Raw genomic sequence first — 52,720 nt, 5'->3', positions numbered from 1 at the left:
GTGCGCCCTGAATCGCCGACCGATCTTCGATCTTGATGCCGGTCAACGCGTAGGCCACCGCGCCCATCAGCTCCAGGAAGACGAACAGGTTGAACAGGTCCGCAGCCAGGACGAAGCCGTTCATCGCCGCCAGGAAGATCATCAGCAGCGCGTCGAAGCGGGTACCGGCCTCGTCGAGTCCGCGGCGGCTGTAGAGCGCCGCGCACCCGGTCAGTGCGCCGATCAGGACCGCCAGTCCTGCCGAGAGCGGGTCGGCAGCCAGCGCGATACCGACCGCCGACCCGTCGCGCGGGTGCCAGCCACCGATCCAGGCCACCACGGTGCTCCCGGCGGCGGCGGCCAGCACACAGCCGGCGGCGCCGGTCGAGGCCGCCGACACGGCCACCACCACCGCGTTGGCAACGGACCCGGGCAGGCGACGGCCCAGCGCCAAGAGCAGACATGCCGCCAGGATCGGCACCGCCACCAACAGCGGCAGCAGGGCGGTGGCGGCCGGCACGGCGGCTCAGCCCCGCAACGCCGACAACTGATCCGGGTCCAGTGTGTGATGGCGCTTGTGGACCTGGATGGCCAATGCCAGCAGCAACGCGGTGACGGTCGCCTGAATGACGATGTCGGTCAACGTCATCGCCTGTACTACGGGGTCGACCACCCCGGGCGGCGCCGAAGCGTCGACGAAGATCGGTGGCGCCGCGCCCTGCTGGTAGCCGACCGCCAGCAGCAGCAGGTAGGTACCGGACTGCGCCACCGACAGACACACCACCGCGTGAATCAGGTTGCGGCTGCGGATGATTCCAAACGAGCCGACCAGCACCAGCCAGCCCGCCATCCCGTACACGTAGCCGCTCAACGAGCTCAGGCCGCTCACGAATGCTCCAGCCGCGGAGCGACGGTGATCTCCTGAGCCAAAAACTGCGCCAGCAGCACCGTCATGCCGCACGCCACCGCCACCCCGACCGCCGCGTTGAGCAGCGGTACCGAACCGGAGGACAGCAGTTGACCGCGGGTGCCGGTCGGTAACACGTTGAGCAGGAATGCTCCACCGGTGATCAAACCGGCGAGCCCGATGCCGGCGAACGCCGCCGCCCCCAAGGCCTCGCCGATATCGAAGACATTGACCGGACGCAACCGATCCAGTGCCCGGAAACTCCCCGTGATGTAGAGCAGGTGCAGGCCGGCGGCCAGCACGACGCCGCCCTGGAAGCCGCCGCCCGGTGTCAGATGTCCGTGCACCACCACGTCGAAACCCACCGCCAGCGTCACCGGCAGCAGCAGGTAGCCGACGAATCGGGTGGCGTCCAACGCCGCACTGCGGCCTTCGACGCCACCCGGATCGTGGTATTCGCGCTCCTCCACAGCGGGGCGCAGCAACGCCATCACCCCGGTCACCGACGCGACGAGGATGGTCTCCTCGCCGAACGTGTCGAGCGCGCGCAGGTCGAAGTTGACCGACGCGACCACGTTGGCGGTGGCGTGCGTCAACGCTTCCCGCACCGCGATATCCCGATACAGATGGTGGTCCTGCCCGAACGAGGGGAGTTCGGCGAACCCCAGCCACAGCAACAAACCCATGCCGGCCGCACCGGCGAGGAACAGCACCGTTCGCCCCGCGCGGCTCACCGGCCGGCCTCCCGGTGCCGGCGCTGCACCGTTCGGACGGTGAGCATGACCATCAGCGGCACCACCACTCCGCCGATCAGCAACTGGGACAACGCCACATCGGGCGCCTGGAGCACCACGAACAAGATGGTGAGCGCCAACCCGAACACCGCGAGCACGATCGCCTGCCGTTGCGGGTCAGCGGTCAGGGCGACAATGGTCCCGGTGAGGCCGACCAGCGTGACGGAGACCAGAATCAGCACGGTCATGGCGGTGAATCTGCTTTCACCACACCGGCTTCCTGCGCGGTCAGCCGAGCGGTGGCCGCCGACATCGCCGGAGCGGTCAGCAACACCAACGCGATGATCACCGCGATCATCGCCGACGCTTCGGTCCAGCCCCGGTACAGGATCAGACCCAGCCCGGTCAGCGGAAAACCCACCGATGTGGTCACGCTCAGCAGGTGAAGTTGATCGACCACGCCGTGCAGCACGGCTGCACCCATCGCGCAGCAGACCATCACCGACACACCGGCGAAGACCAGCAGCCAGGCGATCACGGTTTGCCCGCCAGCAGTCGGGCGTAGACGAGCGTCCCGGGAAAGGTGACCAGCGCCAACACCAGGGAGACGATCAGGCTCCAGTCCTGGCGCCAGGAGACCGCCAGCACCGACAGGATGGCGATCGCGCCGACGCCGGCGAATTCCAGGCCGATCAGGCGCCGTCGGGGGGCGCCGCGAGCGGCGATCCATACCGCGGGCAGCAGCACCCCGCCCTGCAGCACCAGCGCGGCCAGCTCCCCGGGGTTCACCGCCCCACCGCCGTCTCCAGCGCACCCGGGCCTGGCCCTATCCGGTGCACCAGCACCGTGTGCGCAGCGCTGTCGAGCACGACGGTCCCCGGGGTCGTGGCCAATGCCAGCGTCGCAGCGGCCCGTCGGCCGGCCGCCACCGGCGCCGGCTCGTCGGGCAACACCACCGGACCTATCGCCGACCGGGCACGCCGCGTTGGCACCAGGACGTAGGCCCACACCTGCACGGTCTGCTTGACCAGCGCACCGGCGACCACCGGTAACCAGCGCAGCCATCCCGGCCGGAACCGCCAGCTGCCGGAGTTGGCCCGCCGGGCCGCGCGGGCGGCGGCCGCGCACGGCAACGTGCACAGCGCCGCCGCCACCAGCTCCTGGCCGGTCCGCTCGGTCAGCGTCACCACCCATAGTGCGGTGGCCACCAGCCACCACAGCAGGGTCTCGCCGAGGGCTCCCGCTACCCGGCTACCGGCCGCGGACACGGCGGTTGTGCTTCTTGATCGCCGTGACCAGTTCCGATTTCCGCATCGTCGACCGCCCGTGAATGTCCAGCCGGCGTGCGATGTCGAGCAGGTGCTGCTTGCTGGCGTTGGCATCGACACCCTCGGCGGAGGGCCCCGAGTTGTTCGGACCGCCGCCGGCCGCACGCTTGTCGGAAGGGCCGCGCTTCTTCTTGGGCTCCCAGTGGTCCCCGACCTTCTCGAAACTGTGCTTGAGCGCCGCGTAGGCGACCCGGTGCGCGCGCTGCTCGCTGCCGTACTCCTTGGCCGCGGCATCGTGCGCTTTGGCGAAGGTGCGTTGGGCCTTGCTACCGGAACGTTGCAGCGTGCTGGGCAACTCGCCTTTCTTGGCGGCGCCGCTCTTCGTCGTCTTGGGCATGAGACCTCCAATCAGCGACTGCGGTCTCGGCTGCATACCCGCCGAGGCGGCCCGGCAACCATTTCTGCCGGCACGCGCGCGTGTGCCCGCGGACCGCGGCGGGCCCGGACACGCCTTCGGAATACGGTGCGGCACCGGGCTTCCGCCGAGTCCTCGCCGGGGCAGCGTCGTGCCCGGCGTGACGGCGGCGCATGCTCAATGGCGCCGCGCGGCCAGCACGCCGGCCCCGGCCACACCCAGCGCGGTGGCCGCTCCGGCGACCAGCCCGGCGTGTCGCGCCGCCCACAGCTGCGGGCTGTGCGCATACGCGGAGTCGTCGAACTCCCCACGCGCCCCATGGTCACTGCCCGGCCTCTCATCCAGGGGTTGCCAGAGGTTGTGCGGCTTCTCGCCGTCGACACGGTCGCCGGTCTGCTGCGAGTCATAGCCGGTACGGGCGAGGTAGCGGTCCAGCAGCGGTGCGGCGAATCGCTGTGCCAGCAAGGTGGCAACGGTGCTCTCCCCGACCCAGTACTGCTTGCGCCGGGGGTGGTCGGCGGCACGCAGCACGGCACGAGCTACCAGCTGCGGCTGGTAGATCGGCGGCACCGGCTGCGGATGGCGGGGCAGCCGCGACAGCACCCAGGAGAATTGCGGGGTGTTGACGGCCGGCATCTGAACGATCGTGATGTTCACCTTCGAGCCTTCGTGCAGCAGCTCGCAGCGCACCGATTCGGTGAAACCGTTGACCGCGTGCTTGGCTCCGCAATACGCCGATTGCAGCGGAATCGACCGCTCCCCCAACGCTGAGCCCACCTGTACGACGGTGCCGTGGTCACGGGGCCGCATCCTCGCCAGCGCCACCATGGTGCCGTAGACGAAGCCGAGGTAGCTGACTTCGGTCACCCGTTTGAACTCAGCCGGCCCGATCTCGCTGAATGGGGCGAACACCGAGGTGAAGGCGACGTTGACCCAGGTGTCGATCGGGCCGAGTTCGGATTCGACACGGTCGGCGGCGGCTTCCACCGCCGCAAATTCGGCGACGTCGGTGCTGATGGGCAGTGCGGTCCCGCCGGCCTCCTCGACATCGCGTGCCGCGCCTTGCAATCCGGCTTCGCCGCGGGCGAGCAGGGCCACCCTGGCCCCCCGCGCGCCGAACCGCTGTGCGACGGCACGACCGATCCCGGCGCTGGCTCCGGTGATGACGACGGTCTGTGTCATGGCTGGACTCCCTTCTGCGAGACACGCTTTTTGGCAAGTCGCTCGGCGAGCCGGGAAGCCAGCGCCATGATGGTGAGCGCCGGGTTCGCCGACCCCTGGGTCGGGCACACCGAGCCGTCGGAGATGAACAGGTTGGGCACCTCCCAGACCCGATGGTCGGCGTCGACGACGGAGTTCTCCGGGGCGGTGCCCATCCGGGCGCCGCCGATCAGGTGGGCATAGCGCTGGATGGTCAGCACGTCCTGTGCACCGGCCGCGTGCAGGATGTCGGTGATCACCCGGGTCGAGTAGGCCATGTTCGCCTTGTCGTTGTCACAGCGGGTGTAATCCATTCGGGCAACCGGGATGCCGTAACCGTCGGTCTCCTCTGCCAGGGTGATCCTGTTGTCCGGCAGGGGCAGCAGTTCATTGAGCACGCCGATGGTGCTCCAGTGGTTGTAGTCGCGCATGTATTCGCGCATCGCCCGCCCCCAGTGTCCGTCGGCGAGCACATGCTCGGCCCAGCCGATCGGTAGGGGCGACACGGTCTGAATGGAGAATCCGCGGGCGAATCCGCGGGTGGTGTCGGTCTCGTAGAACTGTTCGCTGGTGACCTGCGGCGGCGGCGCCTTGTACATCCGCAGTTCCTCCGGCCATCGGCCCGCAGTCTGCGCGGCGCCTTGGACCATGACGTAACGGCCGACCTGGTCGGTGTTGTTTCCCAGCCCGTGTGGAAACCGGGCGCTGGTCGAATTGAGCAGCAGCCGTGGGGTTTCGATGGAATACCCGGCGACCGCGACGACCTTGGCACGCTGCAGATGCTCCATGCCGTCACTGCCGTGGTAGATGACACCACGCGCCGCTCCGGTGTCGTCGAGTTCGATGCGGGAGGCCATGCTGTCGGCCCGGATCTCCACGCCGTGCGCCAGGGCGTCGGGTAGATGGGTGACGTACGGGCTGGCCTTGGCGTTGACCTTGCAGCCCTGCAGACAGTAGCCGCGGTAGATGCAGTGTGGCCGGTTTCCGAAGGTCCCGTTGACGATTCCCACCGGGCCCGCCCGCATCTCGATCCCCAGATTGCGGGCGCCCTCCCACAGCTTCGAGGCTGCGCCGGAGACCGGGTGCGGCGACGACGGGTAGCGGTGCGGGAAGCCCCAGGGCCAGTTCTGTCCCGCCACCGGCAGCTCGGCCTCCAGCACTTCGTAATGGCGGCGGATGTCCTCGTAGTCGATCGGCCAGTCCGCCCCGACGCCGTCGAGGCTGCGGGTGCGTAAGTCGCTGGGGTGAAACCGCGGGCAGTAGCCGGCGTAGTGCACCATCGAGCCGCCGACGCCGCGGCCGGAGTTGTTCTTGCCCAATTCGATCGGGTCGTCCCCGCCGATGATGCGCTTCTGCGTCCAGTACAGCGGATGCGAGCCGGCTTCGTCGGAGACCCAGTCTTCGTCCGGATGCCAGAACGGGCCCGCCTCGATGATCACGATGCGCCAGCCCGCCCGCGCCAGCCGTTGCGCCAGCACCGATCCCCCGGCGCCCGCACCGACGACCACCAAGTCGACCTCGTCATCGGTGGCATACCGACGCATGGTCTTCTCACCGGGCAGATCCCGCGACTGCACGTCCAGCAGGAATCGTGAGTCGTTGTCGGGTGGGCCCAGCGACCCCTTGAGCAGGCCGCGCCAGAAATCGCCCACTAGTAGCCCTCTTCTTGCACCATTTCGACCGGGTCCTCGTCGGTGGCACCCCGGGTTTCGAATGGTTCGCGCACCGACGCCGGTCCGCTCGGTCCGCCCAGCCGCATGTAGCCGCGCGGGTACGCCGGGCCGCCGAACCCGATCTCGTTCCATGCCCACGGATGCGAGTAGAACGCCGAGAGCGTCATCCGCATGCACACCGACCACGCCCGGTTCTCGTTCAACTGCGACCAGGTGCCGCCCTGCAACCGGCCTCGGGAGAACTGGTCGACCAGCGCGAGCTGCGTGGGGACCTCGGCGTCGGCGAACGACGCCTTGCCGTATCGCTGCGCGGCGGCCTCGTCCAAGCCCCGCAGCACCAGGCGCCAGGTGTCGCGATCATCGGGCATGTCAGCGTACTGGTAGCCGTCGAGCTGGCCGTCGGCCAGTTTGGCGTCGACGAATTCGGCGACGGGAACCCGCGGTTCGTGGTCTTGTGCCAGCACGATGTCGCAGAACGCCCGCAGGGTGGGCTCCTCTGCGGGGGTGAAGAATCGCAGCGGCCCCGTCGGCTCCAGTCGAGCCAGCACCACCTTCCTGGTCGCCTCGTCCCACATGTCTTTCGACTCGAGCACGTCGAAATCCGGGTAGCGTCCGATCATCTGCGGTGTGGTGCCGTGGCGTTGCCGCGGCAGCCAGGACGGATGCGGGGGTTGGCGATCAGCCCGCAGGTTCGGCAGGTGGTCGGGTCGGGAGGTGTCGGCCATGGCGTTGGCGGGACCTCAGCGTTCGCGCCGCAGCACCGCAGCCAACAGGCCCATTCCGCCGACCATCGCCATCAGGCCGGGCGCCGCGATCGGCGGACCCATCGGAACGTTGTAGGACGCCATCTTCCAGCCCCCGGGTTTGCGCGCCACCCCACGAGCGTGCAGGTACTCACCCAGCAGGCCGTTGGCGGCGTAGATTCCGGCGGTCAACGGCAGCCAGCGTTTTGCCCAGCGGCGGGAGTACACACCACCGATACCTGCGATCACCACCGGCGGTGTGACCAGCACGGGACTCCACATCCATTTGTTGCCGAAGCCGGCCTTGTAATGCTCGAGATAGATCTCGGCCGTCGTCACCACCGCGGCGAACGCCGTCATCCCCGACAGTGACCTCTCGAAGCGGCCATGCGCGACATTGCGCAGCATCCGGTCGACGACATCGCCGGCTTCACCGATCCACTCCGCATGACTGCCCACCCGCACACGGGACTCGCCCGGCCCCAGCAACATCATCTGCGCACTCCGTTCCGTTCGCCGATGTTCGGCAGTACCCCGGGACCGCCGTGGTCAAACATCGCCCGGCGTGCCGGTCGGCGCCAGGTTTCGACGGCCGTCGAACGGGGAACTGATGGGGTGACACGTGAATGGAGGGCGGACGGATGCGGATCGGTGGCTTGGCCGGGACGGTCGTGATGATCTGGTTGCTGATCGGCGTTTTCGCTGCCTGGCAGCGTGACTATTTCCGCGGAAGCCAAACCAGTTGCGCAACTGCCGGAACCATCGCGGTCACCGTTTTGGCTGGTCCTTTGAACTATGCCGGGGTCAAACCCGTCGTGTCGGATTGTCGTTTGCCGCAACCCTCTTCGTTGGATGCGGTCAGTTACATTGTGTGAGAGAAGGGATTGGAGATGATTGCGCTCGGAGTGATCCTGCTTATTCTGGCGCTCGTTCTCAAGATCAACATCTTGTGGACGATCGGAATCATCCTGGTGGTCATCGGCGCCGCACTGTGGATTCTGGGTGCAGTCGGCCGCCCGGTCGCGGGCCGGCGCTACTGGTATTGACCGGTAGCGCCCCGCGCAATGCCGGCCGGTTGAGCCGGGCCGGCCCGTTCGGCGCGGGCACCTGCGATGGCTCTCGCTACCCGGAACGCCTTGGTGCCCTCCGTGGTTCGACAACCTATGTTACGCGCCGCGGTTCGAGGTCTCCCGGACTGCCGGATGTCGGTGTAACGTGAAAGATCGATGTCTGAGTTGGAACCCAAGTACGCGGAACTGCAGTCGATCTACGACATCTCGAATGAGTTCTTCGAGCTGTTCCTAGGTCCGACGATGGGATATACCTGCGGGTATTACCAGCACCCGGAGACCACCCGCGATGAGGCGCAGAACGCCAAGTTCGACCTGGCCCTGGGAAAGCTCGGGCTGGAGCCGGGGATGACGCTGCTGGACATCGGCTGCGGCTGGGGCGGCGGGATGCGGCGCGCCCTGGAGCAATTCGACGTCAACGTCATCGGACTGACTATCAGTGAGCGACAACGCGACTACGCCATCGCCAAGCTGGCCGACATCCCCACCCGGCGCACCGTGGAGGTGCGTCTGCAGGGCTGGGAGGAATTCGACGAGCCCGTCGACCGCATCGTATCCATCGGCGCTTTCGAACACTTCGGTCACGAGCGTTACCGCGAATTCTTCAAGATGGCCTACCGCGTTCTGCCGCCCGACGGGGTGATGCTGCTGCACACCATCACCGCGATCACCCAGGACGACGCCCAGCGGTTAGGTCTTCCGCTGACCATGAGTCTGGTTCGGTTCAACAAGTTCATCATGACCGAGATCTTCCCCGGCGGTCAGTTGCCCACGGTGTCCATGGTTGCCGACCGTGCGACCGAGGCCGGGTTCAGCGTCACTCGCGTCCACGAGATCGGTCCCAACTACGTGCGCACCCTTCAGGATTGGGCTGCGGCGCTGGCGGCCAACAAAGACAAGGCGATCGCCGTGCAGCCCGAAGAGGTCTATGACCGCTACGACAGGTACCTCAACGGCTGCGTGAAGCTGTTCCGCGACGGTTACACCAGCGTCCACCAGTACACCCTGCATAGGTGAGTCCGCCGGCGTAGGTGGCCCGCTCAGCGGTGCCGGCGCACCGGGCCGGGCCGCAGATCGTGGTCGGCTGTCGGCGCGCGCCGGTAGGTGACCGGGATCTTCACCGGCCCCGCCGGATTGGCCGTGGGGCGGCTCGGCTGATCGGCGTCGGCGCGTCGGCGGCCGCCGCGACGTAAGGCGTCGTACGCGCGCAGCAACTGCCGCAGCTGGGCCTGGGCGTCATCGGGTGGTCGCGAACCCGCAAAGCCGGTGTCGGGGTGAAGTGCGCGCAATTTGGCGCGGAAGGCATGGCTGATCTGACCCGGGGTGGCCGCAGACGTCACCCCGAGCACGTCGTAGGGATCGCGGCTCTCGCTCATCACGCCACCCGGCTCGGTCGGATACTGAAGAAACATGTTCCTGGTGTAGCCCGGCGAGGCCCCGCTGCCGGGGAGAGCAGGGTGGCAGCGGGGACGCCGGAGTTCGCGGCGACACATCGCGTGCGGCCCACCGTGGGCGACGCGCAGGTCACCGCCGCTGGTATTCACTGCCTCTGACCATCACCTCCCATCAAACGCGCGGACCGGTTCGGTGCCGTTCCGGAGGCGACCGCTGTGTCGGCCGCACTTCGCGGGTCACTGCGCCGCCGGCCCGACCATCGCGACCGCTCGGTGGTGGGGCGCCGCGCCGCCGGGGCTCGGCGCTACGAACGGCGAGCTTCGGCGGTCGGGGCCGGGAGACGGGCAATCGGTGCGCACCCGCGTCGCAGTGTTCCGGGGTTGCGGCGGTGTACAGGCGCAGCCATTCGGCGCGCACGACGCACTCCGCCTCGTCCAGCACCTCCGCGGCCAATGTGCCGGTGGTCATCGAAGTCATCGCGCTCACCTCTCGCACCGTGCAGGCCGCCTCCCGGCTCCTCGCAATCAGGCCTTGATGGCCCGCTCGCCGTGTCCACTGGCGACCTTGATCCGGCGCGGCTTCGCCTTCTCCGCAACCGGAATGGTCACCCGGAGCACTCCGTCCTGGTAGCTGGCCTGGATCTGCTCGGCATCGAGGTTTTCGCCGAGGAACAGCTGGCGGCTGAACACGCCACGCGGCCGTTCCGCCGACACCATCTCGCGGTCCTGATCAAGGCCGGGCCGTTCGGCGTGCACGGTCAGCACATTGCGTTCGACGTCGAGACCGAGCGAGTTCTCCGCCACTCCCGGCAGGTCGAACTCGACGATGAACTGATCTCCGTCGCGCCAGGCGTCCATGGGCATGACCGCCGGCCGAGCCGCGGTGCCCAGGACCTGCTGAGTCCAGCGGTCGAGATCACGGAATGGATCGGTACGCATCAACATCATCTCCACCTCCTTGATCTGCAGCAGATCATCTATGTCTGCTGCCATAGATTTCTATATAGCATCCATGGTAGCTTTGCGCAAGAGGGTTGCCCGACGAGTGAAAGCGACGAGCGTTGGCCGAGGACATGAATGCCCGATCCGGGCTTGGGGTATACAGCATCTCCGTGGCTGCAGAATTGTCCGGTATCGGTCAGCAGACGTTACGGCTCTACGAGCGGCGCGGCCTGCTCAGCCCGGCGCGGACAGCGGGCGGAACACGCCGTTACAGCGACGACGACCTGGTGCGGCTGCAGCGGATCGTGGAGCTGGTCGAGGGAGGGGTCAACGTGGCCGGTATCGGGGAGATCCTCGGTCTGGAAGACCGCAACGCCCGACTCGAGTCGGCCAACAGTCGACTCAGATCGGATAACGACCAATTGAAGGCGGACTATGCGCTGCTCGCAGCGCAGCGGGCAGAACGGCAAGGCCGGGGTGCGCGAGCGCGGACACGAAAGGGGTCATGATGACGAACGCTGAAGGGCTGCCACCGACCGAGGACGTTCCGGAGGCAGATCTGGCCGAACAGTGGATCGCGGCCGACGCGACCGATGACGAGGGACTGAATCCGGCCCACCTGGAAAACATCGACGAGATCGAAGCCAACCCCGCCGACGTGATCGACCAAGCGATCAGCGTTCCACTTCCCGATGAGGACTACGACATCGGACAGTAACGCAGACCCGCCGTCCTACTCGGCGCCGTCACAGTCGACGTTGCGTCGGGACAGGTCACGCCGGCGATGACTGGTGTCGCACAGCGGGTAATTGCGGCTGCGCCCACAGGCGCAGATGGCGACCATGAACCGATCCGATTCGACGACGCCGTCGGCTGTCTCGATGCGTACCGGCCCGGAGACCAGGACCGGGCCGTTGCGGACGGGTTTTACCAGAGGTGGCTGCTGGGCGGTCATGGCTTGTCCGCACGGATCACTACCAGCTGCTCAACCCGGCAGCCGCGGGACATCCGACCGGTCTGTTCCAGCCAGCCGGCTCGCGCCGAGAGCACGGGGCCGAACGGAATCCACTGCGTCGCGGCGATATCGGCTTCAAGCCCGGACTCCCGCAGGAGCTTCAGGGACCGAGCGGGATCGGCAAGGCCGGAGTGCACCAACAGCATGGTCCCACCGCTGCGCAACAGCGCACCCGCGGACCGGCACAACGGGTCCAACACGATTCGCCCGTCGACGCCACCGTTCCACGACCACTCCGGACCGCCCGCCGCGGGGATCGGGCCGCCGTCGCGCGGCGACGGGACATACGGCGGATTCGACACCACCAGGTCGAACGGAGCGCACTGCAGCGCCCCGCTCCACGGCCCGTGCTGAATCTCCACATCGACGCCGGCGGTGCGGGCGTTGTCCCGGGAGCACCGCACCGCGCGCGGGCAGATGTCGAATGCGGTCACACTTTCCGCGCCCAGCTCGGCGGCCGCGATGGCCGCGACGCCGGTACCGGTGCACAGGTCGAGAACGCGGGCTCCATATGCCAGGCAGGCACTCGTCATGGTGTCGACGAGAAGGTGCGAATCCTCCTGCGGCGCATAGACGCCGTCCAGAGTCAGCAACTGGCGGCGCAGCGAAAAGGGCTCACCCAGTGTTGTCATCGATGTCTACTCGCCGTTCTTGCTGCGAATGTCGCGCACGGACTGCTTGGCCGACTCGGTGAACTCGTGCATCTTCTGTTTTGCTCCCTTGGTGACGATGCTGACCCGGTCCGGGTCCTTGATGATCGCCTTGGCGGTGTTCTTGGCGATCATGGTCTCGATGTGCGGTGGGACCGGGGGGATGTCGGGGTCGACGACGACTTCCAGCACCACCGGCCCGGAGGCGGATAACGCTTGATCCCAGGCCTGACCGATCGAGTCGGGGCTGTCGCAGCGTATTCCGGTCATCCCCAGCAGGTTGGCGAACTCGGCGTACGGCACGTCCGGAATCATCTGTGAGCCTTCGAACTTGGGCTCGCCGCCCATGGCCCGCTGCTCCCACGTCACCTGGTTGAGATCCTGGTTGTTGAACACGCAGAAGATCAGCGGTCCATCGGACAGCCGGTCCTGGTAACGCTTGACGGTGATCATCTCGGCCATCCCGTTCATCTGGAAGGCGCCGTCGCCGACCACGGCGATCACCGGCCGATCCGGGTGAGCGAGCTTGGCGCTGATCGCATACGGGGTACCTGGCCCCATCGTCGCGAGATTGCCGGCCAGCGACGCCGCCATGCCGCGGCGCAACCGCAGGTGCCGGGCCCACCAGTTGGCGACCGAACCGGCGTCGGTGGTGACGATGGCATTGTCGGGCAGCCGCTTGGACAGTTCGTGCACCACCAGCTCGGGGTTGAGCGGGTCGGCCTTGTCGTGGGCGCGGTCGTCGAGAACGCGCCACCAGGTCTCCACTTCGCTTTCGATCTTGCGCCGCCAGGAGCGGTCCTCTTTGCGGTTCAGCAGCGGGATCAGCTCGGCGAGGGTGTCCTTGGAGTCGCCGATCAGGTTGGCCTGCACCGGATACCGCACCCCGATCATCCGGCCGTCGTGGTTGATCTCCACCCCGCGGGCCTGTCCTTCCTTGGGCAGCCACTCGGAGTAGGGGAAACTGGTGCCGATCATCAGCAAGGTGTCAGCACCCGACATCATCGCCTCACTGGCGGTGGAGCCCAGCAGGCCGATCGGTCCGGTCACATACGGCAGTTCGTCGGGCAGCGCGGCGCGTCCCAGTGCCGTCTTGGCGATGCCGGCGCCGAGCAGATCGGCGGTCTCCACCACCTCGTCGGCGGCGTCGGCGGCGCCCGCCCCGATGAGGATCGCGACCTTCTCGCCCTCGTTGAGGATCTCGGCGGCCTTACGCAGCTCGGTCTGGGGCGGGATCATCCGCGGCTTGGTCCACCCGACGCTGCTGAACACAGCTCCGTGCTGCCGGGGCGGCGAGGTGACCGCCTCCTCCTCGGCGACGTCTTCGGGCAGGATGATGGTGGCCACCGTCCGATTGGTCAGCGCCACCTTGCAGGCCCGGTCCACCAGGTGGCGGGCCTGCACGGGCGCCATGCAGGTCTGGACGAAGTCCGACGAGACGTCCTTGTAGAGCGAGTTCGGGTCGATCTCCTGCTGGAACGCCGCCCCCAGCGACATCCGTTTCTGCTGGCCGATGATCGCGACTACCGGCTGGTGGTCCAGTTTGGCGTCATAGAGTCCGTTGAGCAGGTGGATCGCGCCGCCGCCGGAGGTGGCCAGGCAGCAGCCGAGCTCACCGGTGAATTTGGCATGGCCGGTGGCCATGAACGCCGCCATCTCTTCGTGGCGGGGCTGGATGAGCTCCGGATCTCCGTTGGCCCGGTCCAGGGCGCCGACCATCGAAAGGATCCCGTCGCCGGGATAGCCGAATATCCGGTGCACCCCCCACTGACGCAGCCTTTCGAGGATGAAGTCCGCGGTTTTCGGCATTGATTGCTCCCTTCGCCACGCATACGGTTACCCGTCAGCGGCGTTGTCAAACGGCGGGGTACCTGCGCGGGACGTTTGCTGCTGTCGCGGCTTTGCGGGCCCGCAGCGATAAGCAGGGCGCACGGTCGGCTTCCGAAAAGCCCGGCACCGCCGGTGACCCGAACACGGTCGAGCGCACAACCCGGAGAAGACATTCGGATGGGCCCGATCCGAACGATCGGGCCCATCTCGGGTCGGCGTCAGGTGTTGCTCGTCCAGACCAGCACATCCTGGACGCCGTCGTTGTAGACGACTCCGTCCGGCGCCGGGCCGGTGACGTCGAAGTAGATCTTGCCGTTGGCCGCAGCACCCTGGGGGATCGGCCCGGGGTTGATGCCGCCCGGCGTGGGCACCGTGTTGACCACCCGGTAGGTGTCGCTGTTGGCCGCCCGGGCGTTGAAGTCGGCGACCACCGGGGTCACCGTGCCGCGGTCCGCGCGGGCGGTCACGTCGGCCTGATACAACTTGCCACGCGGCTGGTACCCCGGGATGACGACGTTCGCCGGCCCCAGGTTGCTGACCGTGTACGACGTCGCCATCGCGCCGTCGTTGAGCTGTTCGGGCGTGCCGAACGGTTGGACCGCCGGCTCGGCCATGGCGGTAGTCGCGGAGAAAACACTCAGCGCCGCGATTCCGGCCGCGCCGGCGGCCGTCTTGGCCGCAGTCTTGGAGAGCTTCATTGGTGACTCCTTCCATCGAGTCGTTCCGTAGCGGCGGTCCCCTTTGCTGGAGTATCACCGGCACGTCTCCCAGCGCTTACCCAGCAGCGCCGGTCCGGAAACACACACCTCCAGTTGCACGGCCTGGGTAGATTGTGGATAGTTACGAAGCTCGGGCGTTCAGGAAGTAGCGCCGGTCTGGATCGTCCGTGCATGTATTCCTGCGATTCGCGACCGCGGCTCGCCCGCCGGCCGTTGGAATGAGCTCATACTGTTTGGGTACGAGAAGGCAGGTTTGCGGTGGTCGGGGATGTCAACGAATTCATGCCGCCGGTAGGCGATGATGCCGAGGTCCACAGTGACCTCGACCTGGTGGTGGGTCACGGCGAGCCACAACGGGTCGGCCGATTCCGGTACTGGCTCGGCGAGCAACGCTGGGAGTGGTCGGACGCCGTCGCCCGCATGCACGGCTATGAGCCGGGCACGGTTGAGCCCAACACGAAGTTGCTACTGCAGCACAAGCACCCCGAGGATCGCCCCCAGGTCGCCGAGGTGCTGGATCGCGTCGCGCGGGGCGAGCCGTTCAGCAGCCGGCACCGGATCATCGACACCGCCGGGCAGGTCCACTGGGTGATCGTGGTCGGCGATCGCATGCTCGACGATGCCGGCGTGGTGGCCGGTACCGCCGGCTTCTATGTCGACGTCACCCAGGTGCTGCAGAAAGATGTCAGCGCCGTGGTCTCCGAGGTCGCCGAGTCACGAGCGGTGATCGAGCAGGCCAAGGGTGTGCTGATGGTCGCGTACGGCATCTCCGCGGAACGGGCGTTCGACATTCTGGTGTGGCGCTCGCAGGAGACCAACGTCAAGGTGCGCGACCTGGCGACCCGGTTCCTGGCGGCCTTCACAGGCAGGCTGCCGACAGATGTGCTCTCCGACCTGGACCACACACTTCTCACCGTCAGCTGACTCGGCGAGCACAAACACTCTGTCGGACATCGCCGTACTGAGATTGCCCGCGCTGTCCGGCGGGTAGCCGTGAGTGCGATGACAGACGAACCCGGCCCACGCTACCTCGGCGCTCGCAGGACGTCTGCCCGCGATCTACGGCAGGCAGGGTGGAGGAGCTGAGTAGGCGACCGAGTCGACTCACGGTGTCCGCGGACGCCGTAGCAGGGGTCTGCCTGCTGAGGCCGGTCGGCACCTTGGACAGCAGCACCTACCTCGGACTGCGCGACAGCGTGATCAACGCCGCGCTCGACGAACCGCAAGCGGTGCTGATCGACGTCAGCGACCTGGAGGTTCCGGCGTCCTCGGCATGGTCGGTGTTCACCAGCGCCCGTTGGCATGTGAGCACCTGGCCCGACATCCCGATCTTGCTGGTCTGTCCGCAGCCGGACGTGGCTGGACGGATCGCGCGTACCGGGGTGACCCGCCACGTGTCGGTGTATGCCGATCTCGAGACCGCCCTGGCCTCACTCGCGCACAGCAAGCTCCCGCGCCGGCGGGCCCGCATCGAGCTGCCGCATCGGCTGAGCAGCCTGCGCGGCTCGCGCGACTTCGTGGACGAGTGGCTGACCAACTGGTCGCAGGTCCGGCTGATCCCCACCGCCAGAATGATCGTCGATGTGTTGGCGGAGAACGTGCTTCGCCATACCCGAAGCCCGCTGGTGATCGTGCTGGAGAACGCCGGCTCCGAAGTCACCATCGCGGTCCAGGACACCGACGCCGCACCGGCCGTGCTCCACGAAACCGCCACCGGTGGCGCAAACCAGACGTCCGGCCTGGCCGTGCTGGCTGCCCTGTGCCGCGCGTGGGGCAGCAGTCCCACCCCGAACGGCAAGACGGTGTGGGCGGTGATCGGGCCGGAGAACCGGCTCTGAGTCATCACGACCGGCGACGGCCGGCACCCACAGGGTTCGCCAGCGGGTGGCTTCCCCGGCGGGGCTGCCGCGGTCTTCGATTTCTCCGGTTACAACGGTGGGACGACGGCGCCCCGCCGGCCGACCACCACCTGCTGTGCCACATCGGCGAGCGGGGTGTTCAGGTTCTGCGACAGCCGCTTGAGCAGTTCGAAGGCCCGCAACGCGTCGATACCGAACCGTTCCATGAGCATCCCCTTGGCCTGCCCGATGACATCGCGGGAGGCCAGCGCGCTGCGGAACTGCTCGTCGCGGCGCACCATGTGCCAGGCCAGCGCGGCATGGGTGGCCAGGGTCAAACCCAGCTCCACCGCGTCGTCGTCGAAGGCATCGGGGGTTTCGGCGTAGAAGTTCAGGGCTCCGGTGCTTCCCGGACCGGTGAACAATTCGAACGCCAGGATGGACCGGATCGGTGTCGTCGCCGCCACTTCCCGGCAGAAGGCCGGCCACCGCTGCTCGCAGGAGACGTCGTCCAGCCGAACGAGGTGATGGTTCCACGCCGCGCTCAGGCACGGCCCCTCCCGGAGGCGCCGCTGAATGTCGTCGAGGACCGCGGGATGGGCGTCGGTCGCCCCGAGCGTCTGCACGTCGCCGTCCGACGTCGTCAGGGTGACGCCCGCGTGCTGGGCGAGCGGCATGTGAGCGAGCAGGTTCGCGACCAGCTCCTCCAGCGCCCCCTCGACGTCGACTTCTGCTCGCTTATCCAGCGTGCGAACCAGGACCGCCACATCACGCATCAGGTCGTTGTGGTCGGTCAGCACCATGTTTTTGCTCCGCCGGGGTCCCATCAGATGTATTCATCGTCCCCCGATCGCTCGCACACAACAACCACTTCGGCTCGACGCTCAGCAATCGAGCCCGAACCAAGAATTCACCAAATAACACTCAGGAGTTGCACATTGGCCAAGCGTCATCCCGACCGCGAGGTCCGGGTGGTGCCCCGGCTCGGGGCAGTTACCGGCAGCAGCCGGTCGTAGACCCGCAGCGTGTCGGTCGCGATGCGCTCCCAGGAGTAGCGCGAGCGGGCGCGCTCCCTCCCGGCTGCGCCGAAGCCCGACGCGGCCCGCCGATCCCGCAGGATGGCGTTGACGGCGTTGGCGCACGCACGCGGATCCTTCGGGGGTACCAGCAGGCCGGTCAGGTCGTGGACGACGGTGTCGAGCATGCCGCCCACCGCGGATGCCACCACCGGCACCCCGCAGGCCATCGCCTCCAGCGGTACGATCCCGAACGGTTCGTACCATGGGGTACACGTCACCACGTCCGCTGACCGCAGCAACGCCGGCACCTCCTCGCGGGCGACCGACCCGTACAGCGAAACCCGGTCCGCCACACCGAGATCAGCGGCGAGTTTCCGCAGCCGGCAGGCCTCCGGGACGGTATCGAGTTCGGCACGTTCGGGCCCGCCGGCGATCACCAGCTCGGCGGTGGGAACGGTGGTCAGCGCCTCGATCACGGTATCGAATCCCTTGTGGGGCACGAAACGACCGACCGCGACGATGCGGCGCCGTCCCGACCGGGGAGCTGTCGGGCCGTGCGGCGCAAACCTGTCCACGTCGACGCCGCACGGCACCACGGAGATCCGCAACCGGTCTCGGCCCAGGCGTATCAACTCGAACACCTCGTCGCTGCAGCCGGCCGTCACCCACGTCGCCTCGTGCGCCACTCGCGTCTCCAGCCGCAGTCGTTCGGCGGGACTCGTGTCGCGATGTCCCAGGTGCCGCTGCTTGACGACGCCCAGGGCGTGAAACGTCTGAACCGTCGGCACCCCGCGGCGTTTGGCCGCCAGCTGAGTGGCGATCCCCGACATCCAGAAATGCGCGTGCGCGATGTCGGGCCGCTCATCGTCCCATTGGTCATCCAGGTAGCGCCCGAACGACCCCATGTACTGCAGCAGTTCGTCTTTGGGCAGATGACGTGGTGGCCCCGCCGGGACGTGGACCACCGTGTAACCCTGCTCGGTATCAACGCGGTCGGGCAGGTCGGGGTCGTCGCGGCGGGTATAGACCTCGACGTGGTGGCCGCGGCGGGCCAGCGCAGCCGACAACTCGGCGACGTGGACGTTCTGGCCGCCGGCATCGGGTCCGCCGGGCGTGGCGAGCGGGCTGGCATGTTCGGAAACCATTGCGATCCTCATCGCGATCCTCTCCCGACAGTCACGGCCGCGCCGCGCACTGCTCCTCGATGACCCGGTCCCACTCGCACAGAAATCGTTCGAGCCCGAAGTGTTCCGTCGCGTAGTCACGGGCCGCCTTGCCGACCACCTCAGCCAGGTAGCGGTCGGCGACCAGTCCGGCCAGCGCCGCCCGTAAGGTGTCGATGTCGGCGCTGACGACGCCGGCCTCCGGGGGCACGACCAGCGGCACCATGGTCGAAGCCACAGCCACCACCGGCATTCCCAGGAACATCGCTTCCAGCAGCGAGAGGCTCAGCGATGTCCAGCGCGCGGTGTGCAGGTAGACCCGTCGGTGGGCCAGCTCCTTCATCAGCGGCCCGGTTCGGATGTGGCCGTGGCCGGTGACACCGGCACACCGGTGAGGCGGGTCGTTGAGGTCCTCGGTGCCCATCCCCCAGACATCGACCGGCGCGGACTGCCCGAATGCGCCCAGCAGATCGGCGCCCACTGCGCGCCACCGCCGCACCGGTTCGTCGATCAGGGCGCCCGCCGCCGCAACGTCACCGGTATACAGATGTCCCGGGTCGGCGATCCCGTGGTCGATGACCGTGGTCGGGGCGCGGCCGTTGTCCCACATCAGCCGGTTGAAGGCGGTGACGTGGATCAGCGGGATGTCGTCACGGTCCGCGATCGGGTGCCGGCTCTCGACCGCGAACGGCCGGGGCGGGTTGTGCTCCACGTAGACCGCGGGAAGGTCGATCCCGGGCCGGCGGCCCAGCACGCGTTCGACCATCTCCGCCTCGTGCGGGCGCTGCAGCACCACCAGGTCGATTTCGTGATCGGGTAGGTCGCGGTAGGGGACCTCCCGGGCCCGCGGCCACTCGCGGACACCCACTCCACGGCCGTCGGGATCGTGCGGGGCGTTGACTGGAACGAGGTAGCGGTGCCCGCCGGCAACGAAGGAGTCCATCCAGGAACCGTGCACATGCCACACGAGCAGCGAACGCGGGATGGTCTGCGCAAACGCCATAATCGCCTGTTACCCGCGGCGCTCGGCTCTAAACGTTCAAGGGGTCCCGGAAACGGTTTGCGGCAGTTTGCTGTGAGACGGACTCGGGCCGGCGGGGCCAGGGCAGCCGTTACCGAATCGTTGCAGATGTCCGGAAATCAGCGTAGGTTCATGGACAGGTTGAGTTAACAGCCACCCGGAGAACGCGTCTCACGCAAGCCAGGGGGCTGTCTCCCTGTCTCGTATCCGTAAAGGTGTAACTCGCATCGGCGCGATCCAGCAGTACGAGTTTCGACTGATGGAAGTGATCAAATGTCCCTTTTAAAAATTGCCGCGTCGGTGATGCCGTCGCAACGAATAGATTCCGTCCCGGTATCCGATACCTGGGAATGCCACACCGTCCGCTGCGTTACCCGCTGGGGCCGTTCGGGGGCCGTGATCAGCGTGGATGGTGAGCTCGACGCCTCCAATGCCGACCAGCTGGCCGGTTTCCTACAGCAGTGCGCAGCGTACTGCGAGTGGTTGGTCCTCGACCTGAGCGACCTGGAATTCATTGGCACCGCCGGCTTTTCGGCGTTGTCGACGACTACCGGCCGGTGCTCCGACGCCGGCATCTACTGCACGACAGTGCCGGGGCAGGCGGTAACCCGACTGTTACGAATCTGCGATCCCACCAACGCTTTGCCGACGAGCGCATCGGTGTCCGACGCACTCTCCGGCGTGCAGGGGCTGCGGAAGGTCCGTTAAGCCCTCAGCCCCTCGACCAGCTCGCGGGCCCGCGCTTCGCTCTCCATCGCGGGCCCCGAGCCTGGTAGGTGTCTGTCGGCCACTTCCGGGGTGAAGACCAGTGCCAGTGTCTATCCCAGCCGGCTCTGCAGCCGGCGGGCGGCGAAGTCTGCCCCCTGTTCGACCATGGTCACGTCGTCACCGGCGTAGCTGTCGTGCGCGGCGAAACTCAGTCCCTCAGAGCAGACCGCGTCCTCCGGCGCGCACACCTGCAGCGTTTTGGCCTGGTAGGTCGGACCGATCGCGATCGTGGGCTCCTTGAGGAACTTCATCGCCCGCTCGTTGGGCATCGCGAACAACACCACCGCGGCGACATGTTCGGCGACGTCGGGGTCCAGCGGTTTGGGCACCGTCGCCGGATCGACACCGTCGGGCACCTGCGCCGAGGTGACGAAGCCCATCACCGCGGCGCCCTGGGAATAGCCGCCCAGCACCATTTTGGTCTTGGGACACGTGGTTGCCCGGGAGACCACGTGAGCACCAGCGTCCCGAACGCCGTCGATCCCGGTGTCCCACTGGTCGATGGCCGGATAGTTGACCGCGTAGACCGACAACGGTTTGGGGGCCAGACGCGCGCTGAGCGCATTGGCGAACGCCTGTCCGGTCGGACCGACGCCAACCGGCTCACCGGTTCCGCGCGCGAACACCAACTCGGTATCGGGACACGGCTGGGCTCTCGCGGCGGGTACGCCGGGGACGAAAAGGATTGCGGCACCGGCAGCGGTTGCCGCGATCGCCAGAGAGCCAAGGGAATAAAGGCAGGCACGGGCGGACATGTCGGTGTAGGTGCCCACCGTGACCCCGGCTCAAACCGCATTTCCGAATTTTTTCTCCGCGCGCCCGTCTCTGGACAACGGCCCCCCACTTTGTTAAGACAAGAAGGTTAGGTGTCTGTCTTCAGACTGCAGGGCAGCCATCCGTGGTATCTGACGATGCCGAGGGATGGAACCAAAGCCTTACGGGCCCTGTGTCGATTTCTCCCCTCTCGCACACCCGGCCGACAGGCCTTGGCTCTCGGGTCTGCGTGAAAGGGGAGAAAGAATGCGGAAGAAATCACCACGCCGGCTGCACCGGGTCCCCCGGGTCGCCGCGGCGGCGTTACTGCCGGGGCTGATCGGCTTGGGCGCGGCGGCGGCACCCCCCGCCGGCGCCGCCGGGCCGGAATTCCTACAGGTGCCCTCGCCGAGCATGGGCCACAACATCACCGTTGAATTCCAGGGCGGCGGCGCGCCCGCGGTCTACCTGCTCGACGGCCTGCGCGCCCGCGACGACCGAAGCGGCTGGGACATCGAAACCCCGGCGTTCAGCGAGTACAGCGGTTCCGGGATCTCCGTGGTGGCACCGGTCGGCGGGCGCTCCAGCTTCTACACCGACTGGTATGGCTCGGCCAACGGCCAGACCTACAAGTGGGAGACGTTTCTTACCAGCGAACTGCCGCGCTACCTCGCCGGACGGGGCGTCCGCTCGACCCGCAACGCGGTGGTGGGAGTCTCGATGTCGGGCTCGTCGGCGCTGATCCTGGCGGCCTACCATCCGCAGCAATTCGCATATGCCGCCTCGCTTTCGGCGCTGCTGACGCCGTCCAGCGGCAATGGCCCGATGCTCATCGGCATGGCGATGAACGACGAGGGCGGCTTCAACCCGCAGGACATGTGGGGCCCGACGGGCGGTCCGGGCTGGCAGCGCAACGACCCGACGGTGCAAGCCGGACGGCTGGCGGGCGCCAACACCCGGCTGTGGATCTACAGCGGCAACGGCACACCATCGGAGATCGGCGAGGGAAGCCTGCCCGGCCAGGTGATCGAACAGGTCGTCATGCAGAGCAATATCGCCTTCCGCGACGCCTACAACGGTGCGGGCGGACACAACGCCACGTTCAACATCGACAGCAGCGGCGTGCACAGCTGGGGCTACTGGAACGGCCAGCTGGTGGCGATGAAGCCCGACATGCAGAACACGTTGGGCGCCGGAGGGCGCGTCTGACCGGCGACCGGAGGCGTGACAGCGGGCGGATCAGTACCAGTAGCGTCTGCCCGCGACCGGCCGACCGACCGCCCCCAGCAGCCAGAACACTGCACCGACCACCAGCAGGACGATCCCGATCGCCCACAGGAAGTAGACGCCGAAGACCAGCCCCAGGATCAGCAGCAACAACCCGACCCCGATCATGACTCGTACCCCAGGATCGCGTCGCGCGCCCGGTCCACCATCGAGGCGAACGGCCCGACGAAGGCGTTGGCCAGTGCACCCTCGACTCCGGGGTGCGGCCTGGTCGGCGCGATGGACTCGGCGAGTTTGACCGCACGTTCCAGCAGCTGCAGTTCGGTGTCGTCGAGTTCGGCTCGCAACCCGGCGAATTCGTCGCGCTCTTCGTGACCGGCGTGCTCGGTCACGTCGTCGCGCAGTTCCCGGAGTTTTTCGGTGAAGAACTCCGAATCGACGTCGACGTTCTCCAGCTCGCTCAGAGCCGTCTTGGCCTGCTTCTCCTCGGCCAGCCGGGCCTTGATCAGCTCGCGGCCGTTGTCGAGCTCGCGGGCGGCCCGCGGGTGCACGATCTCCTCCTCGGCGGTTTCGTGCACGGCCAGCAGCCGGCGCAGCCGGACGAAGGACTCTTCGCGGTCGGCGCCGGCAGCCAGCAGCGTCTCATCGAAGAGCGTCTTGATCCGCTCGTGCTGCGCGGTGAGGAAATCGACCACGTCGACCGGGTTGTGCAAAGTCGTCTGTGCCATGGCTACGGGCTACCCCGACCGGCGGGCGGCAAAACCCACGACGACCTGTGGCCACCGTCGGGGTGTGCTCACGTGGGCGTGCCCCCTACCCAGCGCATGCCCGAGCCCAGAAGTGGGTAACCGCGGTTACATGACCGACCGCATCGCGGAGCCCTGGGGCGCCCGGACGCCCTATGCCGCAGGGCAGCGGTGGCCCGACCGGGTGGACACCGAACTGGCCGAAGGCGTCGACGCCGACGAGGTGGACTGGTCGCAGTCCGCGGCGGTGCTGCATTCCAACGGCGACGGTCTCGACATCGCCAGCCATGAGGGCCGGATCGTCGGGGTGCGCGGACGCCGGGCCGACCGGGTCAACCACGGACGGGTCGACCCGAAGGACCTGTTCGGCTGGCAGGCCAACAACTCCCCCGACCGGCTGACGGTGCCGCTGGTGCGCGAGGGCGGTCGACTGGTCGAATCCGATTGGGACACCGCGATGAATCGGATCGTCGCGACCTCCCAGGCGCTGCTGCGCGACGCCGGACCCGGTTCGATCGGCTTCTACACCAGCGGTCAGCTGCTGCTGGAGGAGTACTACACGCTCGGGGTGATCGCCCGCGCCGGGCTGGGCACCAACCACGTCGACGGCAACACCCGGCTGTGCACCGCGACCGCGGAATGGGCGCTGAAGGAGACGTTCGGCTGCGACGGCCAGCCCGGCTCCTACACCGACGTCGACCACGCCGACGTGATCGCGCTCTACGGCCACAACGTCGCCGAGACCCAGACCGTGCTGTGGTCACGCATGCTGGACCGGCTGGCCGGCGCCGACCCGCCGCAGATCATCTGCGTCGACCCGCGCGAGACCCCGGTCGCCAAGGAGGCGACGGTGCATCTGGCGCCGCTGCCCGGGACCAATCTGGCGTTGATGAACGGCCTGCTGCACGAGGTGATCGCGCACGACTGGGTGGATCACGACTACATCGCCGCCCACACCGTCGGCTACGACGCGCTGGCGGCGTGCGTCGCCGAATACCCGCCGGAGCGGGTGGCCGAGATCTGCGATGTCCCGGCCGCCGACCTGCGGCGCGCCGCGGAGATTCTCGGGCACGCCCAGCGCCTGCTCTCCACTGTGCTGCAGGGCTTCTACCAATCCCATCAGGCCACTGCGGCGGCGGTTGCGGTCAACAACCTCAACGTGATCCGCGGCATGCTCGGGCGCCCGGGTGCCGGCATTCTGCAGATGAACGGGCAGCCGACCGCGCAGAACACCCGCGAGTGCGGCGCCAACGGTGACCTGCCCGGTTTTCGCAATTGGCGCAATGACGGCCACGTCGCCGAGTTGGCCCGGTTGTGGAACGTCGACATCGCCAAGATCCCGCACTATTCGGAGCCGACGCACGCCATGCAGATGTTGCGCTTCGCCGAGCAGGGCACCCTGCGGATGCTCTGGGTCAGCGCCACCAATCCGGCGGTGTCTCTGCCGGAGTTGCGCCGCATCCGGCACATCCTCGGGCAGACCCGGCTGTTTTTGGTGGTGCAGGACATCTTCGCGACCGAGACCGCCGAGCTCGCCGACGTCGTGCTGCCGGCCGCGGCGTGGGGAGAGAAGACCGGAACGTTCACCAATGCCGACCGCACGGTGCACATCTCCGACAAGGCCGTCGACCCGCCCGGTCAGGCCCGCCCCGATCTGGAGATCTTCTGCGACTACGCCGAGCGGATGGATTTCCGCGATTCCGACGGCGCCCCGCTGATCTCATGGCGCGACCCGGAATCGGCGTTCGAGGCCTGGCAGCGGTGCAGTGCGGGCCGCCCCTGCGACTACACCGGGTTGAGCTATGAGAAGCTGCGCGGCGGCAGCGGCATCCAATGGCCGTGCAACGCAGAGCATCCCGACGGCACCGAGCGCTTGTATGCCGACGGCGAGTTCTGGAGCAAGCCGGACTACTGCGAAAGCTACGGCAAGGACCTGGTCACCGGCGGGTCGATCGAACCGGCCCAGTATCGCGCAACGAACCCGGACGGCAAGGCGGTGCTGCGGGCCGCCGGTCACACCACCCCGCATGAGCATCCCGTCGACGACGACGAGCTGTGGCTGACGACCGGCCGCGCCGTCTATCACTTCCATACCCGCACCAAGACCGCTCGCGCACCTCAACTCAACGACGCGGCGCCGCAGGTGTGGGTGGAGTTGTCGGCCGGCGACGCCGGCCGACGCGGGATTCGTGACGGCGATCTGGCCGTCATCCGTTCGCCGCGCGGCTGTGTGCAGGCTCGCGCCCGGGTGGGCGGCATCCGGGACGGGGTGGCATTCCTGCCGTTTCACTACGGCTACTGGGACGCCGACGGCGCCGGCCACCACCGCGCGGCCAATGAATTGACGATCACCGACTGGGACCCGGTGTCCAAGCAGCCACTGTTCAAGACCTCGGTGGTGCGCATCGGCAAAGCCGCCGACGAAGACCGGAGCGGCTGGTGAAACTCGACCTTGCGCTGCGGGAGCTGCACCGCTCCGAAACGTCGCTGAGCAGACGGTTCCGCCGCGTCGGGGAGCGGCACAAGGCCGACCACGACGTCTTCCACCTGTGCGCCGATCTGGCGGGCTGGTCGGACGATCACGTTCGCAGGCTCGCGCAGGCCGGGTCGGGTCACGGAGTGCGCCTGGCCGATTCGCCTCCGCGAATCGGACGGATGTTCTCTTCGGTGCGGGAGATGAGCAGCGTGGTGCTGGGCCGGCGGCCCGAACCGGGATTGTTGCTGCTGGTCGACCTTCGCAGCGTGTATCTGCACGCCGCCGCGGTATCCGTCGACTGGGAGCTGCTCGCCCAGGGCGCCCAGGCCGCCCGCGACACCGGTCTGTTCGAGCTCGCCTCGCAGTGCCACCCGGAGACGTTACGGCAGATGGACTGGGCCAACACCATGCTCAAAGAGCTTGCGCCGCAAGTCCTGACGTCATAGCCCGCGGCTCAATGCCGAAACGCGACGACCAGGGCCAGCAGGTCCAGGGCCAACAGCACCCAACCCGCCAGCGGGACAATGAATCCGCGCCGGCGCCCCGCCGTCCAGAACGAGGCCAGAATGGTCAGCGCGGCGATGACGGGAGCGCCGTAATACAACACGCCGAAGACGACGCCGCCGGGCCCGAGGTCGGGGCACTCGGCGGTGCTGCACGCGGCGGTGCTCATCACCGCACCCGTGGCGAAGACCATCACCACGGCGGCCCCGGCGGCGGTCAACACAGCCGCCACCCAGTTGACCCAGAACCGGGCGCGGTGGTCGTCGGTCTTGACCGGTACCGGCATCGGTTCGCCGGTCACAGCGGTACCTCTTGCGCCGACAGCTCGGCTACCAACGCATCGCAGAACGCCGGCAGGTCGTCGGGCTTGCGGCTCGACAGCAGGATCGACGACCCGCCATCGCAGCGGACCAACGCCTCGTCCACCCAGTCTCCGCCCGCGTTGATGATGTCGGTGCGCAGGCTCGGCCACGACGTGATCCGCCGGCCGGCAAGGACTCCGGCTTCGATCAGGGTCCATGGGCCATGGCAGATGACGGCGACCGGCTTGCCGGCGTTGAAGAATTCCCGCACGAACGCGACCGCACGGTCATCGGTGCGCAACTGGTCCGGGTTGGCCACCCCGCCCGGCAGGACCAGTGCGTCGAAGTCGTCCGCTGAGACGTCGTCGACCACCCGGTCCACGTCGAACTCGCCGCCGCGGTCCAGGTGGTTGAAGGCCTGAACCGGCCCGGTGGTCGTCGACACCAACACCGGGGACGCGCCGGCCTCGGCAACCGCCCGCCACGGCTCGGTCAGCTCGACCTCCTCGGCGCCTTCGGGTGCCACCAGGAATGCGACCCGGCGACCCTCTTGCGATTCAGACATGGAACTCCCCTCTCCGCGATACGGACACCTCCCCCATACCCGATGGCCCAGTTGCACAAACGGACCGGTGTAGCCGGCCGGCACCGGGGGTACCCCGGCGGAATGACCTGGCAGACCTGGTGTGGCGCGGCGGTCGCCGGCGTGCTCGCGTGCGCCGGCTGCTCAGCCCCGGGCCGGTCGTTGCACAGTGCGCCGGAAACCGTTTCAGTGCAGGCACAGACACCGCTGCGCGATCCGGTCTGGTCATATCGCACCGATTCGCTCATCGCACTCACCGACGACGGCCGGCTGGCGGCGGTCGATCACGCCGACGACCCCGATACCGTCAACACGCGGTTCTCGGCGCCGCTGGACGCCGGGCGCAACGTCCAGATCAGCCGCGCCGATGACCGGACGGTGTTCGTACCGCAGCCGGCCCGCGGCCGGGTCGCGGCGGTCGATTTGACCAGCCTGCGGCAGATCGGCGATATCGACGCCGGGCCGGCGCCGTCCTACCTGTCCGAGGACTCGGGCATGCGGATACTGCTCGCGCTGTCCGCCGACGGCTCGACGGTCACCCCGGTCGAGGAGCTTGGTCTGCGCCGACTACCGGCCGCAAAGGTGGCCGCGGGCCCGACCGGCGTCATCGACGGCGCCAACCGCGGGCGCGTCATCGAATACCACGTCTACGGACCGGCCGGAGTCTCCTATTACAAGGCGCAACCGTTCCAGCAACAGTCGCCGCCGGAGCACCGCGGCAGCTACCACACCGAGGTCGTCGCGGCCGCCGGAGACGGTACGGCCGTGAGCCGGGTTTATCTGGCCGACGCCGGCGGCGACACGCTGTACGCCGTCGAATCCGGGCGCGGCGGGCACGGTTTGCGCGAGGTCGGCCGGGCGCCGGTCTCCTCGCCGATCCGCCATCTCGGCTCCGACGCCACCCGGGTGTATGCCGCCACCGAGACCGATGTGAGCGTTTTCGAGTCGGCGAGCTTCACCGGCTTTTCCCACGGCAGCATCCCGATGCTGCGCGTCATCGACTACCGGGCCGGTCTACCGTCCGGGCCGGCCCGGTCCGCACCCCTGTCCGGCATGGCGATCGGCCCCGACCGGGTGTATTTGACCCTGCGGGGCCAGCCGGTCGTGGTCAGCGTCGCCAAGCCGCGATTGTGAGAACTGCTTTCTTCAGGAGGTTCGATTGAGCTCGACGCAACGGATCAGCATCGACGACGACGTCGCGGTGCTCACCGAGCAGGTGCGCGCACTGCGGGAACTCGGGCAGCGGCCGAAGGTCGACGACGAACGTATCTACGACTTGAGCATCCGGTGGGGAACCGCGCTGGCCGGGCGGCTGCGCCGGCTGGCCTATTACCACGGCCGCGGTCTGCTCGACGACGACGCCGAGCGCCGCTTCGAGGCGGTGTGCGAAGAGTTGAGTGGCGTGGCCGATCTGGTGGAGCGGTTCGGCCTGGCCCGGCCAGAACTGCCTAACTAGCCAGGAATTCCTTGTAGCGCAACCGGATCGCGGTTCGCGGTTGCGGGCACGACGGGTTCCGGCAGGTCAGGGCGACCAGGTAGGCGTCGTCGTCCTCGTCGAGGAACAGGAACCCCAGATACAGCGCGTGGCCGACCTCGAACTCGGTTCCCTCGCAGGCCGCGCAACTGCCTCCGCGCACCGCCACCAGCTCCGACACCCGGTCGCGGGCGATGTCGCCCAGATCGATCAGTTCCGGGCGGGGTTCTGCGTCTGCGGTGGCGCTCACCTCTAGATGTACTCGGCAGGGACGTTGTTGACGATTTCGGTGCGAGAAGGGAGGACCTCCGGGCTTAGTGGAGATGTCTGACGTCTTCACACACTCGGAGGTCCTCGTGTCTCACGCTAATGCCCGCTTGACCGTTCATGGTCGTCAACTGCTGGTCGATCGAATCCTGACCGGCGGGCGCAAACCCGCGCATGTCGCCGCTGAACTCGGTGTATCACGGCAATGCGCCTATCGATGGGTCCACCGCTATCTCACCGAAGGATCGGCCGGTCTCGTCGACCGGTCCTCACGACCGCACCGGTGCCCGCGACGCACCGCCGCATCGGTGGAGACCGCCGTGGTCGAACTGCGTCGTTCCTCCCGTCGAGGCCAGGATTGGATCGGTACCGAACTCGCGGTGCCGGCACGCACGGTCTCGGCGATCCTGCGCCGCCACGAGGTGGCCTACCTACGCGACTGCGACCCGTTGACCGGAGCGCTCATTCGCTCGTCGAAAGCCACCACGGTGCGCTACGAACGGGCCCGGCCCGGCGAGCTGATTCACATGGACGTCAAGAAGATCGGACGCATTCCCGACGGCGGAGGATGGAAAGCCCATGGCCGCCAGGCCGGTGACACCGCCACACGCAAGAAGGCCCGGATCGGGTTCGACTACGTGCACTCGGCCATCGACGATCACTCTCGGCTGGCGTACTCGGAGATCCTGCCCGACGAGAAGGGCGCCACTTGCGGAGCGTTTCTCGCGCGCGCAGCTCAATACTTCACCACCCACGGCATCACTATCGAGCGCGTCATCACCGACAACCACTTCAGCTATCGCCGCTCCAACGACGTCGCCGCCACCATCACCGCGATCGGCGCCAAACACGTCTTCATCAAGCCCTACTGCCCATGGCAGAACGGAAAAGTGGAGCGCTTCAATCGCACCCTGCAGACCGAGTGGGCCTACCGCCAGGTCTTCACCACCAACGCCGCACGAAGCGCAGCTCTTGCTCCCTGGCTCGAGTACTACAACAATCAACGCCGCCACTCAGCCATCGGAGGCCAACCCCCAATCAGCCGACTGTCACCAACGTGACTGCCGAGTACATCTAGATCTCTCCGTCCATGCCGTAGTAGACGTTGTCTTCGCGCCAGCCACCTCGTCCCTTCCCGATATGGGCGTAGTCGTCGACGAACTCGATCTGGTTGATCCATTTGGCCATTTTGAAACCCACCTGCGTCTCGGCCCGTAGTCGCAGTGGCGCCCCGTGCTTGATCGGCAGCGGCTCGCCGTTCATCGCATAGGCCAACAGCATCTGCGGTTTGTGGGCCAGTTTCAGGTCGAAGATCTCGTAGAACTGACCGCCGCCGTGCGCGCTCGGTTCGTCGGTGCTGTTGTCCTGCATGCTCATAAAGCAGATGTAGCGCGCCTGTGGCAACGGGCGCACCAGATCCACCAGGGTGCCCAGCGGTAGCCCGGTCCACTCGCCGATGGACGTCCAGCCCTGCACGCAGTTGTGCAGCACCCGCTGGGTCTGCGGTTCGCCCAGTGCGCGCAACCCGGTCAGATCCAGCGTCATCGGTTGCTCCACCAGCCCACCGACTCGCAGCCGCCAATCGACGAAGTTGTGCACCGCCATCACCTTGTAGTTCTCGGCGGTCGGGGGCTTGCCGTTGACGCGGTGCTCCGCCGACAGCGCTCGCCGCGGGTAATCCTGCCGGGAGTCCAGCCGGCGAAGCAGGCCCTTGCGGGGCACGCTGATCACCGCACCGAGTACGCGGCGCACCGACGCAGGGCTGCGCTGGCTCCACACCGTCGCCGCGACATGGACGGCGACGATCACCGCGATGATGAGCAGCGACAGTGCTGTCGCGAGAGTCATGTTGCGTACCGCGCCGAAGATCATCAACGCGGTCAACCGGCCCCAGCCCCAGAAGAACACCATCGACAGGTGGATCGCGATGAACACCACGAACGCGGCCAAGCCGAGGAAGTGCAGGCTGCGGGCGGACTGCCGGCCGCCGAACAACCGCACATACTTCGGGAACCGGGCCTCGATCGCCGGCGACTGCGCGGCGCCGGTGAGGATCTGAAACGGCGCCAGGCCGAAGATCACACCGGCGTAGGTCAGCTTCTGGATGGCGTCCAGTGGTTCGCCCGGCAGCAGCGGCGGCAGGTTGAAGCTGAGATAGGTGACGATGTCGTTCCACGCCTCGGCGAAGATCGACCAGGAATACGGCCAGTACCGGTGCCACTGCCCCGTCGCGAACAGCAGGATGTAGTAGGACGACCCCACCAGGATCCAGCCGATGACCGCGACGAAATGCCAATGCCGGCCCATGCCGAGCTGCGCGTGTCCCGGCAGCGCGATCAACGGGTGGTAGTCCTCCTCTTCGTCCAAGGTGTCGTAGAGCTTGTTCTTCGGCATCACCTTGCCGGTGAACTGGGCCCACTGCGTTCCGGGTGCGCTGTCTTCGTGGCGGTACAGCTTCGGATGGGTGGACAGGATCTCGATGCCACTGCGCAGCAGCAGGGTCAGGAACAACACGTTGAGCCAGTGGTCGATGCGCAGCCAAGCCGGATAGTCGAGCGTCATCAGCAGTACCAGGCCCTGCGCTGCCCGAATGCCACGTTGACTCCGGATAGCACCGTCAGATGCACCGCCAGGAACGCGCCGGCGCAGGCCAGCGCGAGGTTGCCCGGTGCGAGATCCCACCGCCCGGTCAGCGTCGGCAGGCCGGGCAGGCTCACCAGCCGGCTGATCAGGTAGCCGATCACGAATGCCGTGCAGATGACACTGCCGGCCAGCCACCCCAGGCCCGGCACGATGTCGTCGATGTCGATCCAGGTGCTGGCGGCGGCGACGAGGCAACCGATGATCACCGCGGTGCAGTACACCGTGAAATACCCGGGCGGTCCGGGCGTGGTCGCCAGCACATAACCGTGGGTGCCGGCCACTCCCAGCAGCGCGAGGTCGGCGACCAGCGTCACCAGCCGCGGCAGGTTGAATGCGATCCTGCTCATGAGTGTTTGTCCCGCAGCAAGACCGAGTTCACTGCTCGGTGATCTGCTGAGCTTTCGCGTAGGCCAGTTGCAAGAAATCCGCGCCGGCCAGCGCGGTGAAGCTCCCGGCGACCAGCCGGGTCATTCGGGGAGCGAACACCAGCCCGCCGGTGAACGCGGTGACTACCCACATATCCAGGCAGAACGGGCATGTCAACAACTCCCCCAGACTGTGGCGCAGCTGGCTGGATCGGCGGGTCTCCTCCATCACCTCGGCCGGACCCCCGGTGCCCGCATAGCGGGTGAACGGCGCCCGCAGTGGGCTGGTCACCGCATCTTTGGTGAGCGTCCGGGAGAGTTTGTGCGCACCCAGGTCACGGTCACCAGGTCACCTGTCGCCCAGCCCCCTTGGCAGCATCCGCGACGGTGTTGCCGGCCCCGGCCGATTGGGCCATCGCTCAGTACTTGTCGCAGGTCTTGGCGATGGGGCCGACCAGGTTGACGAATTGCGCTGCCTCGGGCACACCCTGGGCCTGCTCGAGCATCTGCTCGCGCTGCGGCGGCGGCGAGGCGAGGAAGTTCTGCAGGAACGATTGCGCCATGGGTGTGGCATTGAATTGTGCTGCGGTTGCCGGTGATTGCGCGTTCATCGCCGCCACCACTTGTGAGTAGCTGCAGGTGGTGCTGACCGCCGGATCCTGCGCCGGGTCGGCGGATGCGACCCCCGCCGCTGAAAGCGCCAGGGCCACGCCGCCGGCAGCGGCAGCCAGCCTGGTCAAAGACGTTGTGATCATTGATTTCTCCCCTTCGACTCCTGTCCGTCGGTGACGGTACCGACGTAGGCTTGCCGTTTTCGCCCGAGCTAAACCACGGTTTGCCGAGAAGTGGTTGTGGGTATCGGACGAATTGCTGTGATTACTCGAATACTCGCCGCGACCGGTCTGGCGGGCTGCACGCTGCTGTCCTGGCCGGCGGCGGACGCGGCCGCCGCCGGATGTCCCGACGTCGAGGTGGTGTTCGCCCGCGGCACCGCCGAACCGCCCGGGGTCGGATGGATGGGCCAGCAGTTCATCGACGCGCTGCGGTGGCGGGTCGGCGGCCGCCCGGTGGGTGTCTACCCCGTCAATTTCCCGGCCGTACCCGAATTCGCCCCGACGGTCGCCGGGGTCGCCGACGCCGCCGGCCACATCACCGATATGGCGGCGGGCTGCCCGGACACCGCACTGGTGTTGGGCGGCTACTCCCGCGGCGCGGCACTGATCGGTTACCTCACCGCGCCGGCCCCCGCCGCCGACGGGTTTCCCCCGCCGCTGCCGCCGGAGACGGCCGGGCACGTCGCCGCCGTTGCCCTGCTGGGCAGACCGTCAGCCGAGTTCCTGAATTCCCTCGGTGCGCCGCCGCTGGCGGTCGGCCCCGCCTTCGCCGCCAAGACCATCGAGTTGTGTGCCCCCGGCGACCCGGTCTGCTCGGGGGGCGCCGACGGGAACGCGCACGCGGCGTATGCGGCTAACGGCATGACGGCACAGGCGGCGGATTTCACCGCGGAACATCTCAGGCCACCCGAAACTGTTCCAGGTCAGCCGCTTTGATGCTCAACCCGTGGCCCGCCGCGCTGCGGTCTGGGCGCAACATGCCGCCGGGCTCGGGGCGCAGCACACCATCGAAGGCCATCTGCTCGATTCGCACATGGTCGTGGAAGTACTCCAGGTGGCGCAGGTGCCACAGCGCGGTCCCGACATGCGCGCTGATCTGCGGCGCGCAGTGCAGCGACAGATCCAGGCAGCGGGCATCGCACAGGGCCCCCACCTTGAGCACCCCGGTGATCCCCAGGCAGCGGGTGACGTCTGCCTGTGGGCAGTCGACGGCGCCCGCGTCGAACATGCGCTGGAAGTAGGGCAGGTCGTAGCCGTACTCGCCGGCAGCGATGTCCATGCCCGCGGGCGCGCGCTCGCGCAGCAGGTGCAGTCCCTCGAGATCGTCCGAGCTGACCGGCTCCTCGAACCAGCGCACATCGTGCTCGGCGAAGCGCTCCGCCCAGGCCAGCGCCGTCTTGCGGTCATAGGCCCCGTTGGCGTCGACGAACAACTCGGTGTCGGAGCCGACCGCAGAGCGCGCCGCCGCCACCCGAACCGCGTCGGCGTCGGGGTCACGGCCGACCTTCATCTTGACCCGCGGGATCCCCTCCTCGACCCATCCGGCGAGCTGACGGCAGAGCGTGTCGTTGTCGTAGGAGGTGAATCCGCCGCTGCCGTAGACGGGGGTGGCCTCATGCACCGCACCCAGTGCGACGACCAGCGGCTCGTCGAGCAGCCGGGACCGCAGATCCCACAGCGCGACGTCGACGGCGGAGATCGCCTCGGCGACCACCCCGGGCCGGCCCAGATTGCGCACCGCGCTGAGCATGTCGGCCCAGCGGGCCGGCGGTGCCAGGGCATCGCCGCCGGTGACGACCCCGGCCAGCTTGTCGCGCACCACCGTCGCCGCCGCGGTGCCGGCGTAGGTATAGCCGATGCCGGCCTGTCCTGCGGCACGCACCGACACCAGCACCATCGTGGTGGAATGCCAGACCATGGTGCCGTCGGACTCTTCGGCATCGGTGGGAATCGAGTAGGCGGCGACCCCGATCGAGTCGACGGGCACCGGCACGCTGCGGGGCAGGCTCATGCACCGGTGACTACCCTCGTCCGGCTGCGGGTATGCACCGGGCCATGGACAACACACCGCCGCTGCTCGAGCGATTCCCCCCGCACGTGCTGCGCCAGTATGCGCTGATCGCCGACGGGGAGCGCGGCATCGTGGTCGGGCCCCGCGGCGACTTCTGCTGGATGTGTCTGCCCCGCTGGGACAGCCCGGCGGTGTTCAGCTCGTTGCTCGGCGGGGCCGGGGTGTACGCCGTCACGCCGGAACTGCGCCACGTGTGGGGCGGCCAGTACGAGGAACGGTCGCTGATCTGGCGTTCCCGCTGGGTCACCACCGATGGGATCGTCGAGTGCCGCGAGGCATTGGCCTTCCCCGGCGACCCGCACACCGCCGTGGTGCTGCGGCGCATCCGGGCGCTCGATCGTCCGGTGCGGATGCAGGTGGCTTTGCAGGTTCGGGCCGACTTCGGGGCCACCGCCATGTCGGGATTGTCGTGCCGCGATGGTGTGTGGACCGGGCGGTCGGGGCCGCACCGGTTCCGGTGGACGGGGGCCGGCGAGGCGCACCGACCCGGCGACGGATCGCTGCGCATGGTCGTCGACGTCGCTCCTGGACGCGACCACGACCTGGTGCTCGAGCTGTCCGACCGCGAGCTGCCGGCGCAGCCGGTCGAGGCTGCACAGGCCTGGCACGCCACCGAAAGCGCCTGGAAACAGGCTGTTCCGGAAATCACCGGCACTTTGGCCGACGTGGATGCGCAGCAGTCCTACGCGGTGCTGCGCGGCCTGACCAGCGCCGGCGGCGGGATGGTCGCGGCCGCGACGATGTCGCTGCCGGAGCGGGCCAAGCAGGGGCGGAACTACGACTATCGCTACTGCTGGATTCGCGACCAGTGCTACACCGGGCAGGCGATCGCCGCCGCCGGACCGCATCCGTTGCTGGACGACGCCGTCCGGTTCGTCACCGAGCGGGTCCTGGCCGACGGACCCGACCTGCGACCCGCCTATCGTGTGGACGCCACGACGCCACCCCCGGAACACGACCTGGCGCTGCCCGGCTACCCGGGTGGCACGGTCAAGACCGGCAACTGGGTCGCGGACCAATTCCAGCTCGACAACTTCGGCGAGGCGCTGCTGCTGCTGGCCGCCGCCGCGCGGCTGGATCGGCTGGACAGCACCCACTGGGGTGCGGTGCACGTCCTGGTCGACGCGATCGAAAGCCGTTGCGGTGAACCGGACGCCGGAATCTGGGAACTCGACAACCAGCGCTGGGCCCATTCCCGGCTGACGTGCGCGGCCGGACTGCGGCGTATCGCCGGTGTGACGTCGCCGGCCGAAGGCGCACGCTGGCAACATCTGGCCGACAAGCTGGTCAGTGATACCAGCACCGACTGCCTACATCGAGACGGCAGATGGCAACGTGCACCCGATGACGCGGGCATCGACGCGTCGCTGCTGCTGCCCGGGTTGCGGGGAGCCGTTGCGGCCGATGATGCCCGCACCATCGCCACCCTGGCCGCGGTGCGTCGCGAGCTGACCCGGGACGGCTTCGTCTACCGCTACCGGGCCGACCAGCGCGACCTCGGTGAGGCCGAGGGGGCGTTCCTGTTGTGCAACTTCGTGATGGCGCTCGCCGATCACCAGCAGGGCAACGACCTCGCGGCGCTGCAGTGGTTCGAGCGGGGCCGCACCGCGTGCGGGCCGCCGGGCCTGCTCGCCGAGGAATACGACGTGGGCCAGCGTCAGTTGCGCGGCAACCTGCCGCAGGCCTTCGCGCACGCGTTGCTGTTCGAGGCCGCACACCTGCTCGCCGGCTGAGTCACGGCTTGAGCAGGATCTTCACCGCGCCGTCACGCTTCTCCTGGAATATCTGGTAAGCGTGCGGGGCCTGCTCCAGGGGCAGCTCGTGGGTGGCGAAGGCGTCGACGCCCAGCGGGTCGTCGTCGGTGAGCAGCGCCATCATCCGGTCGACCCGCGGTTTGACGTTGGCCTGGCCCATCCTCAGCTGAATCTGCTTGTCGAACAAGGTGAACATCGGCAGCGGGTCCAGTTTGCCGCCGTAGACGCCGACGATCGACACCGTGCCGCCGCGGCGCACGACGTCGATGGCCGAGTACAGCGCGGCGAGCCGGTCGATGCCGGCCTTGTTGATCAACGGTCCGGCCAGGGCGTCCGGCAGCAGGGAGCTGAGCTGTTGCACGGCCTTGGCGCCGCCGGAGCCGTGCGCCTCCATACCGACGGCATCGATGACCGCGTCGGTTCCCCGCCCGTCGGTGCGGTCGCGGATCACCTCGCCGAGGTCGGATGCCCCACGCAGGTCGATGGTCTCGCTGCCCCGGTGAGCCAGCCGGCCCAGCCGCTCGGGCACCAGGTCCACGCCGATCACCCGGGCTCCGGAATGGGCGGCGATGCGGGCCGCCATGTCACCGATCGGCCCGAGTCCCAGCACGGTCACCGAGCCGCCGTCGGGTATCGCGGCGTAATCCACCGCCTGCATCGCGGTCGGCAGCACGTCGGACAGATACACGAACCGCGAATCCGGCGGCCCCTCCGGCACTTTGATGTGGGTGTAGTGGGCCTGCGGCACCCGTAGGTATTGCGCCTGCGCGCCCGGGACCTGACCGTAGAGCTTGGAATAGCCGAAAAGTGCGGCGCCGGTGTCCTGCTCGCGCACCCGGGTGGTGTCGCACTGGGTCGGCAGGCCCTGGCGGCACGTCCAGCAGTGCCCGCAGGCGATCTGGAACGGGATGACCACCCGGTCGCCGGCCTTGAGGTTGCTGACTTCGTGACCGACTTCCCGGACGACGCCGATCGGTTCGTGGCCCAAGATGTCGCCGGGATCCATGAACGGACCGAGCACCTCGTAGAGGTGCAGGTCGGATCCGCAGATGTTGGTGGTCGTCACCTCGATGACGGCGTCGGTCGGCTTCTCGATCACCGGGTCGGGCACGGTGTCGACTTGGACCTTGCGCTTGCCCTGCCATGTGACTGCCCGCATGCGGTCACCTCCGTCGTCTCGAGAACACCGCCCTGGCTACCCGCCCGCACGACAACGCAAACCGTTCCGATCGCGCCCGGCAGCACAGGTTTGGGGGCGGCCCATGCGGGTACGCCGCGGGGAGCAAATCACCCCTGTCCAGGAGAGAGCCACCCCGATGACAACACCCGGCGACGAGCGGCCGGATCACGCAAAGGCCCTGGAAGATGCCGTCGACCGACTCGATGAGAAGGTCGCCGAGGAACACCAACACCCGACCCGGCCCCGCGAGGCCCCCAAGCACGGGTCACCCGACGAGCCACCGGATTAGGCGCTCGACCGCGTCGGCCGCCGGTCAGCTCGTGGGGGCGTCAGGCGGGTTGTTCGCGGCCCGGCCGCTCAGCCGGTCGCGCAGATGGTCCACGGCGGCAACGGCCACGCCCATGGTGTTCTGGGCCAGCCCGCCCGACGGGGCGTTGGGATGCGGCCGGGTCGGGGCGATCTTCTTGGCGGTCCGCAGTTTGTCACCCAACTTCTCGAGGTCTTGGGCGCTGATCGCTGTGGTGAACCGTGGCCACACCACGTTCTCCTCGTAGTCGATGTGTTCCCGGGCCGCCGTGCTGAATTCAGCCAGCGCCCGGTGATATTCGGGCTCACCGGGGCGGCTGTCCTCGAGCTGCTGCAGTAATGCCTTGCCGGCTTCCTCCTGGGCGATGGCGTGGTCCGCCAAGTCGTCGCCGTCGTCGAGCGCCGTTCGAACCGCCGGCCAGAACAGTTGCTCCTCGATCGCCTCGTGCTGCGATTCGGCGATCACCAGATTGGTCACCATGGTCGCCAATCCGCTCTGGTGAGCACCGTCGCCCTGCGGTGGCCCGTCAAGTACTTCCAACATGCCCAGCACGCTCTCGTGGTCGGCACGAAGAAACGACAATGCGTCCATGGCTTTCCCCCCCTGCATCGCCTGCGAATTCGACCGGTCGCATACCCACCGCTATGTGGCCGAAACCCGCCGCTCGGACGACGGCACGTTTCACGAGCGCGGTAGGGGGTAACTGATCGACCATGACGTCGTTGTGGCTCGCCGACCGGATCGCGACATCACCGGCTTCGACCACCGTGGAGGATCTACCCGCCTTCGCCGACGTGGTGGTGGCGGGCGCCGGTATCACCGGACTGATGACCGCGGTGCTGCTGGCCCGGGCGGGGCGGGAAGTGCTGGTGCTCGAGGCCCGGACCGTCGGCGCCTGCGCGACCGGCAATACCACCGCCAAGATCAGCCTGCTGCAGGGCACCCGGCTGTCGCAGATATCGGCGAAGCAGGGCGAGCGACTGGCCGGCGCATACCTGGACGGCAACCGTGCCGGCCAGGAGTGGCTGCTGTCGTTCTGCGCGGCAAACGGTGTCGCGGTGCAACGCGAGGACGCCTACACCTTCGCCCAGTCCGCGCAGGGGGTGGAGAAGGCACGCGCCGAATTCGACGCCTGCCGCGCGGTGGATCTGCCGGTGACCTGGGAGCCGCAGGCCGACGTGCCGTTTTCGTATCTGGGCGGCGTGCGACTGGCCGAGCAGGCGCAGTTCGACCCGATGCAGTTTCTGGACGCGCTGCGCACCGAGTTGCTCGCCAGCGGCGGTAGGTTGGTGGAACATGCTCGGGTGCAACGGGTTTCCGGCGGACGCGATGGCCTGCGGCTGCACGTCGACGGTCCGCGAATGAGCGGGGAATTGCAGACCACCCGACTGGTGCTGGCCACCGGCATCCCGATCCTGGACCGCGGCGGATTCTTCGCCCGGGTCAAGCCGAGCCGGTCGTACTGCATGGCATTCGACGTGCCCGGCGAGATCACCCGCCCGATGATGATCTCCACCGATTCGCCGACCCGCTCGCTGCGCTACGCCCCCTTCGACGACTCCGAGGTGCTGATCGTCGGCGGGGCGGGACACACCGTCGGCCGCGCCAAGCACCCCACCGATGCGCTGGCCGAACTGGAGTCGTGGACGCTGCGGCATTTCCCGGGCGCGACCCGCACACACCTGTGGTCGGCGCAGGACTATGCGCCCGTCGATGAGCTGCCCTATGTCGGGCCGATCCTTCCCGACAATGACACCATCTGCGTGGCAACGGGTTTCAATAAATGGGGCATGACCAATGGGGCCGCCGCTGCGCTGGCGTTGTCGGGCCGGCTGCTGGGTACACGTCCGAAGTGGGACCGGGCATTCGCCAGTTGGAGCACCCGCGAGCTCCGCGGCCTGTCCACCGCGGTGCAGGCCAATCTCGAGGTCGGCTTCAATCTCGCAAAAGGGTGGATCGCTCCGACCGCCCGCATCGGCCGGCAGGGCCTGGGACGCGACGCCGCCGGCGTGGTCAGCGGACCGCCCTGGCATCTGCAGGCCCGGTGCCGGGTGGACGGCGTCGAACACCGCGTCTCCCCGGTCTGCCCGCACCTCGGCGGCATCGTCACCTGGAACGACGTCGACCGGGCCTGGGAGTGCCCGTTGCACGCGTCGCGTTTCGCTCCCGACGGCACCCTTCTGGAAGGTCCCGCCACCCGCGGCCTGACCGCCGGTGACTGACCGGCGGTAGGCGTCGGGAGGCGGTGCTGATCCGGGCCAGAGCGGCCGTTTCCGGCTCGGTATCGCCGGGTACTGCGTTGATATGGCGTTCCATGTGACAGAAGTACAGAAGTGCCTCGCGGGTTTCGACTACCCGGGCACGGCGGCCGAGCTCGCTGATCACGCTCAAAGCAACGGGGCCGACCCGAAGTTGGTCGACACCCTGCGGGCCTTGAAGAGAGCCAACTTCGACGGGCCGGACGCGGTGATGTCGTCGCTGTCCGCCCAGAACGCGCTGGGCGGGTGATCGTTTCGGCTACTCCAGCTGATCGCGCAGTTTCGCCAGCGATTTGGCCAGGAGACGCGATACGTGCATCTGCGAGATACCGACCCGCTCGGCGATCTGGGTCTGAGTCATCGACTCGAAGAACCGCAGCACAAGCACGGTGCGTTCCCGCTCCGGGAGCGCGTTGAGCAGGGGCCGCAACGCCTCTCGATCCTCGATCCGGTCGATCCCGGCGTCGATGTCACCCAAGGTGTCGGCGATCGAGCGGACATCGTCCTCATCCGAGCTGCCGCCGCTGTCGATGGACAGCGTGTTGTAGGAACTACCCGCGACCAGTCCTTCGACGACCTCGTCGCGGCTCAGTTCCAGATCACGGGCGAGTTCGGAGGCGGTCGGCGCCCGGCCCAGGCTCTGCGACAGGTCCGCGGTCGCCGCCCCGAGTCGCAGGTGCAGCTCCTTGAGCCGGCGGGGCACCTTGACCGACCAGCTGTTGTCCCGGAAGTGCCGGCGAACCTCGCCCATGATCGTAGGGACGGCGAACGAGACGAAATCCGAGCCGGTCTCGACGTCGAACCTCGTTACGGCATTGACCAGACCCACCCGCGCGACCTGAACCAAATCGTCCCGCAGCTCGCCGCGTCCCTCGAACCGGCGGGCGATGTGATCGGCCAGCGGCAGGCACCGCTCCACGATCTTGTCCTTGCGGGTTCGGAAATCGGCTGAGCCCGGCTCGTATCCGGCGAGCTCACGAAACATGTCGCCGACGTCAGAATATTCCGAGCCGGACTGGGAGCCGCCGGCGGCGCGCGGTGTCACCGCCTGGATTCCGCCCGCCGGGTCGTCAACGTCACTCCGAACAGCTCACCCGCACCGTCCAATTCGGAACCCCCGCGGAACGTCTGCACATCGTCCACGAGCGAGGTGAGCACATGCCAGCTGAAGCTGCCCGGCGTCAGTACATCGCTGCCGTCGCCGGCCGTCGACGCCTCGATCGTTATGTCGTCGTCGTCCGGGTCGATGACGACCTTCAGCGTCGAGTTCGGGGCGGCGCAGCGGATCAGCTGGGTACACAGCTCGTCGATCGCCAGCCGTAGATCGGCCACCGTATCGACATTGAGGTCTTCGTAGGTCGCGATCGCGCCGACCAGCATGCGCACCACCGCCAGACTCTCCAGTCTGGGCGCAACCCGCAATTCGACGGCTCGCTCACTGCACGACCGGGAGGTCCGGTCGCTGTGGATGTCGGTCATAGAGCCTCCCGGCGATGTCGGACCGAGACTACCGCTGCGCCACGGTGGGCCATTCACGCCGTCAACACCGCATAGTGGGCCGCCCGGAGGTTAGTCACGGGAAGTCTGTACCCGGTTATCACGCGACTCAACCATCGATTTCGACGCAGCGACTCGAACAGCCCGGCCGGAAACCGGCCGGGCTGTTCGAGGTCTCGGAAATCAACTGGTCGAGTGCTGCCGATGCAGCTCCGGGTGTGCGAGCTGCCACTGCTGGTTCACCTTGCCGATCCGCCGGTGCTCGATCAGCAACCACAGCGCGCCCAGCACGGCGGCGAGCACGGCGAAGGCCGCGACCGCCACGCCTTGGCGGTCATGCCCGGTGGCGAACGCGGTGAGGCTGCCGGCCCCGGACACCATGCTCACCACCAGCAGGGTGTAGCCCGGCCAGCCCATCACGTCGATCACGGCGCGGCCGGCATGCGGCCGGGTCGTTCGGACATGGTCAACGGGGTCATGAAACGTGTCGCCCATGGCTTCTTCCTTTCGTGCGTCCGGCCAATCCGGAGGTGGCGCGGCGGAATACTGTCCGTTGTGTGACGAACCCGTCCGCTACCCAAAAACTATCGTAGGCCGATGTGATCTAAATAACGTCTGCGTTTCAGGATGTTCACAGCCATACGGCAGCGATGCCGATGCAAAGAGCTCTGATCAGGCCATACCACTGATCGGCCCCGCGCTCATAATCAGTACGAGAAGCATCAACGACATCAGAAACCAGCCGGCGCCCTGCCAGCCCCACCAGGTGCCCCGCGCACGCCACACCCGGTAGGTACGCAGGAATGCCCGCACCCCGCCGGCGGCGAAGATCACCGGCGCGCCCGCGGCGAGCACGGCCCGGTAGGGCCTGCCGCACGCCACGGTTTCGGCAGCCGGATCACACGAGCTGGCCCACCATGCCGCGAGCAGGACGAACGCCACCCCGGCAGCGGTGACCCCCCCGGCGAACCGGATGGCCGAGCGGACCTCCTCGTCCTCCTGACCTAGTCGGTCGCCACCGGGGCTCGATCGCATACGGCGTTCCATGTCTCCCACCGTCCGCGCTGATCGGCTCTGCGTCAAGGTGATTCGACGTTTGGGCGGCCGGCCGCCCGGGAAGCCTTGCGGGTGTGGCGGGTCGACAGAGCACATGGGACCGTCACATCCACGAAATCCAGGGAGGGATTTTATGTCAGACGACAAGAAGAGCGGCCCCGTAGAAGGCATCCGCGGCACGGTCGAGGGTGTCAAGGGCAAGGCCAAGGAAGCCGTCGGCACTGTGATCGGCAACGACGAGATGGCCCGCGAGGGCGAGGCACAGCAGGACAAGGGCCAAGCGCAGCGCGACGCCGCCAAGCGCGAGGCCGAGGCCGAATCGGCCCGGGCCGGCGCGGAAGCGGCAGAGGCGCGCCAACGGTCCCACCAGTAGCCCGATGGAAGATAGGCCCGGTCCGCGGCGCGGGCCGGGCCTATCGCTGCGCGGTTACGCGCGCCCCGAAGCGGGTAATAGAGCCTTGAAAGGCACCGAGGAATATCCGAGGGTGGGAGCCAGGCGATGGACATTCTGTTATTGACCGACCGGGACGAGTTCGAACAGTCCCTGTCGGCTCTGCGCGTCTTCGGGCATTCGGTTGTCCGCGCGCCGCTGGCCATCGCCACCCGGGCCGAGTGCCACCGCACCACAGCGGTGCTGGTGGATGGCTGTACCGATCTGACGACCGCGCGCGAAACCTGTCGGCGGCTCGGCATCTGGGAGCCGGCCGCCGCCGTGGTGGCCGTGGTCAGCGCCGAAGACTTCATCGCGGTCGATCTCGACTGGCAGGTCGACGATGTCCTGGTCGCTACCGCGGGCCCGGCCGAGGCGCATGCGCGACTACGGCTGGCGCAGGCACGTCGCCGCGAATCGCTGCACAGCCCACTGCAATTCGGTGACCTGGTCATCCACCCGGACAGCTATTCCGCGTCGTTGTCCAACCGTGAACTCGACCTCACCCCGACCGAGTTCAGGCTGCTCAACTATCTGGTGCAGCACGCAGGTCAGGCGTTCACCCGCACCCGGCTGCTGCGCGAGGTCTGGGGGGGTGAAGGCGGCCGCCGCAAGGTCGACGTCCACGTCCAGCGGTTGCGCGCCAAGCTCGGCGCCGACCACGAGTCGATCGTCGATACCGTTCGCGGCGTCGGCTACATGACACCGGAGTCGCCTCAGCCGCAATGGGCCATAGCCAATTGAGCCAATGGAATCCGACCGGGAGCGCCGACGACATGGCTGATCAACCCAGGATCGATCCCACTACCGACACCACCGATGACGACACCCTGCCGCCGAGCGAGGCCACCGATTCCGACGAGCTGCGCAACGACGACGGGGATGCGACCGTCACGCCGCCGGACAGCTGGCAACCGGCCGACGCGGCGATCAACGGGTCACTGGACGAGAAGCTGGCCGCCGAGCAACCCGACACCGGCGAAGACCGAGACCCGGACGAGGCGGGCCCGGCCGTCACCGGCGGGCGACACCGCGCCCAGGTCTCCGGCAGCCCCGAAGACGGCGCATCGTTCTAGAACACCGAAGAATGAGCGCCGAGAAGCGAGCTCAGTAGTTGTCGCAGTCGTTGGCCAGCGGGCCCGACAGCGCGACATGCTCGGGGGCCCCGGGAGTGTTCTGCGCCTGTTCGACCAGCTGCTGGCGCTGCGGGGGCGGCGCCGCCAGAAAATTCTGCAGCCAGGCCTGTGCCGCCGGCGTCGCGTAGAACTGCTCGGCGATCCCCGGTGACTGATCGCTCATCGCCGACACCACCTGGGAGTAGCTGCAGGTGGTGTTGACCGCTGCGCCCGGGTCGGCGGCCACCGACGCCGGGCCGGCGGTCAGCGCCAGTGCGGCGCACCCGCCGGCGGCAGCCCGTCTTGCGATGCCGAGCATCAAAACACCGCGACCAGAACCAGCAGGTCGGCCACCAGCAGAGCCCAGCCGCATGCCCAGACCGCGATCCCGCGGCGGTGTGTCGTCGCAAAGAAGAAGGCAAGAAACAGCGTCACCGCCGCAACACCGGCCGCCCCGTGGTACAGCAGGCCGAACAGCGACGCGTTCACCCTGGGCTCCGGGCAGCCCGCGCTGCTGCACAGGGCGGAGCCCGCCACCCTGGACAGGGCGAATGCCATCAACACCGCGGCGCCCGGCGCGGTCAGCAGCGACAACGTCCAGTTGATCCACGTCCAGTCGCGCGCCGGTGCTTCCAAGGGCGACGCCGCCCGCAGCGCCGGTGTCGCATCGGCGAATATCGGCCGAACCGTCCGCGTCCTGTCGTCCAGAATGGTCATGCCGCTCCCCCCCTGCCACCACTACTTCTGGGTGCCGGAATACCCGACTGTGACGGGCCTAAAACCGCACCGCCCGGCAGCGCGGCGCCGAAGTTGGCACCATGGCGGGGTGAGCCGCGAATCCGCCACCGCGATGGCCCGCTTCTCGGCGCTGACCCGGGACTGGTTCACCGGTACCTTCGCCGCACCCACCACCGCCCAGGAACAGGCCTGGTCGGCGATTGCCGATGGGCACCACACCCTGGTCGTCGCACCTACCGGGTCCGGCAAGACGCTGGCGGCGTTCCTGTGGGCCCTGGACCGGCTGGCCGCAGAGCCGGACCTGCAATCGGGAGGCACCCGGGTGCTGTACGTGTCGCCGCTCAAGGCGCTGGCGGTCGACGTCGAGCGCAACCTGCGCACCCCGCTGGCCGGGATCGGGCGCATCGCGGCACACCGGGGCCTGCCCACCCCGGCCATCACCGTGGGAGTCCGTTCCGGGGACACCTCCGCGGCGCAGCGCCGAGAACTCATCGCCAAGCCCCCCGACATCCTGATCACCACGCCCGAATCGCTGTTCTTGATGCTGACGTCGGCAGCGCGAGAGGCACTGACGGGGGTGCAGACGGTGATCGTCGACGAGGTGCACGCGGTGGCCGGGACCAAGCGCGGCAGCCACCTGGCATTGTCGCTGGAACGCCTCGATGCGCAACTGGCCCGGCCCGCGCAGCGGATCGGGCTGAGCGCCACCGTGCGGCCCGCCGAAGAGGTCGCCCGGTTCCTGTCCGGGCAGGCCCCGACCAGGATCGTGGCCCCGCCGGCGGCCAAGACGTTCGAGCTGACGGTGCAGGTGCCGGTGCCGGACATGGCCAGCCCCGCCGAGGGCACCATCTGGCCGCAGGTCGAAGAGCGCATCGTCGACCTGATCGAGGCGCATCACTCCTCGATCGTGTTCGCCAACTCGCGCCGCCTGGCCGAGCGGTTGACCGCGCGGCTCAACGAGATCGCCGAAGAACGCGCCGGCGAGCCGGTCGTGCTGGCCCGGGCGCATCACGGGTCGGTGTCCAAGGAGACCCGCGCCGCGGTCGAGGAAGACCTCAAAAGCGGGCTGCTGCCGGCGGTGGTCGCGACCTCGAGCCTGGAGTTGGGCATCGACATGGGCGCGGTCGACCTGGTCGTCCAGATTGAGGCGCCGCCGTCGGTGGCCAGCGGCCTGCAGCGTATCGGGCGGGCCGGCCACCAGGTCGGCGAAATCTCCCGGGGTGTGCTCATTCCCAAGCACCGCACCGACCTGATCGGCTGCGCGAACTCGGTGCAGCGGATGCTGGCCGGTCAGATCGAGACGTTGACGGTGCCGGCCAACCCGCTGGACATCCTGGCCCAGCACACGGTGGCCGCCTGCGCGCTGGAGCCGCTGGACGCCGAGGCCTGGTTCGACACAGTGCGGCGCAGCGCCCCGTTCGCGACGCTGCCGCGCAGCGTGTTCGAGGCGACGCTGGACCTTTTGTCCGGGAAATACCCGTCGACCGAGTTCGCCGAACTGCGGCCCCGGCTGGTCTACGACCGCGACACCGGCACCCTGACCGGCCGGCCCGGCGCGCAGCGGCTGGCCGTCACCTCCGGTGGCGCCATCCCGGATCGCGGACTGTTCGCGGTGTATCTGGCCGGGACGCCGAAACCGTCGCGGGTGGGCGAACTCGACGAGGAGATGGTCTACGAGTCACGGCCGGGCGACGTGATCTCGTTGGGCGCCACCAGCTGGCGGATCACCGAGATCACCCACGACCGGGTGCTGGTGGTCCCGGCCCCCGGCCAGCCCGGCCGGCTGCCGTTCTGGCACGGCGACGGCGTCGGGCGACCGGCCGAACTCGGCGCAGCACTGGGGAAGTTCACCGGCGAGTTGGCCGTACTCGACCGTGTGGCACTCGACAAACGCTGCGCCGGTTTGGGTTTCGACGACTACGCGGTGGACAACCTGTGGCGGCTGCTCGATGACCAGCGCACCGCCACCGGAACGGTTCCCACCGACGCCACGCTGCTGGTGGAGCGATTCCGCGACGAGCTCGGCGACTGGCGGGTGGTGCTGCACTCGCCCTACGGTCTGCGGGTGCACGGACCGCTGGCACTGGCGGTGGGCCGGCGGCTGCACGATCGCTACGGCATCGACGAGAAGCCGACCGCCTCCGACGACGGCATCGTGGTGCGGCTGCCCGACGCCGACTCAGACGCAGCCTCCGAGGCACCCGGAGCGGAGCTCTTCGTCTTCGATGCCGACGAGATCGAGCCGATCGTCACCGCCGAGGTGGGCGGCTCGGCGCTGTTCGCCAGCCGGTTCCGGGAATGCGCGGCCCGGGCGCTGCTGTTGCCGCGGCGGCACCCGGGACGCCGGACACCGTTGTGGCAGCAACGCCAGCGAGCCGCCCAATTGCTGGATGTGGCACGCAGATACCCGACATTCCCGATCGTGCTGGAGACCGTGCGGGAATGCCTGCAGGACGTCTATGACGTTCCGGCGCTGACCGACCTGATGGCGCGGATCGCGCAGCGCCGGGTGCGGGTGGTGCAGGTCGAGACGGCCACCCCGTCGCCGTTCGCGGCGTCCTTGTTGTTCGGCTACGTCGGGGCGTTCATCTACGAGGGCGACAGCCCACTGGCCGAGCGTCGCGCGGCGGCGCTGTCGCTGGATCCCACACTGCTGGCGCAACTGTTGGGGCGGGTGGAGCTGCGCGAGTTGCTCGACCCCGCCGTCGTCACCGCCACCGCCCGCCAGTTGCAGCACCTGACTCCGGAGCGGGCCGCCCGCGACGCCGAGGGGATCGCGGATCTGCTGCGGCTGCTGGGCCCGCTCACCGCCGAGGAGGTCGCGCAGCGCGCGGGCGCGAGCGACGGCACCGTGGACGTGGGCGGGTGGTTGGAGCATCTGCTGGCCGCCCGGCGGGTGCTGACGGTGTCGTTCGCCGGGCACAGCTGGTGGATCGCCGTCGAGGACATCGGCCGGCTGCGCGACGGCATCGGGGTGGCGGTGCCGCCCGGGGTGCCGGCCGGTTTCACCGACCCGGTCGCCGACCCGTTGGGTGAACTGCTGGGCCGCTTCGCCCGCACCCGCGGGCCATTCACCACCGGGCAGGCCGCCGAGCGGTTCGGACTGGGGCCCCGGGTGGCCGCTGATGCACTGGGCCGACTGGCCGCCGACGGGCGGGTGGTGCGCGGGGAGTTCGCCGACTTCCCGGACTCGCCGGGCGAGCAGTGGTGCGACGCGGAGGTGCTGCGAATTCTGCGGCGCCGGTCGCTGGCCGCGCTGCGCTCGGCGATCGAACCGGTGTCTCCGGCCGCCTACGCGCGATTCCTGCCGGACTGGCAGCAGATAGGAACCGCGTCCGGTCTGGACGGGCTGGCCGGGGTGATCGAGCAGCTGGCGGGCGTGCCGCTGCCGGCCTCGGCGGTCGAGCCGCTGGTGCTGGGATCGCGGGTGCGCGACTACTCCCCGGCCATGCTCGACGAACTGCTGGCCTCCGGGGAGGTGCTGTGGACGGGGGCGGGCGCCCCGGCCGGCAACGGCCCCGCCGCCGATGGCTGGATCACCTTCCACACCGCGGACTCGGCGCCGTTGACATTGACTCCCGCCGCGCCGATCGAATTCGGTGACGCGCACCGGCAGATTCTGAAGGTGCTCGACGGTGGCGGAGCGTTCTTCTTCCGTCAGCTCTGCGGTGATGGCAGCGAAGCTGATTCGAAAGCGTTGAAAGCTGCTCTGTGGGAATTGATCTGGGCGGGCTGGGTCACCGGTGACACCTTCGCCCCGATGCGGGCGGTACTGGCCGGAACCCGGCGTGCCACCCCCGCACACCGCACCAAGCGCCCGCCCCGGCTGAGCCGCTTCAACGTCGCGCACGCCGCCACCCGCGCCGCCGACCCGGCCGTGGCCGGACGTTGGTCGAGACCGCCTGCACCGGAACAGGATTCCACGGTGCGCGGTCATCACACCGCCGAGCTGATGCTGCACCGCTACGGGGTGTTGACCCGCGGAGCGGTGGCCGCCGAAGCGGTGCCGGGCGGATTCGCCACCCTCTACAAGGTGCTGACGGCCTTCGAGGAGGCCGGACGCTGCCAGCGGGGTTACTTCATCGAATCGCTGGGCGCCGCCCAGTTCGCCCTCGCCTCCACCGTGGACCGGCTGCGGGGCTACCTCGACGGTGTCGACCCGGCCCGGCCGGAGTACCACGCGGTGGCATTGGCCGCCGCCGACCCGGCCAATCCCTACGGGGCAGCCCTGAGCTGGCCGGCGCACCCCGGCACCGCCCGGCCGGGCCGCAAGGCAGGAGCGCTGGTGGTGATCGTCGACGGCTCGCTGGTGTGGTTCGTCGAGCGCGGCGGCCGCTCACTGCTGAACTTCGCCACTGGCGCCGATGCCGCCGATGCGCAGCGTGCCGCCGCCAATGCGCTGGCCGGGCTGATCGCCGACCGCCGGGTCGACGGGATTCTCCTCGAGCGGGTGGACGGCACCGCGGTGCTGGAGCTTCGCGACTCGCCGACGCTGGCCGCCTTGACCGAGGCCGGGTTCGCCCGCACCCCACGGGGATTGCGGCTGCGCTGATGCCCGAGGGTGACACCGTCTTCCACACCGCCGCGGTGCTCGATGACGCTCTGAGGGGAAAGACGCTGACCCGCTGCGATATCCGGGTTCCCCGCTACGCGACGGTCGACCTGACCGGGCAGCGGGTGGATGAGGTGATCAGCCGGGGCAAGCACCTGTTCATCCGCGTCGGGCAGGCCAGCATCCACTCGCATCTGAAGATGGAGGGCAGCTGGCGGATAGCACGTGGACCCCTCGACCACCGGGTGCGAATCTGCTTGGAGGCAGGCCCCGTTCGTGCCCTCGGTATCGACCTGGGAATGCTTGAGGTGCTGGACCGCAACCGCGACGGCGAGGCTGTCGCACATCTGGGTCCGGATCTGCTCGGCGCCGACTGGGATCCCGACACCGCGGTCGCGAACCTGGTGGCCGATCCGCACCGTCCGCTGGCGGCGGCGTTGCTGGATCAGACCGTGCTGGCGGGCATCGGCAACGTCTACGGCAACGAATTGTGTTTCGTCGTCGGCCGATTGCCGACGACCCCGGTTGGGGCGCTGGCAGATCCGGCCCGCTTGGTGGCGCGGGCCCACGACATGCTGTGGGCCAATCGGCTGCGGTGGACCCGCTGCACCACCGGCGACACCCGGCGGGGCCGGCAGCTGTGGGTGTACGGCCGGGCCGGGGAGCCGTGCCGGCGCTGCGGAGCCCGTGTGGAATGCGACCGCGGCGGTGAACGCATCAGCTACTGGTGCGCCTCGTGTCAGCGGTAGGGGCCCGGCGGCACCCTCGTCAACCTGGCCGACCTGTTCGGCCCGGGTGCTGACCCTGACGCCCTGACCGCTGGTGCGGGAAACGAGCTAAGCGCCGTCGTGGCGATCGCGCAGGGAATCGATCATGCGTCTGAGGATCCGAAACGTGGCTGACTGCTCGGCCTCGGTGATCCCGGTCAGCATTCGGACCTCGACGGCTCGCACGGCTGCGGTCGCCTTCTCGAGGCTGCGCCGGCCGCGGGGGGTCAGCCGGGTGGGGAGAACCTTGCCCACGGGCGCCTCCGCCGGCCTGGTCACGTAGCCGTCCCGCTCCAGGGCCTGGAGCAGCACGTTCATCGACTGTCGTGTCACGAACGCGCCCCGGGCGAGCTCGGAGTTCGACAGACCCGGCCGTTGGGCCAGCAGCTCGAGGCAGGAGTAATGCGTCACGCTCATTCCGAGCGGCCGCAGCACCTCCTCCATGGCGGCGCGGAGGGCGCTCGATGCTTCTTTCAGCGAATAACCCAGCGACGTCTCCAGGTCGACACCGTCTTGACTCATGTCAGTATTCTGACATAGGTTCATTCATGTCAGAAAGCTGACATACGGTACGACGATGAAGGAGCACCCTCATGCCCGCCACCGGCCCGGACTTCATTTCGCTGCAAGCGCGCGACCGCGCCGCTTCACAAGCGTTCTACGAGCACTACCTCGGTCTCGTCCGCTCGAAGGCCGGACCTGCTCACGCTGTCGTGTTCGAGACGACGCCGATCGCGTTCGCGATCCGCGACGTCGTCCCCGGCACCGATCTCGCATCCGTGGCTCAGCCCGGCATCGGCGCCGGGATCTGGCTCCACGCCACCAACGTCCAGGCCATCCACGATGCACTCGTCGCCGACGGCCACACCGTCGTCTCGCCACCGATCGACGGCCCGTTCGGCCGGACGTTCACCTTCGCCGATCCTGACGGCTACCAGGTGACCCTCCACGACCGCGTCTGATCGGCCTAACCCGGGCGGTTGATCACGGCCAGCCGCCGCAGCCCACACCGGGCACGCAGCCGCCGCCGCCGCCGGGGCCTCCCCAGCCGGTGGGACCGCCCGGAATCTGGCCGCCGCCACCACCGGGGCCACCCCCACCGGTCGGGCCGCCCGGAATCTGGCCGCCACCACCACCGGGGCCACCCCCACCGGTCGGGCCGCCCGGAATCTGGCCGCCACCACCACCGGGGCCACCGCCACCGGTCGGGCCGCCGGGACCACCGGGCTCACCCGGGTACTCGCCGCCGGGCGCGCCGGGCGCGGGCTCCATCGGCGTGGTCTCCATCGTGGTGGTCGTGGTCTCGGTGGTCGTGGTGGTGGTGGTGCTGGTCGGACCTTCTTCGCTGGTGCCGCTGCAACCCGCTGCCACCAGCGCCGCTGCGCTGCCGAGCACCGCGATCGTCATCCTGCTGTGTGCCTTCATCAGAATCAGACTCCCCTCTGCTCTGTCGCGCCTTGCTGTACCCGGGACGGTCAGAGCTGAAACGCACGCCGGCTGACGAAGGTGCGCCGCCGGCCGGTGAAGGGGTCCTCGAACTCCAGCCGGTGCGCCAGCAGCCGCAGCGGTGTGGAGAAGTCGTCGGGGGCGACCTCGACGACCTGCGGGTACAGCGGATCACCGTCGATAGGCAGGCCGAGCGAGGCCAGATGTACCCGCAATTGATGGGTCCGGCCGGTGCGCGGCATCAGCCGGTACCAGCCACTGTTCGGTGAGCCCAGCGCTTCGACCCACGTCTCGGCATTGGGCTCGCCGGGTTCCTCACGAGCCTGCAGGCAGCCACGCCGTTTGACGATCCGGCTGCGCACCAGCCGCGGAAACTCCCCCACCGCCGGCGCCGACGAACGGGCCAGGTACTGCTTGCACACCGCACCGCGGGCGAACAGCGTCTGATAGGGCCCGCGCAGCTCACGGCGGGTGGTGAACAGCAGGACCCCGGCGGTGAGCCGGTCCAGACGGTGCGCCGGGCTCAGCTCGGGCAGCCCAAGCTCGCGCCGCAGCCGCACCAGCGCGGTCTGGGCCACATGGCGCCCCCGGGGCGTGGTCGCCAGAAAGTGTGGCTTGTCGACCACCACCAGGTCGTCGTCGCGGTGCAGCACCGGGATGTCGAACGGCACCGGCACCTCATCGGGCAGCTCGCGATACCAGAAAATGTGGGCCCCGGCGGGCAGCACCGTTGTCTCGTCGACCACGGCCCCGCCGGCGGTCCGCACCTCGCCCGCGGCGACCTTGGCCGCGGCTGCGGCGCCGAACCGCTCGCGCAGCTCTGCGGCCACCGGTCCGCCCTGTAGCCGCAGCCGGGCCGGACCCAGGCCGTCACGCACCGGCAACGGGGCGCGACGTCGGTGAGACGCCATGGTCATCAGTATGACGACGACCCCGTTAAACGACGCATCGGCCACAACCGCCGAGGGTTGTGGCCGACGCGTCCTATTCGGTGAGGACTACACCGTTCAGCCGAGGCCCAGCATGCTGAAGATGCCCAGGTCACCCAGGAAATCGGTCAGCGTGGTGGCATCGGTCACCGGGTCGGCACCCACGCCCAGCAGGCTGGTCAGCAAGCCGCTCAGCGTCTCGGCGCCCAGGGTGCCCGTGCCGTCGGGGTCAATGATCGTGCTGCCGACGGGCAAGCCGCCCAGGAACTGGTCCCAGGGCGTGTCTCCGTCGATGCCGAACAGCCCACCGAGGGTCGC

68 protein-coding genes and 1 pseudogene (2 of these 69 cut by a window edge) are annotated in these 52,720 nt (G+C 68.4%); 25 read left to right on the top strand and 44 right to left on the bottom strand.

Translation table 11 applies throughout. The features are described from left to right. From G6N23_RS04990 to G6N23_RS04935, 12 genes are all read right to left on the bottom strand, one after another. On the bottom strand, window positions 1-499 hold the 5' portion of the coding sequence (locus tag G6N23_RS04990; RefSeq protein WP_197701530.1) for a complex I subunit 5 family protein. Its footprint begins 1,289 nt before the window's first position; the window shows 499 of its 1,788 coding nt (coding positions 1-499); it begins with the start codon at window positions 497-499; the stop codon falls past the left edge of the window. 6 nt (window positions 500-505) lie between these two features. After that, window positions 506-868: a sodium:proton antiporter gene (locus G6N23_RS04985; RefSeq protein ID WP_234808610.1), complete on the bottom strand. Its 363-nt coding sequence runs from the start codon at window positions 866-868 to the stop codon at window positions 506-508. Further along, the gene (locus G6N23_RS04980; protein WP_234808609.1) at window positions 865-1,620 is read right to left on the bottom strand and encodes an MnhB domain-containing protein; all 756 of its coding nucleotides are present in this window, start codon (window positions 1,618-1,620) and stop codon (window positions 865-867) included. The genes G6N23_RS04985 and G6N23_RS04980 overlap by 4 nt, the downstream gene beginning before the upstream one ends. Further along, entirely contained in the window at window positions 1,617-1,868 is a 252-nt protein-coding gene (locus tag G6N23_RS04975; RefSeq protein ID WP_085260955.1) for a Na(+)/H(+) antiporter subunit B, read from the bottom strand. The genes G6N23_RS04980 and G6N23_RS04975 overlap by 4 nt, the downstream gene beginning before the upstream one ends. Beyond that, window positions 1,865-2,158, bottom strand: coding sequence for a monovalent cation/H(+) antiporter subunit G (locus G6N23_RS04970; protein WP_085260954.1), 294 nt, complete (start codon window positions 2,156-2,158; stop codon window positions 1,865-1,867). The genes G6N23_RS04975 and G6N23_RS04970 overlap by 4 nt, the downstream gene beginning before the upstream one ends. Further along, the gene (locus tag G6N23_RS04965) at window positions 2,155-2,409 is read right to left on the bottom strand and encodes an MrpF/PhaF family protein (RefSeq protein ID WP_109560192.1); all 255 of its coding nucleotides are present in this window, start codon (window positions 2,407-2,409) and stop codon (window positions 2,155-2,157) included. The genes G6N23_RS04970 and G6N23_RS04965 overlap by 4 nt, the downstream gene beginning before the upstream one ends. Next, the gene (locus G6N23_RS04960) at window positions 2,406-2,888 is read right to left on the bottom strand and encodes a Na+/H+ antiporter subunit E (RefSeq protein WP_109560191.1); all 483 of its coding nucleotides are present in this window, start codon (window positions 2,886-2,888) and stop codon (window positions 2,406-2,408) included. The genes G6N23_RS04965 and G6N23_RS04960 overlap by 4 nt, the downstream gene beginning before the upstream one ends. Continuing rightward, on the bottom strand, window positions 2,872-3,285 hold the full coding sequence (locus tag G6N23_RS04955) for a ChaB family protein (RefSeq protein ID WP_085260953.1): 414 nt from the start codon (window positions 3,283-3,285) through the stop codon (window positions 2,872-2,874). The genes G6N23_RS04960 and G6N23_RS04955 overlap by 17 nt, the downstream gene beginning before the upstream one ends. A gap of 195 nt (window positions 3,286-3,480) precedes the next feature. Beyond that, window positions 3,481-4,485 carry an SDR family oxidoreductase gene (locus G6N23_RS04950; protein ID WP_085260952.1) on the bottom strand — a complete coding sequence of 335 codons (1,005 nt, stop codon included), beginning with the start codon at window positions 4,483-4,485 and terminating at the stop codon, window positions 3,481-3,483. After that, entirely contained in the window at window positions 4,482-6,155 is a 1,674-nt protein-coding gene (locus G6N23_RS04945) for a GMC family oxidoreductase (protein WP_085260951.1), read from the bottom strand. Before G6N23_RS04945 ends, G6N23_RS04950 begins: the two co-directional genes overlap by 4 nt. Next, a complete protein-coding gene (locus G6N23_RS04940; RefSeq protein ID WP_085260950.1) occupies window positions 6,155-6,901 on the bottom strand; it encodes a gluconate 2-dehydrogenase subunit 3 family protein in 747 nt (248 codons plus the stop codon). Before G6N23_RS04940 ends, G6N23_RS04945 begins: the two co-directional genes overlap by 1 nt. Window positions 6,902-6,916: 15 nt before the next feature. Next, entirely contained in the window at window positions 6,917-7,327 is a 411-nt protein-coding gene (locus G6N23_RS04935) for a hypothetical protein (RefSeq protein ID WP_372508991.1), read from the bottom strand. A gap of 233 nt (window positions 7,328-7,560) precedes the next feature. On the opposite strand from G6N23_RS04935, the gene G6N23_RS04930 reads away from it, so the two are divergent. From G6N23_RS04930 to G6N23_RS04925, 3 genes are all read left to right on the top strand, one after another. Next, window positions 7,561-7,794, top strand: a complete 234-nt coding sequence (locus tag G6N23_RS04930) for a hypothetical protein (protein ID WP_095173970.1) — start codon at window positions 7,561-7,563, stop codon at window positions 7,792-7,794. Window positions 7,795-7,809: 15 nt separating this feature from the next. After that, complete coding sequence (locus G6N23_RS21435; RefSeq protein WP_095174237.1) at window positions 7,810-7,965, top strand: hypothetical protein; 156 nt, start codon at window positions 7,810-7,812, stop codon at window positions 7,963-7,965. Window positions 7,966-8,145: 180 nt separating this feature from the next. Beyond that, entirely contained in the window at window positions 8,146-9,006 is an 861-nt protein-coding gene (locus tag G6N23_RS04925; protein ID WP_085260947.1) for a cyclopropane mycolic acid synthase family methyltransferase, read from the top strand. Between the two features lie 23 nt (window positions 9,007-9,029). Here G6N23_RS04925 and G6N23_RS04920 read toward each other — a convergent pair whose 3' ends face one another. Together G6N23_RS04920 and G6N23_RS04915 are read right to left on the bottom strand one after the other, a co-directional pair. After that, window positions 9,030-9,365 carry a J domain-containing protein gene (locus G6N23_RS04920; protein WP_085260946.1) on the bottom strand — a complete coding sequence of 112 codons (336 nt, stop codon included), beginning with the start codon at window positions 9,363-9,365 and terminating at the stop codon, window positions 9,030-9,032. Window positions 9,366-9,908: 543 nt separating this feature from the next. Then, window positions 9,909-10,331 carry an Hsp20/alpha crystallin family protein gene (locus tag G6N23_RS04915; protein ID WP_173675079.1) on the bottom strand — a complete coding sequence of 141 codons (423 nt, stop codon included), beginning with the start codon at window positions 10,329-10,331 and terminating at the stop codon, window positions 9,909-9,911. A gap of 125 nt (window positions 10,332-10,456) precedes the next feature. On the opposite strand from G6N23_RS04915, the gene G6N23_RS04910 reads away from it, so the two are divergent. Together G6N23_RS04910 and G6N23_RS04905 are read left to right on the top strand one after the other, a co-directional pair. After that, the gene (locus G6N23_RS04910) at window positions 10,457-10,834 is read left to right on the top strand and encodes a MerR family transcriptional regulator (RefSeq protein WP_085260945.1); all 378 of its coding nucleotides are present in this window, start codon (window positions 10,457-10,459) and stop codon (window positions 10,832-10,834) included. Next, window positions 10,831-11,043, top strand: coding sequence for an Rv3202a family protein (locus G6N23_RS04905; protein WP_235653465.1), 213 nt, complete (start codon window positions 10,831-10,833; stop codon window positions 11,041-11,043). The genes G6N23_RS04910 and G6N23_RS04905 overlap by 4 nt, the downstream gene beginning before the upstream one ends. A gap of 15 nt (window positions 11,044-11,058) precedes the next feature. On the opposite strand, the gene G6N23_RS04900 is transcribed toward G6N23_RS04905, so the two are convergent. From G6N23_RS04900 to G6N23_RS04885, 4 genes are all read right to left on the bottom strand, one after another. Beyond that, complete coding sequence (locus G6N23_RS04900) at window positions 11,059-11,280, bottom strand: CDGSH iron-sulfur domain-containing protein (RefSeq protein WP_085260943.1); 222 nt, start codon at window positions 11,278-11,280, stop codon at window positions 11,059-11,061. Next, the gene (locus tag G6N23_RS04895) at window positions 11,277-11,972 is read right to left on the bottom strand and encodes a HemK2/MTQ2 family protein methyltransferase (RefSeq protein WP_085260942.1); all 696 of its coding nucleotides are present in this window, start codon (window positions 11,970-11,972) and stop codon (window positions 11,277-11,279) included. Before G6N23_RS04895 ends, G6N23_RS04900 begins: the two co-directional genes overlap by 4 nt. Before the next feature lie 6 nt (window positions 11,973-11,978). Beyond that, the gene (locus G6N23_RS04890) at window positions 11,979-13,799 is read right to left on the bottom strand and encodes a thiamine pyrophosphate-requiring protein (RefSeq protein ID WP_085260941.1); all 1,821 of its coding nucleotides are present in this window, start codon (window positions 13,797-13,799) and stop codon (window positions 11,979-11,981) included. A 239-nt stretch (window positions 13,800-14,038) separates the two neighbouring features. Next, entirely contained in the window at window positions 14,039-14,518 is a 480-nt protein-coding gene (locus G6N23_RS04885) for an MPT63 family protein (protein ID WP_085260940.1), read from the bottom strand. 303 nt (window positions 14,519-14,821) lie between these two features. Between G6N23_RS04885 and G6N23_RS04880 the strand changes: the two genes are divergently transcribed. Next, window positions 14,822-15,463 (top strand): PAS and ANTAR domain-containing protein, encoded by a 642-nt coding sequence (locus G6N23_RS04880; RefSeq protein ID WP_085260969.1) that lies wholly within the window; start codon window positions 14,822-14,824, stop codon window positions 15,461-15,463. Window positions 15,464-15,648: 185 nt separating this feature from the next. Continuing rightward, window positions 15,649-16,377 carry an STAS domain-containing protein gene (locus tag G6N23_RS04875; RefSeq protein WP_085260939.1) on the top strand — a complete coding sequence of 243 codons (729 nt, stop codon included), beginning with the start codon at window positions 15,649-15,651 and terminating at the stop codon, window positions 16,375-16,377. 89 nt (window positions 16,378-16,466) lie between these two features. Here the strand turns inward: G6N23_RS04875 and G6N23_RS04870 are convergent, their stop codons facing one another. From G6N23_RS04870 to G6N23_RS04860, 3 genes are all read right to left on the bottom strand, one after another. Continuing rightward, window positions 16,467-17,180 (bottom strand): GAF and ANTAR domain-containing protein, encoded by a 714-nt coding sequence (locus G6N23_RS04870; RefSeq protein WP_085260938.1) that lies wholly within the window; start codon window positions 17,178-17,180, stop codon window positions 16,467-16,469. 146 nt (window positions 17,181-17,326) lie between these two features. Continuing rightward, complete coding sequence (locus tag G6N23_RS04865; protein WP_085260937.1) at window positions 17,327-18,553, bottom strand: glycosyltransferase; 1,227 nt, start codon at window positions 18,551-18,553, stop codon at window positions 17,327-17,329. A gap of 19 nt (window positions 18,554-18,572) precedes the next feature. Next, on the bottom strand, window positions 18,573-19,562 hold the full coding sequence (locus G6N23_RS04860) for a glycosyltransferase (RefSeq protein ID WP_085260936.1): 990 nt from the start codon (window positions 19,560-19,562) through the stop codon (window positions 18,573-18,575). A 414-nt stretch (window positions 19,563-19,976) separates the two neighbouring features. On the opposite strand from G6N23_RS04860, the gene G6N23_RS04855 reads away from it, so the two are divergent. Further along, window positions 19,977-20,288 (top strand): STAS domain-containing protein, encoded by a 312-nt coding sequence (locus G6N23_RS04855; protein WP_085260935.1) that lies wholly within the window; start codon window positions 19,977-19,979, stop codon window positions 20,286-20,288. A 110-nt stretch (window positions 20,289-20,398) separates the two neighbouring features. Here G6N23_RS04855 and G6N23_RS04850 read toward each other — a convergent pair whose 3' ends face one another. Continuing rightward, entirely contained in the window at window positions 20,399-21,103 is a 705-nt protein-coding gene (locus tag G6N23_RS04850; RefSeq protein ID WP_095174241.1) for a cutinase family protein, read from the bottom strand. A 265-nt stretch (window positions 21,104-21,368) separates the two neighbouring features. Between G6N23_RS04850 and G6N23_RS04845 the strand changes: the two genes are divergently transcribed. Beyond that, window positions 21,369-22,310, top strand: a complete 942-nt coding sequence (locus G6N23_RS04845) for an esterase family protein (protein WP_085260933.1) — start codon at window positions 21,369-21,371, stop codon at window positions 22,308-22,310. Window positions 22,311-22,340: 30 nt separating this feature from the next. Here G6N23_RS04845 and G6N23_RS21430 read toward each other — a convergent pair whose 3' ends face one another. Continuing rightward, window positions 22,341-22,496: a hypothetical protein gene (locus G6N23_RS21430; RefSeq protein WP_095173974.1), complete on the bottom strand. Its 156-nt coding sequence runs from the start codon at window positions 22,494-22,496 to the stop codon at window positions 22,341-22,343. Continuing rightward, the gene (locus tag G6N23_RS04840) at window positions 22,493-23,056 is read right to left on the bottom strand and encodes a hemerythrin domain-containing protein (RefSeq protein WP_085260932.1); all 564 of its coding nucleotides are present in this window, start codon (window positions 23,054-23,056) and stop codon (window positions 22,493-22,495) included. The genes G6N23_RS21430 and G6N23_RS04840 overlap by 4 nt, the downstream gene beginning before the upstream one ends. Before the next feature lie 130 nt (window positions 23,057-23,186). Between G6N23_RS04840 and G6N23_RS04835 the strand changes: the two genes are divergently transcribed. Together G6N23_RS04835 and G6N23_RS04830 are read left to right on the top strand one after the other, a co-directional pair. Beyond that, window positions 23,187-25,517 carry a molybdopterin oxidoreductase family protein gene (locus tag G6N23_RS04835; protein ID WP_085260931.1) on the top strand — a complete coding sequence of 777 codons (2,331 nt, stop codon included), beginning with the start codon at window positions 23,187-23,189 and terminating at the stop codon, window positions 25,515-25,517. Continuing rightward, the gene (locus tag G6N23_RS04830; protein ID WP_085260930.1) at window positions 25,514-25,996 is read left to right on the top strand and encodes a hypothetical protein; all 483 of its coding nucleotides are present in this window, start codon (window positions 25,514-25,516) and stop codon (window positions 25,994-25,996) included. The genes G6N23_RS04835 and G6N23_RS04830 overlap by 4 nt, the downstream gene beginning before the upstream one ends. 8 nt (window positions 25,997-26,004) lie before the next feature. On the opposite strand, the gene G6N23_RS04825 is transcribed toward G6N23_RS04830, so the two are convergent. Both G6N23_RS04825 and G6N23_RS04820 read right to left on the bottom strand, forming a co-directional pair. Then, window positions 26,005-26,355, bottom strand: a complete 351-nt coding sequence (locus G6N23_RS04825; protein WP_085260929.1) for a hypothetical protein — start codon at window positions 26,353-26,355, stop codon at window positions 26,005-26,007. After that, a complete protein-coding gene (locus tag G6N23_RS04820) occupies window positions 26,352-26,921 on the bottom strand; it encodes a type 1 glutamine amidotransferase domain-containing protein (RefSeq protein ID WP_085260928.1) in 570 nt (189 codons plus the stop codon). The genes G6N23_RS04825 and G6N23_RS04820 overlap by 4 nt, the downstream gene beginning before the upstream one ends. Window positions 26,922-27,023: 102 nt before the next feature. Between G6N23_RS04820 and G6N23_RS04815 the strand changes: the two genes are divergently transcribed. Further along, window positions 27,024-28,073, top strand: a complete 1,050-nt coding sequence (locus G6N23_RS04815; RefSeq protein ID WP_085260927.1) for a YncE family protein — start codon at window positions 27,024-27,026, stop codon at window positions 28,071-28,073. Between the two features lie 25 nt (window positions 28,074-28,098). Then, a complete protein-coding gene (locus tag G6N23_RS04810) occupies window positions 28,099-28,395 on the top strand; it encodes a hypothetical protein (protein WP_085260926.1) in 297 nt (98 codons plus the stop codon). Here the strand turns inward: G6N23_RS04810 and G6N23_RS04805 are convergent. Then, window positions 28,388-28,663 (bottom strand): hypothetical protein, encoded by a 276-nt coding sequence (locus G6N23_RS04805; RefSeq protein WP_085260925.1) that lies wholly within the window; start codon window positions 28,661-28,663, stop codon window positions 28,388-28,390. The two genes, G6N23_RS04810 and G6N23_RS04805, sit on opposite strands and share 8 nt — an antisense overlap. 106 nt (window positions 28,664-28,769) lie before the next feature. On the opposite strand from G6N23_RS04805, the gene G6N23_RS04800 reads away from it, so the two are divergent. Then, window positions 28,770-29,741: an IS481 family transposase gene (locus G6N23_RS04800; RefSeq protein WP_109560210.1), complete on the top strand. Its 972-nt coding sequence runs from the start codon at window positions 28,770-28,772 to the stop codon at window positions 29,739-29,741. 13 nt (window positions 29,742-29,754) lie between these two features. On the opposite strand, the gene G6N23_RS04795 is transcribed toward G6N23_RS04800, so the two are convergent. The 4 genes and pseudogenes from G6N23_RS04795 to G6N23_RS04780 all read right to left on the bottom strand — a co-directional run bounded on the left by G6N23_RS04795 (window position 29,755) and on the right by G6N23_RS04780 (window position 32,440). Further along, window positions 29,755-31,245, bottom strand: a complete 1,491-nt coding sequence (locus G6N23_RS04795; protein ID WP_085259924.1) for a molybdopterin-dependent oxidoreductase — start codon at window positions 31,243-31,245, stop codon at window positions 29,755-29,757. Next, window positions 31,242-31,670, bottom strand: a complete 429-nt coding sequence (locus G6N23_RS04790; RefSeq protein WP_085259910.1) for an oxidoreductase — start codon at window positions 31,668-31,670, stop codon at window positions 31,242-31,244. Before G6N23_RS04790 ends, G6N23_RS04795 begins: the two co-directional genes overlap by 4 nt. A 28-nt stretch (window positions 31,671-31,698) precedes the next feature. After that, window positions 31,699-32,022, bottom strand: a pseudogene (locus G6N23_RS04785) (DUF1360 domain-containing protein); the annotation flags it as partial. A gap of 85 nt (window positions 32,023-32,107) precedes the next feature. Further along, complete coding sequence (locus G6N23_RS04780) at window positions 32,108-32,440, bottom strand: hemophore-related protein (protein WP_234808523.1); 333 nt, start codon at window positions 32,438-32,440, stop codon at window positions 32,108-32,110. Window positions 32,441-32,560: 120 nt separating this feature from the next. Between G6N23_RS04780 and G6N23_RS04775 the strand changes: the two genes are divergently transcribed. Further along, window positions 32,561-33,238 (top strand): cutinase family protein, encoded by a 678-nt coding sequence (locus tag G6N23_RS04775; protein WP_085259908.1) that lies wholly within the window; start codon window positions 32,561-32,563, stop codon window positions 33,236-33,238. On the opposite strand, the gene G6N23_RS04770 is transcribed toward G6N23_RS04775, so the two are convergent. Then, entirely contained in the window at window positions 33,201-34,313 is a 1,113-nt protein-coding gene (locus G6N23_RS04770) for an enolase C-terminal domain-like protein (protein WP_085259907.1), read from the bottom strand. The genes G6N23_RS04775 and G6N23_RS04770 overlap by 38 nt on opposite strands. A 44-nt stretch (window positions 34,314-34,357) precedes the next feature. Here G6N23_RS04770 and G6N23_RS04765 point away from each other — a divergent pair, with 44 nt between their 5' ends. Beyond that, complete coding sequence (locus tag G6N23_RS04765) at window positions 34,358-36,106, top strand: glycoside hydrolase family 15 protein (protein ID WP_085259923.1); 1,749 nt, start codon at window positions 34,358-34,360, stop codon at window positions 36,104-36,106. Between the two features lies 1 nt (window position 36,107). On the opposite strand, the gene G6N23_RS04760 is transcribed toward G6N23_RS04765, so the two are convergent. After that, complete coding sequence (locus G6N23_RS04760; protein WP_085259906.1) at window positions 36,108-37,286, bottom strand: alcohol dehydrogenase catalytic domain-containing protein; 1,179 nt, start codon at window positions 37,284-37,286, stop codon at window positions 36,108-36,110. 157 nt (window positions 37,287-37,443) lie between these two features. Here G6N23_RS04760 and G6N23_RS21425 point away from each other — a divergent pair, with 157 nt between their 5' ends. Further along, on the top strand, window positions 37,444-37,596 hold the full coding sequence (locus G6N23_RS21425) for a hypothetical protein (RefSeq protein ID WP_165758675.1): 153 nt from the start codon (window positions 37,444-37,446) through the stop codon (window positions 37,594-37,596). Window positions 37,597-37,620: 24 nt separating this feature from the next. Here G6N23_RS21425 and G6N23_RS04755 read toward each other — a convergent pair whose 3' ends face one another. Further along, window positions 37,621-38,205, bottom strand: a complete 585-nt coding sequence (locus tag G6N23_RS04755) for a hemerythrin domain-containing protein (RefSeq protein ID WP_085259904.1) — start codon at window positions 38,203-38,205, stop codon at window positions 37,621-37,623. 122 nt (window positions 38,206-38,327) lie between these two features. Between G6N23_RS04755 and G6N23_RS04750 the strand changes: the two genes are divergently transcribed. Together G6N23_RS04750 and G6N23_RS04745 are read left to right on the top strand one after the other, a co-directional pair. Continuing rightward, window positions 38,328-39,836: an FAD-dependent oxidoreductase gene (locus G6N23_RS04750; protein ID WP_085259903.1), complete on the top strand. Its 1,509-nt coding sequence runs from the start codon at window positions 38,328-38,330 to the stop codon at window positions 39,834-39,836. A 94-nt stretch (window positions 39,837-39,930) separates the two neighbouring features. Beyond that, window positions 39,931-40,122 (top strand): DUF2795 domain-containing protein, encoded by a 192-nt coding sequence (locus G6N23_RS04745; protein WP_234808521.1) that lies wholly within the window; start codon window positions 39,931-39,933, stop codon window positions 40,120-40,122. Between the two features lie 9 nt (window positions 40,123-40,131). Here the strand turns inward: G6N23_RS04745 and G6N23_RS04740 are convergent, their stop codons facing one another. The 4 genes from G6N23_RS04740 to G6N23_RS04725 all read right to left on the bottom strand — a co-directional run bounded on the left by G6N23_RS04740 (window position 40,132) and on the right by G6N23_RS04725 (window position 42,416). Next, window positions 40,132-40,917, bottom strand: a complete 786-nt coding sequence (locus G6N23_RS04740; protein ID WP_085259901.1) for an RNA polymerase sigma factor SigF — start codon at window positions 40,915-40,917, stop codon at window positions 40,132-40,134. Beyond that, window positions 40,914-41,351 carry an ATP-binding protein gene (locus tag G6N23_RS04735; protein ID WP_085259900.1) on the bottom strand — a complete coding sequence of 146 codons (438 nt, stop codon included), beginning with the start codon at window positions 41,349-41,351 and terminating at the stop codon, window positions 40,914-40,916. The genes G6N23_RS04740 and G6N23_RS04735 overlap by 4 nt, the downstream gene beginning before the upstream one ends. 201 nt (window positions 41,352-41,552) lie before the next feature. Then, window positions 41,553-41,864, bottom strand: coding sequence for a protein UsfY (usfY, locus tag G6N23_RS04730; RefSeq protein ID WP_085259899.1), 312 nt, complete (start codon window positions 41,862-41,864; stop codon window positions 41,553-41,555). Window positions 41,865-42,041: 177 nt separating this feature from the next. After that, the gene (locus G6N23_RS04725; protein ID WP_234808520.1) at window positions 42,042-42,416 is read right to left on the bottom strand and encodes a hypothetical protein; all 375 of its coding nucleotides are present in this window, start codon (window positions 42,414-42,416) and stop codon (window positions 42,042-42,044) included. A gap of 142 nt (window positions 42,417-42,558) precedes the next feature. On the opposite strand from G6N23_RS04725, the gene mbp1 reads away from it, so the two are divergent. From mbp1 to G6N23_RS04710, 3 genes are all read left to right on the top strand, one after another. Next, a complete protein-coding gene (gene mbp1 / locus G6N23_RS04720; protein ID WP_085259897.1) occupies window positions 42,559-42,798 on the top strand; it encodes a microaggregate-binding protein 1 in 240 nt (79 codons plus the stop codon). A gap of 126 nt (window positions 42,799-42,924) precedes the next feature. Next, on the top strand, window positions 42,925-43,599 hold the full coding sequence (locus tag G6N23_RS04715; protein WP_085259896.1) for a winged helix-turn-helix domain-containing protein: 675 nt from the start codon (window positions 42,925-42,927) through the stop codon (window positions 43,597-43,599). A gap of 32 nt (window positions 43,600-43,631) precedes the next feature. Continuing rightward, complete coding sequence (locus G6N23_RS04710; protein ID WP_085259895.1) at window positions 43,632-43,931, top strand: hypothetical protein; 300 nt, start codon at window positions 43,632-43,634, stop codon at window positions 43,929-43,931. Window positions 43,932-43,962: 31 nt separating this feature from the next. Here the strand turns inward: G6N23_RS04710 and G6N23_RS04705 are convergent, their stop codons facing one another. After that, a complete protein-coding gene (locus G6N23_RS04705) occupies window positions 43,963-44,289 on the bottom strand; it encodes a hemophore-related protein (RefSeq protein WP_085259894.1) in 327 nt (108 codons plus the stop codon). Next, complete coding sequence (locus tag G6N23_RS04700; protein WP_085259893.1) at window positions 44,289-44,687, bottom strand: hypothetical protein; 399 nt, start codon at window positions 44,685-44,687, stop codon at window positions 44,289-44,291. Before G6N23_RS04700 ends, G6N23_RS04705 begins: the two co-directional genes overlap by 1 nt. 133 nt (window positions 44,688-44,820) lie before the next feature. Between G6N23_RS04700 and G6N23_RS04695 the strand changes: the two genes are divergently transcribed. Beyond that, entirely contained in the window at window positions 44,821-49,260 is a 4,440-nt protein-coding gene (locus G6N23_RS04695) for a DEAD/DEAH box helicase (protein ID WP_085259922.1), read from the top strand. After that, window positions 49,260-50,009, top strand: coding sequence for an endonuclease VIII Nei2 (gene nei2, locus G6N23_RS04690; protein WP_085259892.1), 750 nt, complete (start codon window positions 49,260-49,262; stop codon window positions 50,007-50,009). The genes G6N23_RS04695 and nei2 overlap by 1 nt, the downstream gene beginning before the upstream one ends. Window positions 50,010-50,096: 87 nt before the next feature. Here the strand turns inward: nei2 and G6N23_RS04685 are convergent, their stop codons facing one another. Next, complete coding sequence (locus G6N23_RS04685; protein ID WP_085259891.1) at window positions 50,097-50,549, bottom strand: MarR family winged helix-turn-helix transcriptional regulator; 453 nt, start codon at window positions 50,547-50,549, stop codon at window positions 50,097-50,099. Between the two features lie 71 nt (window positions 50,550-50,620). On the opposite strand from G6N23_RS04685, the gene G6N23_RS04680 reads away from it, so the two are divergent. After that, window positions 50,621-50,989 (top strand): VOC family protein, encoded by a 369-nt coding sequence (locus tag G6N23_RS04680; protein WP_085259890.1) that lies wholly within the window; start codon window positions 50,621-50,623, stop codon window positions 50,987-50,989. Window positions 50,990-51,011: 22 nt separating this feature from the next. Here the strand turns inward: G6N23_RS04680 and G6N23_RS04675 are convergent, their stop codons facing one another. The 3 genes from G6N23_RS04675 to G6N23_RS04665 form a co-directional block, all read right to left on the bottom strand. Beyond that, entirely contained in the window at window positions 51,012-51,452 is a 441-nt protein-coding gene (locus tag G6N23_RS04675) for a hypothetical protein (RefSeq protein ID WP_157997538.1), read from the bottom strand. A gap of 50 nt (window positions 51,453-51,502) precedes the next feature. Further along, complete coding sequence (locus tag G6N23_RS04670) at window positions 51,503-52,384, bottom strand: pseudouridine synthase (RefSeq protein ID WP_173675038.1); 882 nt, start codon at window positions 52,382-52,384, stop codon at window positions 51,503-51,505. A gap of 96 nt (window positions 52,385-52,480) precedes the next feature. Then, window positions 52,481-52,720 carry the 3' portion of a hypothetical protein gene (locus G6N23_RS04665; protein ID WP_085259889.1) on the bottom strand. 570 nt of this gene lie beyond the right edge of the window, so 240 of the gene's 810 nt are visible here — the last part of the coding sequence; its start codon lies off the right edge, out of view; its stop codon occupies window positions 52,481-52,483.

Origin of the sequence: Mycolicibacter terrae, assembly GCF_010727125.1 — a bacterium.
GTDB lineage: Bacteria > Actinomycetota > Actinomycetes > Mycobacteriales > Mycobacteriaceae > Mycobacterium > Mycobacterium terrae.
The sequence above is the reverse complement of the archived record's forward strand: the minus strand, read 5'-3'. Positions and strand labels throughout refer to the sequence as shown.

Excerpts from the sequence above, each read along its gene's own strand:
- G6N23_RS04695 (WP_085259922.1), top strand. The coding sequence starts at position 44,821 with ATGGCCCGCTTCTCGGCGCTGACCCGGGACTGGTTCACCGGTACCTTC.
- G6N23_RS04835 (WP_085260931.1), top strand. The coding sequence starts at position 23,187 with ATGACCGACCGCATCGCGGAGCCCTGGGGCGCCCGGACGCCCTATGCC.
- G6N23_RS04735 (WP_085259900.1), bottom strand. The coding sequence starts at position 41,351 with ATGACCGACATCCACAGCGACCGGACCTCCCGGTCGTGCAGTGAGCGA.
- G6N23_RS04770 (WP_085259907.1), bottom strand. The coding sequence starts at position 34,313 with ATGAGCCTGCCCCGCAGCGTGCCGGTGCCCGTCGACTCGATCGGGGTC.
- G6N23_RS04860 (WP_085260936.1), bottom strand. The coding sequence starts at position 19,562 with ATGGCGTTTGCGCAGACCATCCCGCGTTCGCTGCTCGTGTGGCATGTG.
- G6N23_RS04765 (WP_085259923.1), top strand. The coding sequence starts at position 34,358 with ATGGACAACACACCGCCGCTGCTCGAGCGATTCCCCCCGCACGTGCTG.
- G6N23_RS04900 (WP_085260943.1), bottom strand. The coding sequence starts at position 11,280 with ATGACCGCCCAGCAGCCACCTCTGGTAAAACCCGTCCGCAACGGCCCG.
- G6N23_RS04840 (WP_085260932.1), bottom strand. The coding sequence starts at position 23,056 with ATGGCACAGACGACTTTGCACAACCCGGTCGACGTGGTCGATTTCCTC.
- G6N23_RS04940 (WP_085260950.1), bottom strand. The coding sequence starts at position 6,901 with ATGGCCGACACCTCCCGACCCGACCACCTGCCGAACCTGCGGGCTGAT.
- G6N23_RS04935 (WP_372508991.1), bottom strand. The coding sequence starts at position 7,327 with ATGCTGCGCAATGTCGCGCATGGCCGCTTCGAGAGGTCACTGTCGGGG.
- G6N23_RS04915 (WP_173675079.1), bottom strand. The coding sequence starts at position 10,331 with ATGATGTTGATGCGTACCGATCCATTCCGTGATCTCGACCGCTGGACT.
- G6N23_RS04710 (WP_085259895.1), top strand. The coding sequence starts at position 43,632 with ATGGCTGATCAACCCAGGATCGATCCCACTACCGACACCACCGATGAC.
- G6N23_RS04790 (WP_085259910.1), bottom strand. The coding sequence starts at position 31,670 with ATGAGCAGGATCGCATTCAACCTGCCGCGGCTGGTGACGCTGGTCGCC.
- G6N23_RS04910 (WP_085260945.1), top strand. The coding sequence starts at position 10,457 with ATGAATGCCCGATCCGGGCTTGGGGTATACAGCATCTCCGTGGCTGCA.
- G6N23_RS04925 (WP_085260947.1), top strand. The coding sequence starts at position 8,146 with ATGTCTGAGTTGGAACCCAAGTACGCGGAACTGCAGTCGATCTACGAC.
- nei2 (WP_085259892.1), top strand. The coding sequence starts at position 49,260 with ATGCCCGAGGGTGACACCGTCTTCCACACCGCCGCGGTGCTCGATGAC.
- G6N23_RS04920 (WP_085260946.1), bottom strand. The coding sequence starts at position 9,365 with ATGAGCGAGAGCCGCGATCCCTACGACGTGCTCGGGGTGACGTCTGCG.
- G6N23_RS21430 (WP_095173974.1), bottom strand. The coding sequence starts at position 22,496 with ATGATCGGGGTCGGGTTGTTGCTGCTGATCCTGGGGCTGGTCTTCGGC.
- G6N23_RS04895 (WP_085260942.1), bottom strand. The coding sequence starts at position 11,972 with ATGACAACACTGGGTGAGCCCTTTTCGCTGCGCCGCCAGTTGCTGACT.
- G6N23_RS04705 (WP_085259894.1), bottom strand. The coding sequence starts at position 44,289 with ATGCTCGGCATCGCAAGACGGGCTGCCGCCGGCGGGTGCGCCGCACTG.
- G6N23_RS04815 (WP_085260927.1), top strand. The coding sequence starts at position 27,024 with ATGACCTGGCAGACCTGGTGTGGCGCGGCGGTCGCCGGCGTGCTCGCG.
- G6N23_RS04975 (WP_085260955.1), bottom strand. The coding sequence starts at position 1,868 with ATGACCGTGCTGATTCTGGTCTCCGTCACGCTGGTCGGCCTCACCGGG.
- G6N23_RS04755 (WP_085259904.1), bottom strand. The coding sequence starts at position 38,205 with ATGGACGCATTGTCGTTTCTTCGTGCCGACCACGAGAGCGTGCTGGGC.
- G6N23_RS04670 (WP_173675038.1), bottom strand. The coding sequence starts at position 52,384 with ATGGCGTCTCACCGACGTCGCGCCCCGTTGCCGGTGCGTGACGGCCTG.
- G6N23_RS04845 (WP_085260933.1), top strand. The coding sequence starts at position 21,369 with ATGCGGAAGAAATCACCACGCCGGCTGCACCGGGTCCCCCGGGTCGCC.
- G6N23_RS04930 (WP_095173970.1), top strand. The coding sequence starts at position 7,561 with ATGCGGATCGGTGGCTTGGCCGGGACGGTCGTGATGATCTGGTTGCTG.
- G6N23_RS04715 (WP_085259896.1), top strand. The coding sequence starts at position 42,925 with ATGGACATTCTGTTATTGACCGACCGGGACGAGTTCGAACAGTCCCTG.
- G6N23_RS04955 (WP_085260953.1), bottom strand. The coding sequence starts at position 3,285 with ATGCCCAAGACGACGAAGAGCGGCGCCGCCAAGAAAGGCGAGTTGCCC.
- G6N23_RS04905 (WP_235653465.1), top strand. The coding sequence starts at position 10,831 with ATGATGACGAACGCTGAAGGGCTGCCACCGACCGAGGACGTTCCGGAG.
- G6N23_RS04850 (WP_095174241.1), bottom strand. The coding sequence starts at position 21,103 with ATGTCCGCCCGTGCCTGCCTTTATTCCCTTGGCTCTCTGGCGATCGCG.
- G6N23_RS04865 (WP_085260937.1), bottom strand. The coding sequence starts at position 18,553 with ATGAGGATCGCAATGGTTTCCGAACATGCCAGCCCGCTCGCCACGCCC.
- G6N23_RS21425 (WP_165758675.1), top strand. The coding sequence starts at position 37,444 with ATGACAACACCCGGCGACGAGCGGCCGGATCACGCAAAGGCCCTGGAA.
- mbp1 (WP_085259897.1), top strand. The coding sequence starts at position 42,559 with ATGTCAGACGACAAGAAGAGCGGCCCCGTAGAAGGCATCCGCGGCACG.
- usfY (WP_085259899.1), bottom strand. The coding sequence starts at position 41,864 with ATGGGCGACACGTTTCATGACCCCGTTGACCATGTCCGAACGACCCGG.
- G6N23_RS04885 (WP_085260940.1), bottom strand. The coding sequence starts at position 14,518 with ATGAAGCTCTCCAAGACTGCGGCCAAGACGGCCGCCGGCGCGGCCGGA.
- G6N23_RS04750 (WP_085259903.1), top strand. The coding sequence starts at position 38,328 with ATGACGTCGTTGTGGCTCGCCGACCGGATCGCGACATCACCGGCTTCG.
- G6N23_RS04680 (WP_085259890.1), top strand. The coding sequence starts at position 50,621 with ATGCCCGCCACCGGCCCGGACTTCATTTCGCTGCAAGCGCGCGACCGC.
- G6N23_RS04760 (WP_085259906.1), bottom strand. The coding sequence starts at position 37,286 with ATGCGGGCAGTCACATGGCAGGGCAAGCGCAAGGTCCAAGTCGACACC.
- G6N23_RS04685 (WP_085259891.1), bottom strand. The coding sequence starts at position 50,549 with ATGAGTCAAGACGGTGTCGACCTGGAGACGTCGCTGGGTTATTCGCTG.
- G6N23_RS04725 (WP_234808520.1), bottom strand. The coding sequence starts at position 42,416 with ATGGAACGCCGTATGCGATCGAGCCCCGGTGGCGACCGACTAGGTCAG.
- G6N23_RS04675 (WP_157997538.1), bottom strand. The coding sequence starts at position 51,452 with ATGAAGGCACACAGCAGGATGACGATCGCGGTGCTCGGCAGCGCAGCG.
- G6N23_RS04950 (WP_085260952.1), bottom strand. The coding sequence starts at position 4,485 with ATGACACAGACCGTCGTCATCACCGGAGCCAGCGCCGGGATCGGTCGT.
- G6N23_RS04880 (WP_085260969.1), top strand. The coding sequence starts at position 14,822 with ATGCCGCCGGTAGGCGATGATGCCGAGGTCCACAGTGACCTCGACCTG.
- G6N23_RS04870 (WP_085260938.1), bottom strand. The coding sequence starts at position 17,180 with ATGGTGCTGACCGACCACAACGACCTGATGCGTGATGTGGCGGTCCTG.
- G6N23_RS04890 (WP_085260941.1), bottom strand. The coding sequence starts at position 13,799 with ATGCCGAAAACCGCGGACTTCATCCTCGAAAGGCTGCGTCAGTGGGGG.
- G6N23_RS04820 (WP_085260928.1), bottom strand. The coding sequence starts at position 26,921 with ATGTCTGAATCGCAAGAGGGTCGCCGGGTCGCATTCCTGGTGGCACCC.
- G6N23_RS21435 (WP_095174237.1), top strand. The coding sequence starts at position 7,810 with ATGATTGCGCTCGGAGTGATCCTGCTTATTCTGGCGCTCGTTCTCAAG.
- G6N23_RS04700 (WP_085259893.1), bottom strand. The coding sequence starts at position 44,687 with ATGACCATTCTGGACGACAGGACGCGGACGGTTCGGCCGATATTCGCC.